General features: G+C 45.4%; 50 protein-coding genes and 5 tRNA genes (1 of these 55 cut by a window edge). 13 read left to right on the forward strand and 42 right to left on the reverse strand.

Going from position 1 to position 57,671, the window contains the following annotated elements:
• Window positions 1-719: 719 nt before the first annotated feature.
• The 4 genes from SK066_RS17170 to SK066_RS17185 all read right to left on the reverse strand — a co-directional run bounded on the left by SK066_RS17170 (window position 720) and on the right by SK066_RS17185 (window position 4,239).
• Window positions 720-1,583, reverse strand: a complete 864-nt coding sequence (locus SK066_RS17170; RefSeq protein WP_320542382.1) for an ABC transporter ATP-binding protein — start codon at window positions 1,581-1,583, stop codon at window positions 720-722.
• Between the two features lie 133 nt (window positions 1,584-1,716).
• Window positions 1,717-2,760, reverse strand: coding sequence for a FecCD family ABC transporter permease (locus SK066_RS17175; protein ID WP_320542383.1), 1,044 nt, complete (start codon window positions 2,758-2,760; stop codon window positions 1,717-1,719).
• Window positions 2,757-3,785, reverse strand: coding sequence for an ABC transporter substrate-binding protein (locus SK066_RS17180; RefSeq protein ID WP_188773751.1), 1,029 nt, complete (start codon window positions 3,783-3,785; stop codon window positions 2,757-2,759). The genes SK066_RS17175 and SK066_RS17180 overlap by 4 nt, the downstream gene beginning before the upstream one ends.
• Window positions 3,786-4,059: 274 nt before the next feature.
• Window positions 4,060-4,239: a hypothetical protein gene (locus SK066_RS17185; protein WP_188773750.1), complete on the reverse strand. Its 180-nt coding sequence runs from the start codon at window positions 4,237-4,239 to the stop codon at window positions 4,060-4,062.
• A 304-nt stretch (window positions 4,240-4,543) separates the two neighbouring features.
• Here SK066_RS17185 and SK066_RS17190 point away from each other — a divergent pair, with 304 nt between their 5' ends.
• A complete protein-coding gene (locus SK066_RS17190; RefSeq protein ID WP_188773749.1) occupies window positions 4,544-5,545 on the forward strand; it encodes a lipoate--protein ligase in 1,002 nt (333 codons plus the stop codon).
• 144 nt (window positions 5,546-5,689) lie between these two features.
• A complete protein-coding gene (locus SK066_RS17195; RefSeq protein WP_188773748.1) occupies window positions 5,690-6,502 on the forward strand; it encodes a Cof-type HAD-IIB family hydrolase in 813 nt (270 codons plus the stop codon).
• A 442-nt stretch (window positions 6,503-6,944) separates the two neighbouring features.
• On the opposite strand, the gene SK066_RS17200 is transcribed toward SK066_RS17195, so the two are convergent.
• The 11 genes from SK066_RS17200 to cysT all read right to left on the reverse strand — a co-directional run bounded on the left by SK066_RS17200 (window position 6,945) and on the right by cysT (window position 18,743).
• The gene (locus SK066_RS17200) at window positions 6,945-7,862 is read right to left on the reverse strand and encodes a response regulator (protein WP_320542384.1); all 918 of its coding nucleotides are present in this window, start codon (window positions 7,860-7,862) and stop codon (window positions 6,945-6,947) included.
• A 1-nt stretch (window position 7,863) separates the two neighbouring features.
• Window positions 7,864-9,255, reverse strand: a complete 1,392-nt coding sequence (locus SK066_RS17205; protein WP_250342809.1) for an ATP-binding protein — start codon at window positions 9,253-9,255, stop codon at window positions 7,864-7,866.
• A gap of 198 nt (window positions 9,256-9,453) precedes the next feature.
• A complete protein-coding gene (locus SK066_RS17210; RefSeq protein ID WP_320542385.1) occupies window positions 9,454-10,119 on the reverse strand; it encodes an amino acid ABC transporter permease in 666 nt (221 codons plus the stop codon).
• Window positions 10,120-10,247: 128 nt separating this feature from the next.
• A complete protein-coding gene (locus tag SK066_RS17215; protein ID WP_445376100.1) occupies window positions 10,248-10,898 on the reverse strand; it encodes an amino acid ABC transporter permease in 651 nt (216 codons plus the stop codon).
• Between the two features lie 165 nt (window positions 10,899-11,063).
• Window positions 11,064-11,909 carry a glutamate ABC transporter substrate-binding protein gene (locus SK066_RS17220; RefSeq protein WP_250342810.1) on the reverse strand — a complete coding sequence of 282 codons (846 nt, stop codon included), beginning with the start codon at window positions 11,907-11,909 and terminating at the stop codon, window positions 11,064-11,066.
• Between the two features lie 378 nt (window positions 11,910-12,287).
• Window positions 12,288-13,016 (reverse strand): amino acid ABC transporter ATP-binding protein, encoded by a 729-nt coding sequence (locus tag SK066_RS17225; protein ID WP_320542386.1) that lies wholly within the window; start codon window positions 13,014-13,016, stop codon window positions 12,288-12,290.
• 382 nt (window positions 13,017-13,398) lie between these two features.
• Window positions 13,399-14,214 (reverse strand): MBL fold metallo-hydrolase, encoded by an 816-nt coding sequence (locus SK066_RS17230; protein ID WP_320542387.1) that lies wholly within the window; start codon window positions 14,212-14,214, stop codon window positions 13,399-13,401.
• Window positions 14,215-14,904: 690 nt separating this feature from the next.
• Window positions 14,905-15,939 (reverse strand): sulfate ABC transporter substrate-binding protein, encoded by a 1,035-nt coding sequence (locus tag SK066_RS17235; protein ID WP_320544911.1) that lies wholly within the window; start codon window positions 15,937-15,939, stop codon window positions 14,905-14,907.
• A 131-nt stretch (window positions 15,940-16,070) separates the two neighbouring features.
• The gene (locus SK066_RS17240) at window positions 16,071-17,129 is read right to left on the reverse strand and encodes a sulfate/molybdate ABC transporter ATP-binding protein (protein ID WP_188773740.1); all 1,059 of its coding nucleotides are present in this window, start codon (window positions 17,127-17,129) and stop codon (window positions 16,071-16,073) included.
• A 1-nt stretch (window position 17,130) separates the two neighbouring features.
• Entirely contained in the window at window positions 17,131-17,928 is a 798-nt protein-coding gene (locus SK066_RS17245) for a sulfate ABC transporter permease subunit (RefSeq protein ID WP_188773739.1), read from the reverse strand.
• Window positions 17,925-18,743, reverse strand: a complete 819-nt coding sequence (cysT, locus tag SK066_RS17250) for a sulfate ABC transporter permease subunit CysT (RefSeq protein ID WP_188773738.1) — start codon at window positions 18,741-18,743, stop codon at window positions 17,925-17,927. The genes SK066_RS17245 and cysT overlap by 4 nt, the downstream gene beginning before the upstream one ends.
• A gap of 507 nt (window positions 18,744-19,250) precedes the next feature.
• Between cysT and SK066_RS17255 the strand changes: the two genes are divergently transcribed.
• On the forward strand, window positions 19,251-19,652 hold the full coding sequence (locus tag SK066_RS17255; protein ID WP_320542388.1) for a secondary thiamine-phosphate synthase enzyme YjbQ: 402 nt from the start codon (window positions 19,251-19,253) through the stop codon (window positions 19,650-19,652).
• Window positions 19,653-20,179: 527 nt separating this feature from the next.
• Here the strand turns inward: SK066_RS17255 and SK066_RS17260 are convergent.
• From SK066_RS17260 to tkt, 5 genes are all read right to left on the reverse strand, one after another.
• A complete protein-coding gene (locus SK066_RS17260) occupies window positions 20,180-20,761 on the reverse strand; it encodes a TetR/AcrR family transcriptional regulator (RefSeq protein WP_250342811.1) in 582 nt (193 codons plus the stop codon).
• 200 nt (window positions 20,762-20,961) lie between these two features.
• Complete coding sequence (locus SK066_RS17265; protein ID WP_320542389.1) at window positions 20,962-21,600, reverse strand: YigZ family protein; 639 nt, start codon at window positions 21,598-21,600, stop codon at window positions 20,962-20,964.
• Window positions 21,601-21,902: 302 nt separating this feature from the next.
• Window positions 21,903-23,258 (reverse strand): glucose-6-phosphate isomerase, encoded by a 1,356-nt coding sequence (locus SK066_RS17270; protein WP_320542390.1) that lies wholly within the window; start codon window positions 23,256-23,258, stop codon window positions 21,903-21,905.
• A 535-nt stretch (window positions 23,259-23,793) separates the two neighbouring features.
• The gene (ppnP, locus tag SK066_RS17275; RefSeq protein ID WP_188773733.1) at window positions 23,794-24,105 is read right to left on the reverse strand and encodes a pyrimidine/purine nucleoside phosphorylase; all 312 of its coding nucleotides are present in this window, start codon (window positions 24,103-24,105) and stop codon (window positions 23,794-23,796) included.
• Window positions 24,106-24,290: 185 nt separating this feature from the next.
• Window positions 24,291-26,348, reverse strand: a complete 2,058-nt coding sequence (gene tkt / locus SK066_RS17280) for a transketolase (protein ID WP_320542391.1) — start codon at window positions 26,346-26,348, stop codon at window positions 24,291-24,293.
• Between the two features lie 237 nt (window positions 26,349-26,585).
• Here tkt and SK066_RS17285 point away from each other — a divergent pair, with 237 nt between their 5' ends.
• Window positions 26,586-27,005 carry a hypothetical protein gene (locus tag SK066_RS17285; protein ID WP_320542392.1) on the forward strand — a complete coding sequence of 140 codons (420 nt, stop codon included), beginning with the start codon at window positions 26,586-26,588 and terminating at the stop codon, window positions 27,003-27,005.
• A 409-nt stretch (window positions 27,006-27,414) separates the two neighbouring features.
• Here the strand turns inward: SK066_RS17285 and SK066_RS17290 are convergent, their stop codons facing one another.
• From SK066_RS17290 to SK066_RS17300, 3 genes are all read right to left on the reverse strand, one after another.
• On the reverse strand, window positions 27,415-27,681 hold the full coding sequence (locus SK066_RS17290) for a hypothetical protein (RefSeq protein ID WP_320542393.1): 267 nt from the start codon (window positions 27,679-27,681) through the stop codon (window positions 27,415-27,417).
• A 385-nt stretch (window positions 27,682-28,066) separates the two neighbouring features.
• The gene (gene purU / locus SK066_RS17295; protein WP_188773729.1) at window positions 28,067-28,963 is read right to left on the reverse strand and encodes a formyltetrahydrofolate deformylase; all 897 of its coding nucleotides are present in this window, start codon (window positions 28,961-28,963) and stop codon (window positions 28,067-28,069) included.
• Between the two features lie 482 nt (window positions 28,964-29,445).
• The gene (locus SK066_RS17300) at window positions 29,446-30,564 is read right to left on the reverse strand and encodes a deoxyribonuclease IV (protein WP_320542394.1); all 1,119 of its coding nucleotides are present in this window, start codon (window positions 30,562-30,564) and stop codon (window positions 29,446-29,448) included.
• 593 nt (window positions 30,565-31,157) lie between these two features.
• Between SK066_RS17300 and SK066_RS17305 the strand changes: the two genes are divergently transcribed.
• Entirely contained in the window at window positions 31,158-32,087 is a 930-nt protein-coding gene (locus SK066_RS17305) for a TIGR01777 family oxidoreductase (RefSeq protein ID WP_320542395.1), read from the forward strand.
• Window positions 32,088-32,857: 770 nt separating this feature from the next.
• On the opposite strand, the gene SK066_RS17310 is transcribed toward SK066_RS17305, so the two are convergent.
• From SK066_RS17310 to SK066_RS17355, 10 genes are all read right to left on the reverse strand, one after another.
• Window positions 32,858-35,002 carry a DUF6382 and FHA domain-containing protein gene (locus SK066_RS17310; RefSeq protein ID WP_320542396.1) on the reverse strand — a complete coding sequence of 715 codons (2,145 nt, stop codon included), beginning with the start codon at window positions 35,000-35,002 and terminating at the stop codon, window positions 32,858-32,860.
• A gap of 113 nt (window positions 35,003-35,115) precedes the next feature.
• Window positions 35,116-35,625, reverse strand: a complete 510-nt coding sequence (locus SK066_RS17315; RefSeq protein WP_320542397.1) for an A24 family peptidase — start codon at window positions 35,623-35,625, stop codon at window positions 35,116-35,118.
• Window positions 35,626-35,732: 107 nt separating this feature from the next.
• Window positions 35,733-36,725: a TadE/TadG family type IV pilus assembly protein gene (locus SK066_RS17320; protein ID WP_320542398.1), complete on the reverse strand. Its 993-nt coding sequence runs from the start codon at window positions 36,723-36,725 to the stop codon at window positions 35,733-35,735.
• A complete protein-coding gene (locus SK066_RS17325) occupies window positions 36,694-39,033 on the reverse strand; it encodes a hypothetical protein (RefSeq protein WP_320542399.1) in 2,340 nt (779 codons plus the stop codon). Before SK066_RS17325 ends, SK066_RS17320 begins: the two co-directional genes overlap by 32 nt.
• A gap of 71 nt (window positions 39,034-39,104) precedes the next feature.
• On the reverse strand, window positions 39,105-39,704 hold the full coding sequence (locus SK066_RS17330) for a pilus assembly protein (RefSeq protein WP_229685557.1): 600 nt from the start codon (window positions 39,702-39,704) through the stop codon (window positions 39,105-39,107).
• A 67-nt stretch (window positions 39,705-39,771) separates the two neighbouring features.
• Complete coding sequence (locus SK066_RS17335) at window positions 39,772-39,969, reverse strand: Flp1 family type IVb pilin (protein WP_188773721.1); 198 nt, start codon at window positions 39,967-39,969, stop codon at window positions 39,772-39,774.
• A gap of 12 nt (window positions 39,970-39,981) precedes the next feature.
• Window positions 39,982-40,866, reverse strand: coding sequence for a type II secretion system F family protein (locus SK066_RS17340; RefSeq protein ID WP_407673829.1), 885 nt, complete (start codon window positions 40,864-40,866; stop codon window positions 39,982-39,984).
• A gap of 39 nt (window positions 40,867-40,905) precedes the next feature.
• Window positions 40,906-41,790 (reverse strand): type II secretion system F family protein, encoded by an 885-nt coding sequence (locus tag SK066_RS17345; protein WP_320542401.1) that lies wholly within the window; start codon window positions 41,788-41,790, stop codon window positions 40,906-40,908.
• A gap of 20 nt (window positions 41,791-41,810) precedes the next feature.
• On the reverse strand, window positions 41,811-43,076 hold the full coding sequence (locus SK066_RS17350) for a TadA family conjugal transfer-associated ATPase (RefSeq protein ID WP_250342823.1): 1,266 nt from the start codon (window positions 43,074-43,076) through the stop codon (window positions 41,811-41,813).
• Entirely contained in the window at window positions 43,073-44,218 is a 1,146-nt protein-coding gene (locus SK066_RS17355) for a CpaE/TadZ family protein (RefSeq protein WP_320542402.1), read from the reverse strand. The genes SK066_RS17350 and SK066_RS17355 overlap by 4 nt, the downstream gene beginning before the upstream one ends.
• Window positions 44,219-44,658: 440 nt before the next feature.
• On the opposite strand from SK066_RS17355, the gene SK066_RS17360 reads away from it, so the two are divergent.
• Both SK066_RS17360 and SK066_RS17365 read left to right on the forward strand, forming a co-directional pair.
• Window positions 44,659-45,912 carry an outer membrane protein assembly factor BamB family protein gene (locus SK066_RS17360; RefSeq protein WP_320542403.1) on the forward strand — a complete coding sequence of 418 codons (1,254 nt, stop codon included), beginning with the start codon at window positions 44,659-44,661 and terminating at the stop codon, window positions 45,910-45,912.
• A 366-nt stretch (window positions 45,913-46,278) separates the two neighbouring features.
• Window positions 46,279-47,526, forward strand: a complete 1,248-nt coding sequence (locus SK066_RS17365; RefSeq protein ID WP_320542404.1) for a hypothetical protein — start codon at window positions 46,279-46,281, stop codon at window positions 47,524-47,526.
• 272 nt (window positions 47,527-47,798) lie between these two features.
• Here the strand turns inward: SK066_RS17365 and SK066_RS17370 are convergent, their stop codons facing one another.
• The 3 genes from SK066_RS17370 to SK066_RS17380 form a co-directional block, all read right to left on the reverse strand.
• Window positions 47,799-48,278, reverse strand: coding sequence for a thiol-disulfide oxidoreductase DCC family protein (locus SK066_RS17370; protein ID WP_320542405.1), 480 nt, complete (start codon window positions 48,276-48,278; stop codon window positions 47,799-47,801).
• Window positions 48,279-48,422: 144 nt separating this feature from the next.
• On the reverse strand, window positions 48,423-48,698 hold the full coding sequence (locus SK066_RS17375; protein ID WP_188773620.1) for a hypothetical protein: 276 nt from the start codon (window positions 48,696-48,698) through the stop codon (window positions 48,423-48,425).
• Window positions 48,699-49,320: 622 nt separating this feature from the next.
• Complete coding sequence (locus SK066_RS17380; protein WP_320544912.1) at window positions 49,321-49,740, reverse strand: organic hydroperoxide resistance protein; 420 nt, start codon at window positions 49,738-49,740, stop codon at window positions 49,321-49,323.
• 174 nt (window positions 49,741-49,914) lie between these two features.
• Here SK066_RS17380 and SK066_RS17385 point away from each other — a divergent pair, with 174 nt between their 5' ends.
• Window positions 49,915-50,391 (forward strand): glutathione peroxidase, encoded by a 477-nt coding sequence (locus SK066_RS17385; protein WP_320542406.1) that lies wholly within the window; start codon window positions 49,915-49,917, stop codon window positions 50,389-50,391.
• A gap of 260 nt (window positions 50,392-50,651) precedes the next feature.
• Here SK066_RS17385 and SK066_RS17390 read toward each other — a convergent pair.
• Window positions 50,652-50,734, reverse strand: a tRNA-Leu gene (locus tag SK066_RS17390).
• A 417-nt stretch (window positions 50,735-51,151) separates the two neighbouring features.
• Between SK066_RS17390 and SK066_RS17395 the strand changes: the two genes are divergently transcribed.
• A complete protein-coding gene (locus SK066_RS17395; RefSeq protein WP_320542407.1) occupies window positions 51,152-51,835 on the forward strand; it encodes an urease accessory protein UreF in 684 nt (227 codons plus the stop codon).
• A 414-nt stretch (window positions 51,836-52,249) separates the two neighbouring features.
• On the opposite strand, the gene SK066_RS17400 is transcribed toward SK066_RS17395, so the two are convergent.
• The gene (locus tag SK066_RS17400) at window positions 52,250-52,624 is read right to left on the reverse strand and encodes a helix-turn-helix domain-containing protein (protein ID WP_188773617.1); all 375 of its coding nucleotides are present in this window, start codon (window positions 52,622-52,624) and stop codon (window positions 52,250-52,252) included.
• A gap of 223 nt (window positions 52,625-52,847) precedes the next feature.
• Between SK066_RS17400 and SK066_RS17405 the strand changes: the two genes are divergently transcribed.
• The gene (locus SK066_RS17405) at window positions 52,848-53,051 is read left to right on the forward strand and encodes a helix-turn-helix domain-containing protein (RefSeq protein ID WP_188773616.1); all 204 of its coding nucleotides are present in this window, start codon (window positions 52,848-52,850) and stop codon (window positions 53,049-53,051) included.
• A gap of 295 nt (window positions 53,052-53,346) precedes the next feature.
• On the opposite strand, the gene SK066_RS17410 is transcribed toward SK066_RS17405, so the two are convergent.
• The 3 genes from SK066_RS17410 to SK066_RS17420 all read right to left on the reverse strand — a co-directional run bounded on the left by SK066_RS17410 (window position 53,347) and on the right by SK066_RS17420 (window position 53,608).
• Window positions 53,347-53,429: transfer RNA gene (locus tag SK066_RS17410), tRNA-Leu, on the reverse strand.
• A gap of 15 nt (window positions 53,430-53,444) precedes the next feature.
• Window positions 53,445-53,517, reverse strand: a tRNA-Lys gene (locus tag SK066_RS17415).
• Between the two features lie 19 nt (window positions 53,518-53,536).
• Window positions 53,537-53,608 (reverse strand) — tRNA-Glu (locus tag SK066_RS17420).
• Window positions 53,609-53,940: 332 nt separating this feature from the next.
• Here SK066_RS17420 and SK066_RS17425 point away from each other — a divergent pair.
• From SK066_RS17425 to SK066_RS17435, 3 genes are all read left to right on the forward strand, one after another.
• Window positions 53,941-54,726, forward strand: a complete 786-nt coding sequence (locus SK066_RS17425; protein WP_188773615.1) for a DeoR/GlpR family DNA-binding transcription regulator — start codon at window positions 53,941-53,943, stop codon at window positions 54,724-54,726.
• Window positions 54,723-55,598, forward strand: a complete 876-nt coding sequence (locus SK066_RS17430) for an HAD family hydrolase (protein WP_320542408.1) — start codon at window positions 54,723-54,725, stop codon at window positions 55,596-55,598. Before SK066_RS17425 ends, SK066_RS17430 begins: the two co-directional genes overlap by 4 nt.
• A gap of 200 nt (window positions 55,599-55,798) precedes the next feature.
• The gene (locus tag SK066_RS17435; RefSeq protein WP_320542409.1) at window positions 55,799-57,292 is read left to right on the forward strand and encodes a cohesin domain-containing protein; all 1,494 of its coding nucleotides are present in this window, start codon (window positions 55,799-55,801) and stop codon (window positions 57,290-57,292) included.
• Between the two features lie 304 nt (window positions 57,293-57,596).
• On the opposite strand, the gene SK066_RS17440 is transcribed toward SK066_RS17435, so the two are convergent.
• Window positions 57,597-57,671: transfer RNA gene (locus SK066_RS17440), tRNA-Ser, on the reverse strand; it runs 17 nt beyond the window's last position.

The raw sequence follows: 57,671 nt of genomic DNA on the forward strand, positions 1-57,671 counted from the left end.
TTAAGCTGCTCAGTATGATTTAGGTTACTGGATAGAATGTTGAGTGGGATTAGGTCGTGAGATGGGTGGGCAGCAACCACTCCGGGAAGGAATAAGGGGACGGACTCCGGTCTCGCACAGGAATCTACGGAGTAGGAGATTATTGTAGATTCCCGCCCCTCGGAGGCTGTAAGATATTTTGCTTTCGCAAAAATCACTTTCTATTGAACGACGTGTTAGGAGATCGCTAACACTACAAGTCGTCCTTTCCCCTTATTCCTTCCCTTCGTTCTGTGCGGTTTATCTCATATCTCATATCTCAACAATTGTAATACGAAACTTATCCTTCAGATCAACCTATCAATATTAATCAAAAAAATGAATATTACATCATTCGAGCATTACATCATTCGAGCAAAAAATGCCGTCCCCTCATCTTTGGAGGGGACGGCATTTTTATTGATAGCATTTCATCTAAGGTGCATTCACTTTATTGATATATGGACGATAGCACTATTAAAGATTAAATCATAGACACCTGATCCTTGTTCGATCGTTGGTTGAATATTATCAATGAATATCGCAGTTAAATAACAGTAGAGCAGTATTCATTTTAACGGAGAGACAATTGCATATTCATTTAATACTGTGTCTACTTCCTTATAGAGAGCTGATCTTTATCTGGAATACCTGCTTACAGGATTCAAGCAGCAGTAATAAGTATGATATTTTAGTGCATCTCAACGTCTTTTTAGTAACAGCTGGGGGACATCGATATCGGGATGATGGACAATCGCCGGGCGGATGCGGAAGAGTTGTTTTAAGACGGACTCTTCCATTAATTGCTCCGGGGTTCCCTGCATCATGATTTGGCCTTCTTGTAGGGCTAATAATCGATCGCAATAGCGGGCGGCGAGGTTGAGGTCGTGTAGTACGGCGATGACGGTGATATTGCTTTCTCTGCGCCATGTATCAAGCCATTCCATAAAATGAACCTGATAGGCGATATCAAGATACGTTGTTGGTTCATCTAGCAGGAGCAGCTTGGGCTGCTGTGCCATGACTTTACCGAATGCTACACGTTGGCGTTGTCCTCCGCTAAGCTGATCCAATGGGCGATCGGCAAGCTCCTTTAAATCGAGTCGTTCCATGATCTCGTCTAGCAATTGATCCGCTGTGGCTAGCTGGTCGTGACCGAGCCAGTTTTGATAGGGGTAGCGTCCCATCGCTAGCACTTCTTTGACCGGGTAGTGTAATGGTGCCAGTCCCTCCTGTCCCAGCACTGCTGTATGCTGTGCAAGCTCACGGCGGCTGTAGGTATGGAGTGGACGATGTTGCAGAAGGATTTCGCCCTGCTGGGCATGCTCTGTGCCGGCTAGTAGTTGTAGTAATGTCGTTTTGCCGCTACCGTTGGGGCCGACAATGCCCCAGCATTCGCCGGGCTGTACCGACCAGTTGATCTCATGCAGGACGGTCTGCTCGCCATAGCGCTTCGTCAGTTCTTTTAGCTGGAGGACAGGATGGCTATGACCAGCAGATGTAGACGAATGATCGTATGGATTGGATAGGGTGGTACTTCGTTTCTTCCACTTTGACAGCATCATTCCACCTCCAGTACGTATAGGTATATACATTCAACTTTTTTCATTTTTCTACTACTTATTTGATATTTCCGGTGTGATTTTGAATATTTGCTTTGTGCATTTTTATAGTAAAATTAGCCAAGGAGTAGCACCGTCACATCATGTCGGGCTGTTTATTTTTACTGCGATGTAATAAATACGCAAAGAACGGCGCTCCTACAAAAGCGGTTACCACACCAAGTGGAATTTCCGTAGGTGCAAGCACGGTACGTGCCGCTGTGTCTGCCCACATGAGAAAGATCCCTCCGCCGATGGCCGATAATGGAATCAATAGTCGATAATCGGGTCCCAGTAGCAAGCGAATCATATGTGGAACGACCAGACCGACAAAGGCGACTACACCGGATACGGATACCGCTGCTGCTGTAATTAAAGTAGCGATGATAAGTACAACCGTCTTCGTGCGATCAACATGAACTCCCAGATGCGCGGCCTCCCTTTCGCCCAGTGACAGCACATTCATCGCACGCGCCTGACTCCAGAGTAGCACGATACCGATCACCACATACGGCAGCATTGCCAGTACATAGGGCCAGCCACGCAGACTCAGGCTACCCATCGTCCAGAAAATAATCTCATTCACACTACCTTCTGACATCGACGCTAGAAACGATACAATCGCTCCGAGAAATGACTGCATCACTACACCCGATAAAATCAAGCTTCCCGTTGGAATTCTGCCCTGCTCTCGCGCCAGTGCCAATACGATATATAACGTAATCGCTCCACTGACAAAAGCAATTAATGGCAGCGTCCAGCCGCCAAATAACGAATATTGATATCCGGTAAAAATCAGTACTGCCGCTCCGACAGAGGAACCCGACGACACCCCTAATGTAAAAGGATCAGCAAGCGGATTACGCAGCACTCCTTGAAAAGCTGCTCCTGCCAGACCCAGTGCTGCTCCTACGAGCAGCGCTAGCATCACACGTGGCAGGCGAATATTCAGCATAATCTGCTCTGCTGCTTCACTCCAATCCGGTGTAATCCAGCGCTGCATCCCGGGAATATGATGCAGCAAAATACGCGTAATCTGACCGCCTGGAATATATACCGAACCAATTCCTGTATTCAATACCACACTAATGACCAGCAAAACGAGAAATAGCAGCAACGGCCATACGTGTTGACGACTCATTGCTTGAATAGATTCGGATAGATCGCATGAGCGATCTCGACCAGACCATCTGTGACGCGTGGACCTGGACGGCTCACCAGATCGTCATCCAAGCCGAACAGTTGATTGTTTTGAATCGCTTTGATCTTATTCCAGCCACTACGAGCGCGAATAATCTGATCCAGCGTCTGATTGGTTGTTGCATCCATCGATTGTTTAGAATACAGGATCACATCAGGATCAGCCGCAACGATCGCTTCTTCATTGATCTCATGCCAGCCTGTCGTATTGCCTGCAATATTCGTGCCACCGGCAAGGGTGATCATCTCATCCATGAATTCTCCTTTCCCCACTGTCCAGCCGGGAGAAAACTCAATATAGACTTTTTTCTTCTGCTCTGGTGTTAGCGATGCTACGGCATCCGTCACACTTTTCACCTGTTCACGCATATGATCGGTCACTTGCTTGGCTTCTGCCTGACGATTCGTAATTTTGCCATACAGCTCGATATTACTTATCACATCATCGATCGTTTTTGGTGTTGTTTTGAAAATAGGAATGCCCGCAGCACGCAGCTCCTTTACCAGTGCTTCGCTGGACGAAATACCGGTGAACACCACATCTGGACGCAAGGCTACAACCGCCTCCACATCGGGTTTACTCACACCGCCGATGCGCGCTTTGCTTTTGACGCCTTCAGGATAATTGTCATACTCGGATACACCAACAATCTGTTGATCCAGTCCTAGCGCGAATAAGGCTTCTGTCTCCGCTGGAGAGATGGATACGATGCGTTTAGGCTGTTCTTTAAATGTAAAGTCATAGCCTGTTGCGTCCTTGATCGTGAGTGGATATGTAGTCTGCTCGCCAGCCGAGCTTGTTGCATTGGAGGATGAGCTAGTATTGCTCGACTCTGTGCTTTCGGTAGCAGGCTGCTGTGTTGTCGGCGCTGGCTGTGTTGGAGCGCATGCGGCAAGTAACACGGATAGCATAGCTGCCATAACGATTGAGGACAACCAGCGTAGTTGGGAAGAATTGAAGTTCATTATACAGTCTCCTTTTGCGGCATCTCTGCCATTATTCAGTACCTTCGGTCAACACGAATACAATCCCTCTGATTATAGGGCATAATAATCGTAGCTACAATTGCCTTTATAGGTAGGAGTATACCGCACGACAAAATCCCCTCCAACCGTCAGCATGCTTCTCATCCTGAAATGAGTAACATTCGTTGCTGAGCTGGAGGGGATTCCACCTTATATGATAAAGCTATATGGTGATGCACCTGCTGTACCCAATCTATTGCATATTGCGTTTCGATCAGGTGATACGGTTCTCCTGATCTTTCATCCGATTTTGCTGATCCGGCTGGTTCTGATCGGACACTCCCTGTTCCAGATCAGGCGCATGCTCCTTACCTTCTACAAACTTTTTCATATCCTGATTGTGCTCGTTCTTTTCCTGCTTACTTTTCAGCAATTCTCGTGCTTGATCATTCATGATGTTTTGCCTCCTTTTGCAAGCGTTAGTTGTTATTACCCTTCCCTTTTTCCTATAAAACGACATTATGGATGGAAATGGAATTTAACTCTATAAGCGGTGATAGTATGATACTGTCATTTTGCAACATTCAATTGGTTTTACTGACAGTTTCGTTTACAATAAGTAAGAAGGCTATGCGCCTGTATGCTTCCATTTCTAGTGTTAGCGATTTCCTAACACGGGGTTCAATGAAAGAGTGATTTTTGCGAAAGCAAAATATCTCACTTTTTGTACAAGGTAAATAATACTGGAGGAACGTCCTATGCTCTTTATCGATAATCAGGGGATTAATGACCCGACCATCAATCTGGCAATAGAAGAATTCGTACTCAAGCATTTGCCGATGGATGATAGCTACCTGCTCTTTTATATTAATGAGCCGTCCATCATTATCGGCAAGCATCAAAATACGATCGAAGAGATCAATACCGAATATGTAAAAGCAAATCACATTCATGTCGTGCGTCGTCTATCTGGCGGCGGTGCGGTGTATCACGATCATGGTAATCTGAATTTCAGCTTCCTGACCAAGGATGACGGACAGTCCTTCCACAACTTCCGCAAATTCACGCAGCCTGTTGTTGAGGCATTGCAACAGCTTGGCGTAGATGCCGATCTGTCTGGACGCAATGATCTACAGGTTGGTGAGCGTAAAATCTCTGGTAATGCACAGTTCTCTACACGCGGACGTATGTTCAGCCACGGTACACTCATGTTCGATTCGGAGCTGGATAATGTGCAATCTGCACTCAAGGTGAACCCGGAAAAGTTCAAATCCAAAAGCACCAAGTCCGTACGCAGCCGCGTAGCGAATATCTCCGAATTCCTCAAAGAGCCGCTGAGCATGCAGCAGTTCCGCGACGAGATTCTGCGTCATATTTTCGGCGTAGAGCCAGCCGATGTACCGCAGTATGTGTTGACTGAAGAAGACTGGAACAAAATTCATGAAATCTCAGCAGAGCGCTATCGTAACTGGGATTGGAACTATGGTCAATCGCCAGCCTCCAACATTAAGCATACACGTAAATTCCCGGTGGGCATCATCGATATTCGTATGGATATTAAGGATGGTCACATTCAGGAGATCAAAATTTACGGCGACTTTTTCGGTATTGGCGATGTTGCAGATATCGAGGATCGTCTGCGTGGCAAGCGCTATGAGGAGATTAGTGTGCGCGAAGCGATGAGCGGCGTGGACATCAAGCATTATTTTGGCAATATCGAGCTGGACGAATTTATCGGACTGGTACTGCTGGAGGACTAAGCTGCAAAGGACAGCTCAAGCAAGGGAAGCTCGAATGCGCTGCTTGTACGATTGCCTATCTTCCCTTTTACCACCGCTAAACAATCATAGCTTCAACCCTTTTAATATAGATAAAATCAACTGGATAGAAGGAGAGTACCCCTAATGTACAAACTGATTGCGATTGATATCGATGACACCCTGATCAATGACGACAAGGAAGTTACCCCTGCTACACAGCAAGCGCTGGAGCAAGCGGTAGCGAAAGGAACTGTAGTTACACTGGCAACTGGACGCGCTTATGCATCCGCTCAAGCGATTGCTCGTCAAACGGGTCTGAATGTGCCGATCATTACGTATCAAGGTGCACTCGTCAAAAACCTGATGGATGAAAAGGTACTATATGAGCGCTATGTTCCGGTCGAAGCTGCACGCAAGCTGCATGACTACTGCATCGAGCATAACCTGCATCTGCAAACGTATATCGATGACAAGCTGTATGCTCGCGAGCTGAACCAGCATCTGATCGACTATACGACGCTTAACCGTACCCAATACTATATCGAGCCTGACTTCGCTAAGCTGATGGAGCTGCCAACACCCAAAATGCTGATCATCGACGATCCTGCTTTCCTGGATGAGCTGCAACCGATCCTGCGCGAGCTGCTTGGCGATAGCGTACACATTACCAAATCCAAGCCAGAATTCCTGGAAATCATGCACAAAGAAGGCACCAAAGGCGCTGCACTCACATTCCTGGCTAACCACTTTGGCTGTGATCTCAAAGACACTATCGCTGTCGGCGATTCCTGGAATGACCACGAAATGCTGGAAGCCGCAGGTCTTGGTGTCGCAATGGGGAACGCCATCGAACCACTCAAAGCGATCGCTAACTATATCACAGCTAGCAACAATGAAGACGGCGTCAAAGAAGTGATCGAAAAGTTCATCCTGAACCCGGAAGAAGCTTCTGTTTAATTCGATCCGGTTTCATTATGACTCGGTAAAAAAGAATCGCTTCTGGCATTAGCCATACTAAAAAGCACCTTGCCAGCGAGTATAGGATCATCTCCTTTATGTAAGGGACAGATCATCCTATACTCGTTGCAAGGTGCTTTTTGATACATACTTCTAGGTGCGTACTTCTACGTACGTGTTTCTAAATACTTTAGAACATTCCTCTATATAAGTTCGATATTATACAGTAAAGAAGCACTAAACCTTTGATTGGGATGTATTTTCACGTTTTGTGAGCCTGAAAATTCATTCTGCATCCTAATCTATCGATTCACAGATTCTACCTGCGCTCATTCCTTATTTCTTATTCCTTACCGACGTGATAACACTAGCTCCAGTATATCTAAGCTTATGAAATTAAACTCATAAACCTAAACCCATGCCTGCAAAGCCATTACCACGCTCAAGCACTCTGCATTTGATCCAGCGCTTCCAAATACAGCACCTGCAAAAACTTCTTAATGCTCACCTTGCTCTTGCCATCATCGCGCTCTTCATCAATCTCTTTCATTTTCGCCCGAATATCCTCAAAATCAAAATACAGTGGCGCATAATGCTCGAACTTCGGATTTCCGTAATCCGTCAAACCAATCGAAGCCAGATGCGTCAGTGCAGTTGTAACGGTACGGCGAATACGCTGCTCAATTGCCTTGGCTTCTTTGTCAATCTCCCGCGGCGTACTTTTGTACCCTGCCGCCACCCCTTCATACAGCTGCTTGAGTGGTGGAAAAGGGCCGCTTTGCCCATTCTCCAGCAATAGCTCCATAATTGCCGTAATATCGTTACAGCCTGCTTCGCCCACGATACCAAGATTCATATAAATAGGACGAATCACTTCGCTCACACTGCGCGGCTTCACCGAAGCTGTTGCCTGACGATCTGCTGATAACAGATTGAGCGTATCCAGCTTGGACAGCGAGGACTTGAGTTCATTCAGATACTGCCGGATCTCGGAATGCTCACTTACACGGGATAACACCGATTCGACCTCGATTCGATTAATCGGCTTACGAATGAAAAATTCAATCCCCGACTGGTATGCTTCTCCGACCATTTCTTGATTTTCAATCTGCGAGATCATCACGTATTTACCATTGAAGCCCTGTCGCTTGAGCTGTACAATCGTTTCCAGCCCATCCTGATCGGGCATCAGCCAATCGATCAGCACGACATCCGGGCGTGTTTCCATAATGATCCGTGCGCCCTCTTCGCCACCGCGTGCCGTTCCCGTGACTTCCCCCAGTCGACTCTCCTGAATAATATTTTCCAGCATCGCTCGTGTTGCCGGATCATCGTCCACAATACAAAAAGTCAATCCCATACTACTCCCCCTTTTTTAGCGCTCCAGTTGGTAGCTTTACCCGAAAAATCGTTGTCCACGGCGCATTTTGCTCATCAGAGTACAGCTTGATCGTGCCGCCAAGTGAGGAAATAATATCATGTACATGCGACAGTCCAATACCAGTCGCCGCACTGCCACCCTCGCCGAACTTGGTTGTAAAGCCAGGCTCAAAGATCGTCTCTCGATTTTTGGCTGGAATCCCTTTTCCTGAGTCGGATACCGTAATGACCGTCCAGCGTGCCTCCTGTTCGATTCGCAGCTCAATCGAACCACTCGGACCGAGCGCTTCAATCGCATTGGCAAGCAGATTATTCAGCAAGGTAAGAAGCGGAATATAATCTGAGGTGACAAAGTCATCGTCCAGATAGGCGCTGATCACCGCCTGCTTTTTCAGCATCACCGCGTATTTACGGTTGCCACGAATGGCATAATCCATAATTTCGGACATCGCCAGCATCGTTTGCGCTTCCTGATCGAATAGCTTGAGCAGTCCAGCCGCTACACGCTGCGAGTCCTTTTTCACCTCATGTATTTCCTGGGTAATACCGAGTTGCCGCTGACTGAATTCCTTCAGCTCTGCGCGCTTTAGATCCATATAGAGCCGATAGCTGCTGCTCGTTACACGCTCAATCGTATCCATCGACTTGCGCAAATAAAACACTTCGCCATACAGCCCGGAGTTCACTGATAGCATCTGTTCCATCCGCTTATTCTGCTCCTGCGATAGCGCCCGAATCTGACTGACCGCAATGCTGCTGTACAGTCCAGTTACGAAAAATCCGCGTAACGCAGCCACCAGCGCAATATAGCCCCATGTCGCTGGATTGGAAATATCCGAGCCGTTAAGCAGCCAGCGTGATACCATTTCCACCGTATTGGAGCCAAAATCAATACAGGTCGCTACCACACCAAGCAGCAGCAGATGCATCCGCTCAATCTGACCTTGAATAAGCGACATGCCCAACGCGAAGGTAAGATAATACAGACCACCCGAGGTATGCACCTGTAAGCTACTCCATATGCCAAAACTATCCGGTGCGAACACATAATCCAGCACCATACGAAAAACAATCACCGTCACCGCCGTATACAAGCCTGTACGAATATACGGAAGTCGGGACATTAACAATAAAAACAATAAAAAAGCACTGCCACCAAGCCCAATGCGAAACAGATCACCCGGCACCGGATTAATTTTGAATTCCCCTGCAACAGCCGTACCAAGCGCCACAACAAGCATCTGTATTTTTTCATTTCTGAACAGAGCAGGCATCCGCCCTTCAGCCTCCTTGCGGCGGAAGCGGGCGACAGGCTTCCGAAATGTGGAAAGCACGACACTCGCCGATTTTTGAAATTGTTTATATGTTACCATAAAATGTCCCTCTCATGCGGTTTTGATCGCAAAAATACAATGCCCTTCTGTTAACACCTTACCCCTCTGTACAACAAAAGCCGGCCTCCTTCCGGAAACCGGCCTTCTGCCATCATTCTTCACATGATCGCCTACTCGCTTCATGCCATTTATACTCACCAGCAGCATTCGGTGGTCGATCGATATCAATAGAGAGGATCAGGCAGTTCTGGTCTCCAGGCGTCTGGAGATCAGGGATAATGTATAATTTACAACAAAATAGATCATTGCGACAAGTAACAAAATCGGAATCGAATAGTTCGGACTTTGACCGATAATAATCTGTGCATTATGCATCAGCTCTGCCAGCGCAACGATAACCGCCAGTGATGTATCCTTGAGTAGTGAGATAAACTGACTCACCAGTGGGGGAACCATCCGGCGCAAGCCCTGTGGCAGTACGATATGCCATAATGTCTGAATCGAGCCAAGACCGGACGAGCGTGCGGCTTCGACCTGTCCCTTCGGAATCGACTTCAGACCGGCACGTACGACCTCCGAGATCATCGCCGCTTCAAACAGTGTCAGTGCAATAATTGCACCTGCTGGAACGGTAAACTTGAACTGCAAGCCGAACACATTGATTTGCGGAATCGCAAACTGAACGAAAAAGATAATCAGCAGCAGCGGCAGATTCCGCAGCACTTCCACGATCACCGCCAGAATCTGTGAAACGACAGGCACCTGCATATAACGAATGACTCCAATAATACAGCCGATCACAAAGCTCAGCAGAATCGCCCAGAAAGCGATGTATAATGTCATTTTTAGCCCTTCCATTAGAAAGCGCAAATTATCAGCTGAATAAGCTCCTGCAAAATCCATAATACTCCTCCTTCTTTCTGTGTCCTCATTCCGGTTGCTCGGTAGCTGGAGAGCTATTGATCAGCACGATCAGTACGAACACTTTACAGATAGCAATGATCAGAGAAAATAGCCTCATTTGTTACGAGTTACGAGCTTTTCGCCAGTCGACGCTCCAGCACATGAGAACCGTAGCTCATTGGCAAAGTCAGCACGAGATAGAACAAACCGGCAAATACATATGCACTCACCGTTGCATAGCTATCCCCATTGACCTTATCCGCAAAGTACATCAGATCCAGACCTGCAACGACAGTCAGTACAGAGGAGTTTTTGATCAGGTTAATAAATTGGTTACTCAGCGGTGGAATGACGAGCTTGATCGCCTGCGGTAAAACGACATGTAGCATCGCCTGTACATAGGTCATGCCTGACGAACGTGCCGCTTCCATTTGCCCCTTAGGTACAGAGAGAATACCTGCACGAATCGCTTCCGCAATAAAAGCAGCCGTATAGATAGTCAATCCAACGGTTCCTGCTTGAAATCCATCCAGTCGCATGCCAAATGTCGGCAAGGCATACCAGAAAAAGAATACGATGAGCAGCAGCGGTATATTTCGTACAAATTCAACATAAGCTGTACCGATCCATTGCAGCGGCTTCACACCTGTAATTCGGAATACTGCCAGAATCGAACCCAGCACAAAGCTTCCAATCAGCGCCAGCACACTTGCCAGAATCGTATTCAGAAAACCTTCGATATAATAGGGGAAATAATTAACCAGAATCGAAAAATCGATCATCCAGCATCCCTCCTTCAGCTTTACTTCGGACTCGTATCCTATAGATTGCTTTCGCTTTAGCGTCTGTTTCGGTTAGGAATGAAAAAGATGGGCACGACTGGCCCACCTTTTCTCATCAACTGGTCTACCAGCGCCAGATCGCTTCGATGTTGAAGCGGTCGCTTATTTGCTTTCAGGCTCTTTACCGATCCATTTTTTGTACAACTCATTGTACGAGCCGTCTGCCTTCATATCGGTCAGACCTTTATTGATCGCTTCCACGAGTGCGGTTTGACCTTTTTTCACAGCAATGCCGTAAGGCTCATCTGTAAATGGTTTTCCAACCACCTCATAGTTCGGGTCCTGTGCAGCCATACCGTACAGAATTGCATCATCCGTAGTCAGCGCATCACCCTGACCTGCTTTGAGTGCGTTGAAAGCATCCTGGTAGTTATCGTATTCAAGTACCTTCACGTTAGGTACCTTTTCTTCAATATTTTTGATCGATGTTGCACCTTTTGCTGCCAGGATCGTTGTATCTGCCGTTACGTCCTCAATACCTTTGATCGGGCTACCCTTTTTCACGAGCAGCGATTGACCCGCCTGGAAATAGACATCTGAGAAGTCGACTTCCTTTTTACGCTCATCTGTAATCGTCATGGTCGCGATAACCATATCGATATCGCCATTGTTCAGCATAGGGATACGTGTTTTGGAAGTAACCTCTTTCAGCTCCACTTTACTTTCGTCGCCCAGAATACTTTTAGCGAGCGCATGTGCCATATCCACGTCAAAACCTTCAACATTACCGCTCGACGGGTCTTTTAAGCCAAACAGCTTCGTATCGTACTTCACACCTACGATTAGCTTGCCACGTTGCTTGATCTGATCCAGCTGTGAGCTGGCACTATCGGCTCCACCTGCACCATTGCTTGCGCTTGGAGCGGTTGTCGTGCTACATGCTCCAAGAACAGTTACCAGTGCGATCATACATACGAGCAGTAATGAAAATCTCTTTTTGTTCATCATCGTAGTTCCCCTTTTCATTTGGAATTTTGTTTTAGGATGGTGACCACTCCGGGAAGGAATAAGGGAACGGACTCTGGTATCGCACAGGAATCTACGAAGTAGGAGTAAAATGTAGATTCCCGTGCTCAAAAATCGTCCTTTCCCCTTATTCCTTCCCTCCGTTCTGTGCATCCCTATATCAAAACGAGTTAGCACATATAAACTGGTAGATCAACCTTAATTAGATAAGTTTCAATAGCGATTCAGACTCCATACGGTTGGTCTACCCGCGCATTATAAAGCTGCAAAGTGGATGTTGAAGTGATTAACTATTGTCTTAGCAAGTAGTGACTTTATAGCAATAGGTTTCGTCCTACCCTACTGCTTAGCCTGTATCATTTAATGATTGAGCAAGCGGCTTAAAAATAGCTGGGCGCGCTCTTCGCGTGGGGCGGAGAAGAATTGTTCGGGTGGTGCTTCTTCGATGATTTTACCTTGATCCATGAAGACGACGCGGTCGGCTACCTCACGGGCGAAGCCCATTTCGTGGGTGACAACGACCATGGTCATACCTTCGCGAGCGAGTGTTTTCATAACGTCGAGTACCTCGCCGACCATTTCCGGATCGAGTGCGGAGGTGGGTTCGTCAAATAGCATAATTTGTGGCTTCATTGCCAGTCCGCGTGCGATGGCAACGCGCTGCTGTTGTCCGCCGGAGAGCTGGGATGGATAGGATTGTGCTTTGTCGGCAATACCGACTTTTTCCAGATAGTGCATGGCGGTTTGATGGGCTTCGGATTTGGAGACACCGAGCGCCTTGATTGGAGCAAGGGTGATATTGTCGATGACCTTTTTGTGCGGGTATAGATTGAAATGCTGAAACACCATGCCGATATTGCGACGTAGCTTGTTCAGATCGGTTTTGCGATCATCGACGCGTACTCCGTTGACCGTAAGCTGACCGCTGCTCGTTTCTTCTAAACGATTGATACAGCGGAGCATCGTACTTTTACCCGAACCGGAGGGACCAAGCACCACCACCACCTCGCCTGGTTTGACATGGAGATTGATTCCAGTTAACACCTGAAAATCACCATAAAATTTGTTAACTTCATGGAAGGTTATCATCCTACTCCTCCTTTCATATGTACAAAATAGCCATTTATTAGGATTATGTTGTAAGGAATAATGACATTTTTTATAATCCTAAGTTCGGACTACACAATCCTACGTAATCCGACTAAAAATAGCTAAAATTAAGACATTTGATACAAATAATCATCCGAAAAACACAAAGAGACCGCTATCATCAGATAGCGGTTCGTGTTACATCTATTCCATTGCTATGTAGCTTAATACTTCATCCATATAAGAATATAGCATTCCGTTCCCCGGTTCCAAACCGAAGCCAATCGATGACCAGCCTCGGCTTTTATCCATATCGAATAGGGGATTGAATGCTATAACGTGAGATAGAATATGCTGTAGTATAGTACTGCGCGTATTCCTATTATTCCTCAGGCAGCAGTGCAGAATAATTACCCAGATCCACGGTCATCCCTGTACGTGCAGGTGTTGCACCTGTCGGTAAAGGTAGACTTTCCCGTATGTCCACATCATGCGACATATGAGTGAAGATCGTTTGAATCGGGGAAAACTCATCGATTAAGACCGCTGCTTCATGCATATCATACACCGAGCGTGTCTCATATTCTGCTTGCTCATGGACAAAGGTCGTACCGAGCACAAGTAGATCCAGTCGATCCAACGGGCGCTTTTGTTCCTCCGTCAGACCAATCGCATCCGGGCAATACACCCAGCTAAAATCCTGCTTTTCCAGACGATACGCGTAGGAATACCCGTTGTGCCCGTGATTTACCTTCCACGGCGTTAGCTTCCAGCCGCTCAAAATCATGCCATCGTCATTGGCGATCATTTCCAGATGACGACTTATCCATGGAAATTGGCGCAGGATCAGATCGAGCACTTCTTGCGGTGCAAATACACGACCCTGCTTATTTTGCCAGCGACAGGCATCTGCCCATTCCGGTAACCCACCAATATGATCAAAATGGGCATGGGTAATCACAATATCGGTAATATCAGCACGTCGATTGATCATTTCCATTTGCAATCGCCAGTCAGGCCCGCAATCCATCAGGAAATCGCCACCTGTACCTTCGATGAGTACTGAGGAACGCAGTCTACGGTTACTACCTCCGCTACGCGCCTCCTCACACACTTCACAATCACAATATACGCGGGGAACCCCCATCGCATCTCCGGTACCCAAAAAAGTTAATCGGTCCACTATGCGTCCGTTCATTCCGTCTTCTCTCCTTGTGCCTGATGATATCATCTTTGCTCGTCATGATTACAGTATGCGGATTGGCAAGCTTACATCCAACGTATACACCGCCTGGATCGTCTGCTACAGGTACACACGCTGATGGATGATGCCGGATGATGAAGCAGACTCTACCTGGCGTATCGCCATCACCTCATGCCCGAATACCACTCCCAACCGAGAGAAAACCGCGCTTCCGATCTGCGCCAGCGAAGTAGCTAAGGACGCGATCCGTTCAGCCGTAATTGCGAATAAAAAAGTCAGGCTGTTTATATTGAACTATAGTTATTTATATCCATAGGATTATATCTTAGAGTATACCATTTTCCTGAAATTTGCGACATCCGCTCATTCCAACTTCCTACGGCAAATCGATCGCTTTTCTTCAGGGATGACTATAGACATACAAAAAAGGGAAAAGCCGCTATTCGCGCTTTTTCCCCTGTTTATTTCCCTAGTTTTCTGTTCTATTACATGCAGATATAAAACGACGTTATTCCGTGGCTTCAGCTCTCCATACTAGCATGCCGTGCCATCGATCCTGTACTGATATCATCTACTTGATATTATCTACTGACATCATCGCCGATAACAGTGTGAGAACTAGCTTCGTAAAAGATAAAAGATAATGAAGTGTAAGAGATCATCTACACCTGCATACGAGCCCATTTAAATACCTGCTAGCACCTGATACCAGATACCACGCTTAGAATATAATGTGCTGCGTACCTCGCTCCAGCCTCCGAGATATTGAATATCAAACAGTCCTGGTGGCGTTGGATACTGTTGCTTATGCTTGTTAAATACGGTCTGATCGACTGGACGGAAGCCATTTTGTGCAAAAATCTCCTGCGCTTCTGGTGTGTACAAATATTGCAGAAATGCTTCTGCTACCTTGCGCGTACCATGCTTGTCCACATAGGAATCGACAACAGCCGCTGGATTTTCGATCAAAATCGTATCGTCCGGTACGACCAGATCATATGCTGCTCCCTTTGCCATCCGTGCCAGCAATTCATTTTCATAGGTAACGATCACATCACCGACACCATATTCAAAGGCTGCCATCGAGGCGCGTCCACTTTTATCAAGCGATTCGATATTTTGATGCACAGCCTCCAGAAATGCTTTGGCTGCTGCTGGATCTTTTTTGCCTTCTGTTCGTTCGGAGGCTTTCAGTCCAGCACCATAGATGGCGTTAATATCCCATTGTGCGCCGCCCGAGGTTTTCGGATTTGGGTACAGCACTTTCACACCAGGACGGGTCAAATCCTGAAAGCTATGAATGCCGAGTGGATTCCCTTTGCGTGTCCCGAGCACGACAATGGAGCGCGTGATCATGCTATTGTCCGGTGCTTCCTTTTTCCATTGCTTGTTGACCAGTCCAGCCTTGACCAGCTTATCAATATCACCTTCCAGTGACAGCACCGCTACATCTGCTTCAAAGCCACCTGCAATCGCTCGTGCCTGTGTACCTGAAGCTTCATACGATTCCTGAAAGGTAACGGTCTGCCCTGTCTTCTGCTTCCAATACGCCTGAAACTTTGGCAAAATCTCACCAAGCGCATCCTTAGCTACACTATATGCACCGATCACTAGCGTTACGTCCCCGTTATTCGCAGATGCCGCTGCTGCGGATGGTTCACTGGCACTCTTGCCGCAACCAGATAAAACCACCGTCAGCAGCATGAGCACTGCCAGCATACCGATACTGTATCGTTTCCAACGTGTAGCTATTCGTATTGTTTTCACGTCGGCTTCCTCCCTCTGATCAGCCATTTGACCGATGATCCCATTCTGTACCTGTAGTATTTTCTGCTACGTATCGGCTGTATTTAAATGAACATCGACACATTGTCCGCCTTGAGTGCATTTTCAGCAATCCAGCTTTCTTCCTCGTTAAACAGGTACGCACGGTGCACCAGCACATGTACCTCCTGTCCAACCTCCAGCGTTTCCTTTTCCAGCGAACGATAGGTGATCAGACGGCTTGCTCCCACTTCCACCTCGACCATCCACTGACTTCCACGGAAATGGAGATGTCGCACGGTTCCCTTTTCTGTAGCTGATAATAGACGGAACTCACCAGCATGACCGATCTCGATATACTCGGGACGAATCAGTGCACGCGAAGCCTGTGAGCTATTTTCAAAGCCCTTCAGTCGATTCACATCCTCAATAATGGTCGATTCTCCGATAAAGGAAGCGACAAACGGCGTGGAAGGCTGCTTATAAATGTCCCATGGTGTCCCCTTCTGCTCGACACGTCCACCATTAATGATCATAATCTCGTCAGCAACCTCAATCGCCTCATCCTGATCATGGGTGACAAAGATCGAGGTAATGCCGACACGCTCGATCAGCTCGCGCAACCAGGTGCGTAGCTCCTGCCGAATCTTCGCATCAATCGCGGCAAATGGCTCATCCAGTAGTAAGAGCTGTGGCTCCGGTGCAAGCGCACGGGCAAAGGCAACACGCTGACGCTGCCCACCGGATAGCTGATGAGGATAGCGATTCTCAAATCCAGACAACCCTGTCAGCTCTACTAGCTCCTGTACACGCTCGCGGATCGCAGGCTTCTTGAGCTTTTTTACCTTTAGACCAAAGGCGATATTTTCAAATACAGTCATATGCTTAAATAGCGCATAGTTCTGAAATACAAAGCCGATCTCTCGCTCCTGTGGCGGCAAATTATTCACACGCTGACCGTGGAATACGATATCACCGCTATCCGGCGTCTCCAGCCCTGCCAGCATACGCAGAATCGATGTTTTACCCCCACCACTTGGGCCGAGCAGACCGATCAGATGCCCTTTTTCAATCGAAAAGCTGACGTCCTTAACCGCATGAAATTGACCAAAATGCTTGTCCAGATTGCGAACCTCGATATGCATATCAATGCACTTCCTTTCGTTTCTTCGCACGCTCCATGAGCAGTAATAGCCCGATTGAGAATACCGCCAGCACAAGCGCAACGCCATTCGCTGCGGTCACATTGAAGTTCTCCATATCCTGATAAACGAGCGTTGTCGCCGTTTGCGTTTTGTTAATAATGTTACCGGACACAACCAGCACGGCGCCGAACTCACCCAGCGAGCGCGCCACCGTCAGAATCGTTCCATAAATGACCGCCCAGCGAATTGATGGCCAGGTCACCTGCCAGAACGTTCTCCAGCTATATGCCCCCAGTGTAGAGGCCGCCTGCTCCTGATCGGTGCCCAGCTCCTGTAGTACAGGCATCACCTCGCGTACCATAAGCGGAAAAGTGACAAATAAGGTGGCAATTACCATGCCCGGAAATGCATATACTACCTTAAAGCCAATCTGCTCGAAAAATGCACCTACAATCGTATCCGGCCCAAGCAGCAAGACGATCATCAGACCACCGATAACCGGCGATACCGCATAAGGCAGATCGACAATACTGTTAAACAATTGCCGCAGGCGCCGACTCAGCCATGTCGCACGTACAAGATAGATGCCCATCATAATGCCGAATAGTCCATTGAGCAGCGTAACGACCAGCACAATCAAGCCGGTCATCTTGAGCGCATGCAGTGCCTCTGGCCGTGCCAGTGCCTTTATAAAACCACTCGTGCCTTCACCAAAGGCACCTGTTGCCAGTACAACAAGCGGAATCAGAATCAGAATGCTGAACACAAGCCAGGTGAGCGTAATCCATAATCTTTTCATGTGTCCGCTCTCCTTGTTTGCACGAGATTAATCAACCATAGAATTAAGAAGGATAAGGTGAGCAGCAGAATAGAGACGGCTGCCGCCCCTGCTTCATTGTCACTCTCCACCTCGCCGAAAATGTACACCGATGCGGTCAACGTTCGTCCCGGAATATTACCAGCGACCAGCACAACCGCTCCAAACTCAGCCAGCGCCCGTGAAAAGGCGAGCATCGCTCCACTCAAAATCCCTGGTAGCATCGCTGGTAAAATCACTCGAAAAAAGGTCAATGCACGCGATGCACCAAGCGTATACGATGCCTCTTCTGCCGATGTATCCAGCTCCTCCAGCAGCGGCTGAATCGCCCGGATCACAAATGGAAATGTAACAAATACCATCGCTACGACAATCGCTGGCTGGTGAAATACCAGGTCCAGTCCAAGTGCCGAAGCTGCACGTCCGACGACACTATGTGGCCCGAGCAGTACGAGAATCATCAGCCCTCCTACCGCAGTCGGTAGCGCAAACGGTAGATCGACAATGCTGTTCAGTAGCGATTTGCCGGGAAAGTCATACCGCACAAGCACCCAGGCAGACATCGTCCCGATCGCCACATTGATAACCGTGGCCACTAACGCAAGCTGTAGGGTGAGCAGCACCGCCTTCCATGCAATCGGATCAGCTATATTTTGTACAAATGCGCTCCAGCCATCCGATAGCGAGTTCACATATACACCTGCAATCGGCAGTACGATCAGTATTAAAAAATAAAGTAATACAGTTGTGCGAAAGCCCCATGTCCAGCCCTTGTGTCGAATCCAGGTATTATTCACGTCATAACCCCTTTACCATTGACCAGTGATAGTTCAAAGCGAGTACTCCGTTCCTTGCATCCGAGTCATTATATCGATTGATTTGGTATAATGCGTTCGAATCTTTTCATTTAACCTTTATTTCCTATTAGGATACTTGGTTTTAAATCTTAGCCATACTTTAGCAAAATCGTCACATTTGCGTCAATGTCCTCACAACTTTTTGCCAAAATGATTAATAGTGGCGACGAAAAGCTCTAATTTAGACTTTTCTGAGATAAAAATGACCGCTATATCGCTGAATAGAGGCGATATTCACGCATTTGTCACCCTACCGTGGAATTATGTTTTGCATTACTGAAACTGTATCGGTTACAGTCACTTTCTTACTTTCCTATTCAAGCCATAGCTAATTCGGGTAATATAAGAGCAGAATCATGGCCGAAAATGATCATTTGACGATCATTTTGTGCAAGAACAACGAGTGTAAGCACCAGACTGACAAAAAGCCAATTAGGAGGGAATACGATGCTGGAAACGATCACAATTTCAACTCACAAACGCGATGAAATTAGAGATATTACACGAGATGTGGCTGCACTGGTGAGCCAGAGCGGCGTTCAGAGCGGAATTGTTATTATTTATTGTCCGCATACGACAGCAGGGATCGCAATCAATGAAAATGCCGACCCTGACGTAAAGCATGATGTATTAATGCGACTGGATGAGGTCTATCCGTGGGAGCATCCAAAGTATCGCCATATGGAAGGCAATACAGCCTCACACCTCAAATCCATCACAACCGGGCCATCCCAGACAGTCATTATTGATGGTGGGCATATGCTGCTAGGACGCTGGCAGGGTATCTATTTCTGTGAGTTCGATGGGCCTCGTACACGTGAATATGTAGTGAAAATTATGGAAGGCTGAGTGGTACTATAATTCTCCTATATCGCTATAACATTCTTGTGCTGGCGATCCTGGCGGTGTGGTTCTTGCTGAGTGGTACTATCCTATATCGCTATAACTGTTCTATGTAGCTATAACTTTTTATTTAGTGATAACTTTCTTTTTAGTTATCACCTTCTGTTTAGCTATAGTTAGTTCATAGAAGTACAGTTAGTTTATAAAACGATCGACAGTCTATCCAGCTATAACAGGTTGAGAATAAAGTACACAAAAAGGCGGCTTCCTGATCTCTGTCATCAGGTGAGCCGCCTTTTATGTTGATTACCGTGATCGGTAAGATTATCCTTGCTCTGACTCCCTTGTCCGCTATAGGGATTCAACGTTTTGACAGGGGAAAGTCTTAAAGTGTGCAGACGCACAGCATCCATGGGTTACATCCTTTTTCACTATAGATTTTACTTCTACTGTATCCTGTTTCACCGGGATGCCTGAACGAGTGTGAAGCTATGCTGAACAGAGGCATTCCCCTCTAACCTTCAACGTCTCGCTCACAGTACCCGGCACAGTGTTTTAACATGCGCATTGGCGGCAGCTTCGACTTCCTCATACGTGACTCGATCCTGAATATAATACGAGATAAAGCCAAGGATCGATAAAAATAAACTCAATGGCACGGTATGCATTGCTTCCAGCGAATGCTCATTCAGATCCATATTGCCTCTCACAATCGAAGCAAACACTTCAAAGCAGCGTGCTTGCTCAGCACGACAATAGCTCAGCAGCTCTTCGTCACGAATCATAAACATAATCTCATATTGATGCGCATTATTCAGTCCAAAGCGAATAAATTCCAGCAGCAGACGTTCCACCTTGCCCGTCTCCCCTTGCTCTGGCATATCCTTTACCTGATTCAGCAATTGACATAGATGATCAAAGTCCTCCATCACAATCGCATAAAACAATTCTGCTTTTTCCTTAAAATGATAATAAAGCGAACCATGGCTGTATCCCAGATGCTGACCAATACTTCGCATCGATATCGCTCGATATCCTTTTGTCACAAATAGATGCCTGGCGGCTTCCAAAATTCTCTCTCTTGATAACTCCTGCTCAACCGCTCTACGCGCCATAGTGTGATTCCCCTTCAAGCAAGCATTTTGCATGATCCGTTCCGTATCATCTGTCTGTACGTATGGCTGTATACTCGCCATCTATAGCTCGAAAACGGCATACCCCGCTTGCCAATTTCAGTCCAGATGATGGTCATGAGCGGATACATGACGTCATCGATTCTTCTTATCCGGTATGATCTGCAATCCCTACAGATCGTTCACTCTGCAAAGTAACGCTGCTCTCCCCGTGTAATGACGGATTGTCCCTGAGTAAGATCGGTCATCCAGGCTTCAAATGCGTCCGATTCATTGGCAACCGGTAGGCAATTTAAAATGACCTTGTCCGTGAATTCGGTTTCCCCCATGCGAATATCACGATTACGCAGCTCATTTTCCAGTTTGCCAAGCCATGTATAATCAATCTCGACCCGCACCTGCTGATGAAGCACACGGGTGATCGCCTTGCCTGCTTCAATCGCCGCAACTGCACCATCCGTATACGCACGGATCAATCCACCTGCACCTAGCATAATACCGCCAAAATAACGAGTGACCACAATGACGATATCCTGCAACCCCTGGTTTTTGATCACCTCCAAAATCGGCTTACCCGCCGTACCACTGGGCTCCCCATCATCGGACTGACGCTGAAGCTCTCCGCGCGAGCCGATCAGATAGGCAGAGCAATTATGCGTGGCGTTCCAATGCTGTTTTTTGATGCTCTCGATAAACTCGAGTGCTTCTTCCTCTGTTGCCACTGGCTTGGAGTGACCGATGAAACGCGACTTTTTGATAACAATCTCTTTTTCGCCGGCTTCCTGTATCGTTTTGTAGCGTTCTGGCTTGTCTGTTGTCATGATGTTCCTTTCCTTGTATAAGATCATTCTTGCCGATCGTATGAGGCAGAACAAACAATAGGTATTAGTATATATTCATGAGCAAATGCCTGCACGATATGAGTATGATAGCACCGATGGTCTTCCCACAGTTACTAAAGATATCATACACCATATTTAGGTATCAAGAAAGCAGCCCCCCGACACTCCGGTCAGAGAACTGCTTTCCTCGTGAAGTTTATCCTATTTTACATCAAAAGTAGCTCTGTCGAAAAGACCTTTACAGAAGCTTCTTCAGCAAATTCAAACAAATGCTCGCTGGATTATTCGGAAAGACGTGCTTCCAGCTCCGCTTTTTGCTTTTCAAAGCCCGGTTTGCCCAGCAGAGCAAACATGTTCTTTTTGTAAGCCTCTACGCCTTCCTGGTCAAATGGATTCACGCCAGACAGGTAACCGCTGATGCCGCAAGCTTTCTCGAAGAAGTAGACGAGGTAGCCGAAGGAATATGGCGTTTGGTCTGGAATGTTAACGATTAGGTTAGGTACCTGTCCGTCAGTGTGTGCCAGCAATGTGCCCTGGAATGCTTTTTTGTTAACAAAGTCCAGCGTTTTGCCAGCCAGGAAGTTCAGACCATCCAGATCCTCTGGATCTTCTTCAATCGTAATATGGCTTGCCACTTCTTCAACCTGAATCACAGTTTCGAAGATGTTACGGCTACCATCCTGAATGAATTGACCCATGGAGTGCAGGTCAGTCGAGAAATCAACCGCTGCTGGGAAGATACCCTTGAAGTCTTTACCTTCACTCTCGCCGTACAGCTGTTTCCACCATTCGGATACGAAGTGCAGGGATGGCTCGTAGTTGACGAGAATTTCGATTGCTTTACCTTTACGGTGCAGGGCGTTACGTACCGCTGCATACTGGTAGCTTTCATTTTCAGCAACATTTGGATTGCTGTATTCTTTCGCTGCCGCTGCTGCGCCGTCCATCATTTCCTGAATGTTGATGCCCGCTGTCGCGATTGGCAGCAGACCAACAGGAGTCAGTACGGAATAGCGTCCACCTACATCATCAGGGATGATAAAGCTCTCGTAGCCTTCTGCATCCGCCAGTGTTTTCAGTGCGCCTTTTGCACGATCTGTTGTCGCATAGATGCGTTTTCTTGCTTCTTCTTTACCGTATTTTTTCTCCAGCTCAGCGCGGAAAATACGGAATGCAATTGCTGGCTCGGTTGTTGTACCGGATTTGGAAATAACGTTAACCGAGAAATCCTTACCTTCGATCACTTCCAGCAGATGGTTCACATAAGTGGAGCTGATGTTGTTACCTGCAAAATAGATTTCTGGTGTTTTGCGTTTGTCTTTTGGCAGTACATTGTAGAAGGAATGGCTCAGCATTTCAATCGCTGCGCGCGCACCTAAGTAAGAACCACCGATACCGATTACGATCAGTACATCGGAGTCGCTCTGGATTTTTGTTGCTGCTTTTTGAATGCGAGCAAACTCATCCTTGTCGTAGCTGTTCGGCAGATCGATCCAGCCGAGGTAGTCAGAGCCTGCACCTGTACCGTTATGAAGCTGCTCATGCGCAAGACGAATCGGCTCAGCGAAGTAATCCACTTCATGTTGAGCAACAAAAGAAAGAGCTTTGCTGTAGTCAAATTTCACTTTTTTAGACATAATTCAATACCCTCCCATAAATTCATTCTGTATGCAGCACCTTGCTGCACCGTACCCCCGGCAGCCAGCTCATGCTTTCATAGCTGGCTGTGCGAGGCAAACCCAATGTTAAGTATGACGCGATGCACGCATCAATGCAAGCTGATGCACGCAGGATGCCGATAACGCATCACGTCTGTGCTTCCAGTAAGCGTCAGGCATAATAACCATTCACTCATATATAGCGCTATAGCAGGCTTTATACGTCGTGACTGGACAGCCTCTTCTCTTACGCCATGCAAATCCATGCGTCAATCAACAAGCTTGATGGGTCTGTATCCAGCGGAGCGGAAATGTTCTGGATGTCGGAACACAGACCCATGCCATGTATACATGTAGCACACACCGATATGTTTACCCGGATTATCCGGTTTCCAAAACTAGAATGCCACCACACAAGTCATCCTCGCATACGAAGATGCTAGCCAGACGTCAGTATAATCCAGTCCATCTGCCATGACCAATGACTTATGTTATAGCTAACCAGTCGGATCGATTAGGAATACGAACAGCAATAGTCGGTAACTGTGCTGATCTCCAGCTTGAAGCGTGTATTGGCTGGCACCTCAAATGTAGCCGTACCATCGATGTGCAGCCATTCCTCGCTACCTGGTAACAGAACGGATAGCTTACCTGCCAGAATCTCCATCGTTTCATGCTGATCTGTACCAAACTCATACGAGCCTGGCAGCATAATGCCCAGTGTCACTTTGCTTCCATCCGGCAACAATACGGTTCTGCTCGTTACCTTGCCATCATAATATACATTTGCTTGCTTGATTACAGTTACATTTTCGAATTGGCTCATTCGTCATTCCGCTCCCTGCATGTGTAATGGCATTACCTTTGGCATTGTGACAGCAGCAATTTTACAACCTCGCGCTGCCATCTAATCCACAATCGCTCTGAAATATATCAGAAAAAAGCGCAGGGGCGGCGCTTGGCCACCTCTGCACCTTGTAAGCAATTTATTCTATGCGTGTTCCAAAAAGCTTAGGACAGCAGACCTTTTACTTTTTGTACAACGTTGTCTACAGTGAAGCCGTACTCAGCGATTACGCGGTCGCCAGGAGCGGAAGCACCGAAGGTAGTAATACCCAGGATTGCGCCTTTGTCGCCCACATAACGCTCCCAACCGAAGGTTTGAGCCATTTCGATTGCAAGACGTGGTTTCACATCTGGCAACAGAACGGAATCACGGTATGCTTGATCTTGTTTCTCGAACAGTTCCCAGCTTGGCATGCTGATAACGCGAACTTCGATACCTTCCGCAGCAAGAGCTTCCTGTGCTTTAACAGCCAGTTGAACCTCAGAACCTGTTGCGATCAGTTGCGCTACCGGTTGACCCGCTTTAGCATCGGATACCACGTAAGCACCTTTTTTGATGTTTTCGCGTACGCCTTCTGTTGTACCAGCCAGAATTGGCAGGTTTTGACGAGTCAGCACGAGTGCGATTGGACCGCCTTTGTTTTCAACAGCGTGTGCCCATGCAGCCGAAGTCTCGTTACCATCCGCAGGACGGATTGTAGTCAGACCTGGAATGATGCGCAGGGAAGCCAGTTGCTCGATTGGTTCGTGTGTAGGACCGTCTTCACCAACAGCGATACTGTCGTGAGTCAGTACATACGTTACAGGCAGACCCATCAGAGCAGCCAGACGTACAGCTGGACGCAGGTAGTCGGTAAATACGAAGAACGTACCGCCGAATACTTTGATACCGCCGTGCAGAGCAATACCGTTCATTGCACCAGCCATCGCGAATTCGCGAACGCCGAAGTAGATGTTACGGCCAGCACGTGTTTCAGGTGTGAAGTTGTCCAGACCTTTCAGGTGAGTCATTGTGGAGCTCTCCAGGTCAGCAGAACCGCCTGCCAGCTGAGGAACACCGTTGATCAGACCATTCAGTGCGTTACCAGAAGCTACGCGTGTCGATACCGCTTTGTCTTCTGTGCTATAGAATGGCAGTTCTTTATCCCAGCCATCAGCCAGGTTACCAGAGAATGCAGACTCAAATTGAGCAGCCAGTTCTGGATTTTCTTTTTTGTATTGTGCAAACATGTCGTTCCATGCTTTGTTGGCTTCTACGCCGCGTTCTTTCACTTTTGCAAAGTGTTCGCGTACTTCGTCTGGTACGTAGAAATCTTCTTCGTACGTCCACTCGTAGAATTCTTTTGTCAGCTTCGCTTCTGCAGAACCCAGTGGGGAACCGTGCGTACCGCCGTGACCGCCGATACCTTGTTTGTTCGGGCTACCGTAACCGATCACTGTTTTCACTTCGATCAGTGTTGGACGGGAAGTGTCAGCTTTCGCTTCTGCCAGTGCCGCTTCGATTGCAGGCAGATCGTTACCGTCTTCTACACGCAGCACTTGCCAGCCGTATGCTTTATAACGATCTTCTACATTTTCAGAGAAGGACAGATTAGCTTTACCATCCAGTGTGATGTCGTTTGAATCGTACAGCATGATCAGTTTGCCCAGTTTCATGTGACCTGCCATAGAAGCAGCTTCACTTGCTACGCCTTCCATCATATCGCCATCACCACAGATTGCATAAGTGAAATGGTCGATTACGTTAGCGTTGCCTTTATTATAAGTAGCTGCCAGATGTGCTTCAGCGATTGCCATACCTACTGCCATCGCTACACCTTGACCCAGTGGGCCAGTTGTTGCATCTACACCAGCAGTGTGGCCAAATTCAGGGTGACCTGGAGTTTTACTTCCCCATTGACGGAAGTTTTTGATTTCGTCCATTTCCAGACCGTAGCCGGACAGATGCAGCAGGCTGTACAATAGCATGGAGCCGTGACCTGCAGACAGCACGAAACGATCGCGGTTTACCCAGGTTGGGTTCGCCGGATTGTGTGTCATTGTTTTAGCGAACAATTGGTAGCCCATTGGCGCGGAGCCCATTGGCATACCAGGGTGTCCAGAATTAGCTTTCTCGATTGCGTCGATAGAAAGCGTACGAATTGTGGAAATCGAAAGATTGTCCACGTTAGAGTTTTCGGATTTGGAGATGCTTTGTTCTTGCTCTTGTTTCTTGTCAGTCATGTTAATCCTCCTCATTCTTCTTGGTAAAGCGAGGTGCTCGGCTCTTATTTCATTTGAAACAAGATCGTCTATTCCGTTTGAATACCTCTCAAATGAAATATGTCCCTTGAGTCTTTCAATTTGACTTATTAACCCTTTGTCCATTGTAACACTAGTTTGGACAGTTTACCATATCGTTATTTTGTTCCACTGTATTTATACCCAATATCCCCTATACGAAAAGAGGAGGACTGTATTTTGCGTACGATTATTAGACAGGGATTGCTAGCTGGATTGATCAGCGGCATCGTGCTCGGGCTTGTATTGAAATGGATTCAGTACCGTACCGGATCACTTGTGTACACATTATTGTTGAATATTGATTTTGTTCCATTATTGCCACCGCGCTTGCCTGAATGGTTAGAATTTGCGCTGCATCTAGTGGTTGCCCTTGTGCTTGGTGTTCTTTTTAGATGGTGGATCACACGTTGGCAGCATCCGTGGCTGGCAGGACTGGCGCTTGGCTTCGCCTCATCGTTATTATTTTTCCCACTAACGATGCTGTCTGATCGGGTGCCTGCGGTGCAGGATTGGCAGGCTTATATGTACTGGCTGAGCGGGCATGTGCTGTATGGGCTGGTGCTTGGTGCTGCTGGTGCCTTGCAGATGCGGAAGTAAGCTGGCTGATCCGGTTTGAATGTAAACGGAATGTGGACGGCTAGTATGATGAGTCTAGTCTACTCCTTATCGTGAGCGAGTAAATGCACCGGACAAACGAACATGTAAGCAGTAATTCATGCTGATTAGACTCATGTTCATTTAAAATAGCATTTCAATATTAACCGTGCATTAAAGGGAATAAAAAATAACAGCCTTTTGCATCTCACAGACAGATGAAGGATGAGCTTCGTCTCGTCGGTTGGAAGAAAGGCTGTTATCGTTTGGATGTTACGAATTTAGCTGTTGTACGCTTAGGATGAAGCCTATAGCATTAAATTCGCTATCCCATGTATATGATGGGTATGCTTATTCTACAGTTGTTTGGTTATTGATCCTCAAGTTTAAAATCGAATTCTACCCTCAACGATCAATTCGAAAATACATAACCACCGAAAATATAACCGCTGCTATCCTGTGCAATATAGTTTAACGTGCCAGAATATCCTCCTCGGTTATAGTAATAGGTTGGCCCCGGATTATTGGGTAAGCGAACCTCTACATACTTGCTTGCTGTGGGCACACTCAAAGTTGGCTGCGCAGCTGAAACAGAAGCTGGAGCGGAAACGAAAGCCAGTGCTCCTACAACTAGAGCAGAAGATACAAGCATTTTCCAAGCTACATTCACAAATTTCATAGTTACGCTCTCCTTTGATATGTATTTTGATAACGTTTACATTTTAGCATAAAATTACACAATAGTAAAATTAATGGAAGTGTTATTGATTGAGCCTTTTAATATGTGATGTTAAAAGAAATTTTGAAAAAGATTAAAACGAATTTAAAACAGATTCACGACTTGCTTGATGGTAGCTTAAAACCGTTTGTAGAATTAATGAAGATTCATTGGATAATGCTCTAAGCTTTGCTTGGATACTTTTCATTTAACGTCTACTACGAGGGTGGCAAACTCAATATCCATATAAAAATGCCACTCTCATTATAAGAGTGGCATTTGGCATCCCTATACTTTTAAACTATCCAACATAGCTTGGATTACCATGCATCTATTTCAAGCACAATTAGTTAAAAACAACCGTCTTGTTCTGATGTACTAGAATGCGATCCTCTACATGCCATTGTACAGCACGTGCCAGTACTACACGCTCAATCGTACGACCGATACGCTTCAATTCATTTACGTTATCGCTGTGACTCACACGCTGCACGTCTTGCTCGATGATCGGGCCACCATCTAGCTCCTCGGTAACATAGTGCGCTGTTGCACCGATAATTTTCACACCGCGATCATAAGCTTGCGCATATGGCTTACCGCCGACAAAGGCTGGCAAGAAGGAGTGGTGAATATTGATGATGCGGTTACGATAATGCTCGATAAACGATGGCGAGATGATCTGCATGTAACGCGCCAGCACGATCACATCGATATCCGAACCGATCACTTCGAGCTGACGGCGCTCTGCCTCCTGCTTCGTATCCGCTGTAACCGGAATATGATGGAATGGAATACCGAACGATTCCACATAGCTGCGCATATCATTGTGGTTGCTCACAACCATAGCGATTTCGGCATCCAGATCGCCTGCCTGCCAGTGCCAGAGCAGCTCAACCAGACAATGATCTTCTTTAGAAACAAAGATAGCCAGACGCTTTTTACGACTTACTTGATTGATTGTCCATTTCATCTGGAAACGACCTGCAATACCTTCAAAGCTCTGCTGCAAGGATTCCAGGTTATCTGCCAGTTGCGGCAGATCGAACTCTACACGCATGAAAAACATGCCGCCATCCGGGTCCATCGTATATTGATCCGATTGCACAATATTAGCGCCGTGCTCATACAAAAACTGAGAAACTGCTGCTACAATACCCGGTCCATCCGGACAGGAGATGAGCATACGTGCACGGTTATCCTGCGGTTCGCGTGCAGATCGATTTTGTTTAACATGTACTTCCATAATACATTCATATCCTCCTTAAATAACGATACAATGGCATATTATCTTCTCAGACAGAGTCTATAGTCGGGGTGCTTCTAGTAACACAAGGCTAAGCAAAGATGCCGCTTTGATAGATAACTCGCTCTACTGTTCGTATCTGAGCTTATTCGTCTCTGTGCTTCCTCACCATGCTATAGTGACTCGTATTCTGATCGTCCACTCGCTCTTTATTCAGCAGCTCCAGTATGTTCTTATTCCAAACACTAACCGTCCACTGCATCCAATTAGCCGATATGGCAAAATATCTTATATTACAATCTATGTGATATGCCACGCAAAGTAAATAGATTTCTTGCTTATAGGCCAGAAATCGACTATCCTAATATACCGCATTAAAGCGAAAAAGAACATGCAAAAAATAATCCCGGCGTTTACCGGGATTATTAGAATATGAATAAAGAATAGTGTAGAGAATATTCAGTGCAAGTATAAAGAAACACTTACAGTGATTGTTTTCCTGCCAGCCAGGCAATCAGACGCGAATTGATCTGCTCTTCACGCAGTGTAGTAAACAGGCCTTCTTCCGCGACTAGATCATACAGACGCTCCAGCGGCTCACGCGGATCGGCTTTACGTGCTTTCGCATCGTTTTTCAGCACTGCCCACGTATCGAGCACATAAGTACGTGCATCGATTCCTTTTCCATCAAAGAATTGGTGCAGCTTGCCCACATCGTCAACAAACTCATTGCCAAAGCGTCCAGCCACATCACCACGCAGCAACGCAATTTCAATCTCATACATCGGATGCTGTTTTTTCGCATCTTTTCCGATCCAAGGCGTTTCCAGAATGAATGGACGATTTTTCAGCTTCTCATGGTGCACAACACGCTGAATCGCCTCATAGCCAATCCAACCCGAGCCGATCGGAGTATGGCGGTCTTTACCTGCGCCAACTGGATTTTTACTATCGTTCACGTGCACAACAGCGATACGATCAAGCCCAACGGTTCGGTCAAACTCATCCAGCACGCCATCCAGATTGTTCACCAGATCATAGCCTGCATCATGCGTGTGACAGGTATCAAAGCATACGGTCAGACGCTCATTGTGCGGCACAAGATCCATAATACGAGCGATCTCTTCAAAGCTACGCCCAATTTCTGTTCCTTTACCAGCCATCGTTTCAAGTGCGATATTTACATCTGTTTCGCGTACGCCAGCCAGAACCTGCTCCAAACCTGCCGCGATTCGTTTGATGCCATACTCAGCATCCATATCGGTAAAAGCACCTGGATGCAGAACAATATTGCGTACACCAATTTCATGCGTACGATGAATTTCTTCCTGCAAAAAGTTTACAGCCAGCTCATACGTATTTTCTTTATACGAGCCAAGATTGATGATATACGGTGCATGGACAACAATTTCCTCAACGCCCATTGCATCCATTTTCGCTTTACCTTCTTCGATGAACATCGTGTCCATCGGTTTACGGCGCGTGTTTTGCGGTGCGCCTGTATAGATCATAAACGAGCTTGATCCATATTGATCTGCCTCAGTTGCTGCACTGAGCAGACCTTTATTTGAAAACGATACATGAGAACCAATTTTCAACACGTTCTTTTCCTCCTTGGTGAAAGCTACTCTGTCCTTACTGGCGATACTTCTCATTCATATAGCTGGCGTGCAAATGGCATGGTATCATGCTACTTCATATAGAACTTAACCTCATAGCATATTCTAGTTCCTTAATCTGTAATTCCCTGATGTACACATACATATGCCCAGCAAAACGTATAGCATACTCTACACTTACCCGTATGCCACTTCATAAAAGCGCCAGTTGAATCTCACCTATTTTAACGTGAATAGTCCCAGAAAGCTAGAAATCCTCGATGAAGAAATGATAAATAGAATAACAGGTCAGTAGCCCCCATTCATGGGTAATACATAATAAGACATCCTATAATTGCACGCGTTTCGGTAAGCAAGCTCATACGATTGCAGGTTTGCAGAATATCCTCTGCAATGGATAGATTGACACAACCCCAACATCTTCTTACCTTATGATTAACGTATTCTACCCCATATGATCGCGTTTCGATGATCGGCGAATCCGCTTAACCATGAATCATTGCATCTTGAAATGAATCCTTATTCGTACATTGCATCATTATCCATATCTATGATCTGACCAAGGGGGAATTGCTATGAAAATTGTAATTTGCGGCGGTACAGGCTTTGTCGGCAAGCATCTTGTTCCATACTGGCTGAATGAAGGACACGAGGTCATCATCGTCACCCGGCATCTGACACCAGAACGCTCTAGTGCAGAACGTGTTCACTATATGACGTGGGATGATCTGGAGCAACGTCCAGAAAAGATCGAAGGTGTTGATGCGCTGGTGAATCTATCCGGCGAATCGCTCAATCAGCGTTGGACAACAAAAACCAAGCTGGATCTGGTCGAATCCCGAATGCGTACCGTCAATATCGTTTCCAAAGCACTTGAAAAGCTACAACACAAACCAGAGGTTGTCGTGCAAGCGAGCGCTATGGCGATCTACGGTACATCCGACGAGGAAACCTTTGACGAAAGCAGTGAACGACGTACGATGAACTTCCCTTCCAGCTTAGCCGAGCAATGGGAAGCTGTTGCAGATAGTATTAAGGACGTTCGTCTGATCAAGCTACGCATCAGCCTGGTGCTGGGAAAAGATGGCGGCGCCTATCCACTAATGAGCCTGCCATATAAGCTATATGCTGGTGGAAAAATCGGCTCCGGTCATCAATGGGTATCCTGGATTCATATTGATGATATGGTGCGCTTAATCGATTTTTGTATTCAAAATAAAGAAGTAGAAGGTCCGGTAAATGCTTCCTCTCCAGGCCCTGTGCGTTACGCAGAGTTCGGCGCCACCCTTGCCAAAGTGATGCATCGTCCACACTGGTTCCATGTGCCTTCATTCGCTATTAAGCCTGTGCTTGGTGAAATGTCTGTTATCCTACTCCAAGGTCAACGCGTTATCCCACAAAAGGCATTGGATCATGGGTTTACATTCCACTACCCTGATCTGCGCTCAGCGATTGCTGAACTGGAAGGGAAGGAAGTTGCTGTTCACAAAAATAAGCGTGCGTGAGAATGAATAAATTTATGTGTGTGTGTGTGTATGTATGTATGCATGCATGTGTGGTGTGATTTGAGCTATGTATGATCCGCTTGATGATATTGAGAAGTTGAGTGGATGTGTAATTTGACTCGGCTTACGATTGGGTATGGTACCGATCAATCGCAATAGTACCATTCGATATTACTCTGAAAAGTCACAATAACCCGCAATAGATGAAATCGTTCTGCACAAGCATGTTTAGAATCGATTTCAAATTGCGGGTATTGTTTTTGTGATTTCACTTGTTTGAGTCAGTGGTAGTTTTGTAGTTTTGTAGTTCTGTGGTTCTGTCATTATTATTCAGTATGGCTTATTGGTTATAGTTTGTTGCTACGTTGTATCTTTATTGGGAAGCTTGCTATTTTTTGCTGTGATCAACTTTTGTGTTATATTTGCTAGTTATGCTTTTTAATTCTTCGCACTTCTTCTTACTTCTGTTACCGCTTTTACTAGTTGTAACGCCTTTAGTACTTATAGTACTTATAGTACTTATAGTACTTATAGTACTTCTAGTACTTCTAGTACTTTACTAATTTTGCTATCTTCACGTTTTTTATTGCTGTTAGTATTTCTGCTTTATTTCTACTTCAATGCTAATTCATTGCTATAGCACTTCTACGTTTCTATCTCACTTCTATTTGTTTTAGCTACATAACACTTCTATAGAGTACTTCTACATGGATTGCTACCTTATTGCTTTTGACCACTAACTGAATACTCCAACTCCAAGACAGTTCATATCAGCTAGTTAGCCGAAGTGTATACAATGCTCTAGCTATAGTAAAGCTATCTCCATCCTGCATTGGATACGATTTATATGGAACGAGTGCTTCTCCTTTAAGCTGTGTACCGTTACGTGAACCAAGGTCTTTAATAAATACCTGTCCCTGACGTACTTCCAGCTCTACATGATTACGTGAGGTGCCTACCGATTTTTCATGGTAGTGCACACCATCCTCTGCACGCCCAATGATAAAGCTTCCCTTACGCAGACGAATCGACTCATTGCTCCCTCCCTCCTTATCACGACGTTCCAAATAACCATTCCAGACATTTTCGCTCATAGATGTCGGGTTCGAGGTGTCACGCTCATCGAGCAATACAGTTGCCATATGAGAAGATAATGTCTCGGTAGGAGCATGATTCGCATAGCCTGCTGCTTGATTTTCAAACTGACGAGCTTCTACAGAAAAGTTGCCATACGAATTCCCATATTCATCTGATGCGCGCGTTGTACTAGCAGATTGGGAATTGATTGAATCAAAATTCATCGCTGCTGATCCTGCCTCTGTCTTCATAGCAGATACCTGATCATTACGATTCCCATAGCCATTATGTTCGATTCCACCTGCGTTGTCATGTTTATTTCGAGAGGACGAATGTGCAAACGAACCAAATAATTCCGCGATGCTACGTTCTCTTTGCTGGACAGACTCCTGTGATGGAGCAGAATTGCTAGTAAAATGTGGTACGTCACTTCCACTATTCGGCATCGCCGCTGCTGGATGATTTATCGGTGAAGCTGTAATCGATTCTTTATTCCAGCGCCATTGCTCTTGCCCATAAGCTTCTGCCTCTTGCTTAGCTTTACTTCCAAAGCGTCCTGATTTAAGCGGCGCAGCAGTAGATGCATCTGCGGAATGGACGTTGACAGGCTCAATAGCCGAATTACTTTTGGGACCGATTGAAATTTTACCTTTGAGTATCAGATAGATCGTCAGTACAACTGTAATCGTTAATGCCGAGCAACCATATAACATGAGATCATTGCCATGCTCTAAATAACCATAACGCCAGATCATTGCAATTAACAAAGCGCTACCTGCCAGCAAATACGTCCGATACGAGGATGGAAGCTTCTTGGGCTCTTGCTCCATATCTCCTGTATCCTGATAATCTGGATTGCTATTCACTAAAGCCTGCTTTTTTTTCGTATTAAATAGTGCTCGCTTGGGTTTACTTTCCTGTTGAACTGAAGCCATACTACCAGCAGATGACATACCGCCAATCCCCTGTGTAGGCTTAAATGCTGCCTGTGTCTGCCAATCTACTCTAGCTCCCTGCGCATGAGCTGCTTGTTCACGTCGTACTTCTCGTGCGCCAGCTGGATGAGCGTATTGCGCTTCATTGGTAGCATAGCCCTGCGAAGACGCGCTGGAAAATCCCTGACCCGTATTATTGTAATCAGCAGCTTGTCCTCCTGCTGACATTGCTCCTTCATAGGTAGCGGCTGCCCAATCCCGGTCACCCGGACGTGGTGGATAAGATGCTTCAAATGTAGGATTTTGCCGCTCTGTAGCCATTGTTCCTCCTACAAGCTGATGCAGCAATAATTGCTTTAAGCCAGCCAGTGTAAACGACTGCTCCTGACAGTAACGCAAAATCTGCTGTACGATATTGCCATGAAGCTCTCGAACGGCCGCGACCCATTGCGAAGCCAGCTGAGCAATATGCTCCTGTACCGGCTCATCTGCCAGTGATTCTGTAACAGGTACATACGCGATATATAATCGCCCAGCCTGTAATGTACCGTCGATAAACATATAATCTTCATCCAAAATGTAATTAGATAATGACAGCATATACTGACTGCTCTCTTCCAGCGTCGATACAAGCTGCAATAACAACCCTAAATATTCAGCAATACCAATCGCTTCACTTTGCAGGCAATGCTTGAGCATCCGTTTACCTGTAATATCGTAGCGTAGCTGTGACTTCATGTTTAGTTCATGCAAATGCAATTGCAATACACCCTGTATACGACTCGATAGCATCATACCGGTTTGCGTGCGGCTTAACTCGCCAGACGCGAAGCCTTGCTCCCGATCAATAATCATGAATGTTTTACCATCCTGAATAAAATCCTGTGTTAATGCACTACCCATAAACACAATTCCCTCCTAACTCCATTCCAATCTTTCGTGATCAACAATCACTTGAGTTTTTATTCTTTTATTGCTTTATTTCTTCATTCTATAATTTCTCTAGTCTCGTCATTTCACACATATAGATAGCAGAAAACCACCCCGGGCAATACCGCTGTCATAAATGGAAACGTTAAATATTGCTGATGCTCTGCCTGGTTAGGTCGGATCGGTTGCTTCCACAATAAAGCTCCTGTAATACGCCATAATACGGTTCGCATACGTACAATCGTTTCGCGACGCCAGATCATAATCACAATACCGATCAAGCCAGCAAACAAAATGGAATACATCATCACCTGCGCCGTCATCGCTAATCCAAACCATGCGCCAATTCCTGCAAATAGCTTGACATCACCTGCGCCAACCGCTCGCATAATATATAACAGCAGCATGATTCCGAAGCCTAGCAGCATGCCTTTACCAGCAAACCAGGCTCCCTCCCAGCCCGCATCAACAGTGTGATATATGATTCCTGTGAGTGCAAAGATCAGATTAAGCAGATTTGGAATTTTGCGTGCGCGGATATCGGTCCAGCATGCCCATAAAATAAAGACTCCACTACCTATAAATATCATTTCCATTTCAGTTAACTCCTTTACTCACGAAAATGACATTCTTGCCATTTTCACCGCTTCGCTATTCGATGTGCATCACAGTCAGTACCCACTCGTACTGCTCCTATTACGAATTAGGGTATCGGATAAGCTCCTGTTCCTAGGGCACCTGAGACGACTGGACGACCATCGTACGTAGCAATTTCAAATGTACCGCGGATTTTTTGCCCGTCTTCTGTCGTCAGTACATACGTTGCCCAGCCTGCCGAAGCGGAAGAAGGAATTTTCCACGTCCAGATCAGATTGCCATTCGCATCAGCGACCGCTTCTCCTAGCCCCTGTGCAGTGCTAACCCCACTTTTATAGTGGACTTCTAGCTTCACACGTGAATTGGCAGGCGCTGTGGCTGCAATAGAAATGAGCGATTCAGGATGTGCAGGATGCGGTACAGACACGACACGTACGCCTGTTTCCTCCTTACTATCATCACTGGAGGCTGCTTCACCCTCTCCAGTATCCCCGATCCAGAGACGTTCTGTAGCACGCGCTTGTAATACAATTGGCTTGAAAATAAGTGGCACCTTGAATGGAAGCTCATAACTTAGCTCCACTCCAAAATAAGGATCACCTGAAAAATCCGGTACTGTCACCTCGGTTACATGGATACGATTATAATCGAGACCATTATCCGAAGACACCTGCTCAATAAGCGGTTTAATCGATGAATCAAGTACCGCTGCGGCAGCCTGATTTTTAAGCTGACGAAGTCGAGTATCCCCTGTACTTGCCGCATCCTGAATCCAATCATTTAACGGCGAAGGAAAGACTGAGCTATACTTTGCTGCAAGATCGGTCAGGCTTAGCTTCTGCATAATAGGAGCATTATCCACCGCCTGTGCTGCTATTTTTACCGGATACATATGTGTCGCCACATACTTTGCAGTATCCGATGCGGTGTTATTCAGAGCGGTGGATAGCAATGTCATCTGTACGATATATACGAGAAAAATAGTAACAAACAGAAAGATCGGAAGTACCATCGCTGCTTCTAAGACGATGCTACCCTTTTCTTCACGTCGTAGCCTTTTCACCGGATTAATAACTGTAATCTGCCTGTTGATCCGCATAATATACACCCTGCTCTACTGAACTATTGTTATAACCGGAACGTAGCATTTTCGTAATGCCCGGCAAAAACCATACCTTCATCCCTGTGCGCACATATGCAGTTGCATACGTATCTCGTTCCTGTGGATTGATTTTTGTGTTATAGCGAATAAGTGCCAGCATTCGAGACATCTTTTTCTCATTATTCGTTTGCAGTAAAAATAGTCGCAAATAATCACGATACTCAAACTCCACCTTCAAATAATCCGATAGATCCGTATGTCCTTTGCTAAACAAATCAAACATATCCATAACGGCACGCTCTACACCGTAAGCGATCCCAGCTGCCAGCACTGCAAGGGGATGTCCCAGTCGTGCATTTTTCACTAAGCCCTCAGCCGTACGAATCGCCAGTCGTACACCAAAGATTTCGGTATATGCGGCTGTTAGATTGGCAACGGGGCCATTGAAGCCGTACACGATATATTCCAGCTGCTGCTGATCTATTGTTAGCATCGTCAGTGCTTCTTCTGCACTGCCACTGTTCATTAGATCATCAATCGGAAAGTCGCCTGCCAATGACGCATCACGTTGTTTTACTGAATCAAGCAAGTTTCCCCACATCATTACATCAAACGGCTCAAAATAATGAATCGCATATTCATTCATAAAAAATTCATTTCGACTCTTCATCAGCACATCAGAGATACCACCAAATAAAATATCCATCGTGTTCATCGATTCCTGACTCTCATCGTAAGGATCGCTATTCAGTGATTTCTCGGCGTTAGAGCCACCGCCGACAGCCCGGTTAAACTCCAGGTTGGATTTGTAATAGCCATCCACCTCATCAAAGCTAACATTAGCTGCTTGTGCGCCTGCTCCCAGTGCAGCAATGGTAGCAATCATAGCAGTTGCTTTTTTCATCGATTGCTTTGCCTTTTTTTCATTAGCTGCTACGGTATCCGTCCCTGCGCGAGCAGTAGATACATCCTGTTCAATTTTGCCTAGTGCACCAGAAGGTGATTCTGGCTTACCCATATACGCTTGCAGATACCGATCCAGCAGTCTGGCAGCAGCGATCGTTTTTGATTCTAATACCGAAGCACTACCGGATGTTCGTGCAACCTGCTGCTGTGCTTCACCTGTAGCAACCTGCACAGCTTGTCTGATTGCCGCATAGTCGGTCTGCTGACTCGTATACGTTGATTCCATTCGATTCATCAATTCTTCAGGCAGTACCAGCTGCTCCAGATTTTTGCGCAGCTCGGCAATTTGCGCCTCGGCTGATGAATTTGCAGATGTGTTGGTACTACCAGGCGTATGTGTGTTACTAACGCGATCATAAGCAGCATTCGCTGCTCGACTTTTCGCTTCTTTAATGATCGTAATAATCTTTTGGTTCTCTTCACGAATGGTTTGCATTAGAGCAGCCGCGTCTTTATATGTAGCTCCGTGTTGAATGACTAGCAGACCAGCTTTGGGCATCACTTTACTGATTAGACTTGACGCATTGCTTTTGTATTTTGCTATCTTTTCTGTATGAATAGCTGATTTCTTGTTCTTTTTACGCTTTTTATCCTCAGCGATTTTGCTTGCATAGTCGCTAAACTGCGCCGCGATATCAGCAAGCGATTGAATCGAGCCGATATTTTTAGATGCAATACGATTTGCCGCTGGATGCATGACCATTTTAGCGAGTTCTTTCACGTCCAGCGCCGTCTTCTTTTGCAGAGCAATCAGATCGTCAATCGCTTTTTCTCTCTTTTCATAAGGAACCCGAACCTTGTTCAACACATCTACCGTCTGTGTGGTTTCCTTCATGATGATTGACATGCCACGTAGCTTCTCGACAACCTCAACTGTAAAATCGATCGGTGCTTTATACTTCATCTCTTCCTGCACCTGCTGGTTGAATACATCATATTTGCCGAGCGGACGACTCATCGCGATTGAGGTATCACCAACTTGTAGTGGAATCAGATTGAAGCTGTTATCCAGATCGGTGTAACTCAGATTGTCAGCCGCAGCGATATCCAATAATTTGTTCGGATCACTTTCCCCAAAAGCGAATAGACCATAGCCAGACTGAAACTCTGGCTCATACGCCGACATCACGGAGCGCAGTAGAGCATGTGTTAATCGCTCCGCCTGCACCTGCATCGCCGCAATGCGCGCATAATCAATAAATACCGCTGTAAACAAAAACACACCGGCAAGCACAACAATCATAAAAATAGTGACCGCACCACGAGCATCTGTCGCTCTGTGCCGCAGCGAGCTCACCCAGTCTCGCCATTTGCGAGCTGAACGTCGTTTTCTCCCCATAGTTCCTCCACTAAGCATTTCCATCATTCAGACATTTGTATTTTGCTATTCACCGCTTAATCAGCTATCACCTATAAGCCAAACCACTTTAAAATCGCTCCGGCTTTATCCAGCTGGAGTGCAGGGCCAGCTACGCCTGCTGCCTTGGCAGCATAATATCGCATCAGCTCTATGTTACGAATATACTCAACAGGCTCTACAATGACCGAGCCTGCTCCGATCTCGGAACGAAGCGGTTTATGCAATTGCCGTTCAAGAGCTGGAAAGGAAATAGGACGCGATAAATTGGTTTCAACCGAACGAACAAGCATCCCATTGTCATACTTGATATTTCCACTCATTTCACCAGGAACCCAGGAGGCAGCGGCAGATAGCTTTTTCTCTGGTAATGATCCGCCGCTTCCTCCTGGAATGGAAACTTCAGCACCATTTTCTGCACCTGCCCATCCAAATAGCTTGCTCAGCATCTCATCTTGAGTGAGTCGCCAATACAAGCCATCATTTTCACCCTCTGCAAATGCGCCATTATTCGGACTTTTGTAGCTGTTGTCCCAGGAATAGGCTGCACGCTCCGATGTTTTAGAGGCGGCTTGCTTGAGCATCGTATTTTGATATAAATACATACAAAAGAACATCAGCAGCAACGTCGTAAACAGTATGATTGGAAACACGATGGAAGCTTCAATGGTGAAGCTCCCACGCGTATTTCTCCAAAATCTTTGTTTTGTCATGGCAGAGTTAGTTTTTAAACTCTTCACTTTTATTGCCCATGTATTCAAGCATCCCATCTACAACATCTTTAATTTTCTTTTTAAACGCTAATGCAATGATCAAAATAACCGCTACGATCAGCACCATTTCCAGCGTGCCAATACCATCTTCCTGCTTCCAAAAGCTTTTCATTCCATTCCAGGATTGGGTAAGTACGTTTTTCATGTATTATTCCTCCTACATATTCATCATCATAAATGCTGGCGTTCCAACTAGAATCATTACAATCAAAAAAATCATGACCATCGGCAGCACCATCTTAGAGGATGCCTGCTCCCCTCGCATACGGCTGACCGCCTTACGTTTATCCCATAATGTGCGAGACAGCTCACGTAATGCCAGTCCGAATTCTCCACCACCACGGCGGAAGTTAAGCAGCACGGTCGTCGTAAATACAGACACCTCCTGCACCCCGCAGCGCTTGCTGAACGACTCTAATGCCTGTTGAAATGGATATCCATTTTCTAGCTCATTAAGCATCTGGAATAGCTCACGATATAGTGGATGGGTCGATGCACTTGCCTGCTTGCGCTGTACACAGCGCGTAATCGCTCGCTGCGCCGTTTCCCCAGCTCCAACCAGCAACACGATTTTGTTCAGTAGCTCTGGTAATTCCATCAAAATCTCTTGCTCGCGTTCCTGCACCTTCTTTTGCAAATCGCGTACAAGCGAAGCTGGTAATACGACTGCAAGCAATATGCATAGTGCAAGCCAGGTTATACTTCCACCGTTTAGCGCTGATACGATGCAGCCACCGGTCAGTAACAGCCAGCAGTAGCCTGTCATTTCGGCAATGTATAATAGTGCCCGTTCTCCGCTCAAATGGACCCCGAATCCTTTTTGAATATGGCTTTGAACACGATAAAATATACCGGGAAAGCGAGCTACAAACCGGACCTTCTCCAACAGTACCAGCCATGCAGGCGTAAATCTCCTTAGCTTGATCATGTCAAATGGTACCTCCGCTAGCTGCTTATGCTTCTCATCGGCGCTCTGGTACAATACAATCCAGCCCACTATTAGCGAAGCCGCAATCAATCCCTCCAGCCACACTCCTATCAGTTGATTCACCTCCCTTCAATGCCGATTTAGCCTTATCCATTACACCCGGATATTCATAAACTTACGAATCAATGCAAAACAGCCGGTTAAAGCTAGCAAGCAAATGGTAGATACAACGATACCTATTGGATTGCCATATAGCGGCTGCATAAAATCACCAGCTACTACATTCAAAAAAATCAAAAATATAAACGGTGTCGCCATCAATATGTAAGACTCGAATTTCTTCTGCGAAATCATTACTGTTATATCCTGCTGAATGTCCAGCTTCTCACCAATAATCGTCGACGTTTTGCGCACAACCTCCACCAGATCACCGCCAGTTCGCTTACATGTCACAAACACATCTGCAAAATTGGCAATATCCTCACTGGCAGCGCGAACGCTAAAATCTTCCAACGCCTCCTCAATCGGTTGCCCATAATCCAATCTCGTTGTAATGATCGTTAGCTCGCGAATCATATCGTTATCGCCATCTGGATATAGCATACGCAAATCCTGTGCCGCTTCCCGAAAACCATTTTCAACCGAACGACCGGCTGCTAATGATGAAGATAAAGAATACAGTGCTTGCTTGAAGTGAGCACTGAGTGCGCTCTGCCTTCGCTCAATTAAGTATTTGCGTAGTAAGCGCGGCATAAACCAGGCTGCGCTCGCCAGCATAATGCCTACAATCCAGCTGTGGTAAAACAGATAACCGACCAGCGCAAAGATCGCTCCACATATGATCATGCAGCTAACTCGCTGTACAACACTTAACTGGTAGGTGGTGTAATTGACCAGCGCAGGTGCTGAGGTAGCTCCATGCGGTCGTTCAGCAACAGCCTGCTTGATAGGCGGTCGTGTGGGATGAGACTTGATCGACTGATTGATTGGTTGATTGGTTGGCGTTCTTCCTAAAGAAGAACGACTATTCCTACTCATGTGAGGCTCCTCCTTTCTGATCAGACATTAGCGGTATACTCGGTATTGCCCATAGCAGCCAGCCGTCTCCATTCCTCTACACCAGCCGCGCGTAGCTTATCCGTATGAATCAGTAGATTCCCCGTCGGCATTAGCTGACCTACAATTTTGCCTTCGCGTTCGCCTTGTTCTTCAAATAGAAATAGAGGATTCAATACAACCTCGCCATCGATCATACCGCGCACTTCCGAAATCTCGACTACACGCCGAGAACGATCACGCAATCGTGATAAATGCACAAAAATATCAATCGCCGAGCTAATCTGCTGCCGTACGACCTGAATCGGTAGCTCTGCTCCACTGAGTACCATCGTTTCTAAACGACTCAGCATATCACGTGAGCTGTTCGCGTGACCGGTCGAGAGTGATCCATCGTGACCTGTATTCATCGCCTGTAGCATATCCAATGCTTCTGCACCACGAACCTCACCGACGATAATACGGTTCGGTCGCATACGCAGCGAGGATCGAATCAGATCACGAATACCGATCTCCCCTTTGCCTTCTGTATTGGCATTGCGAGTTTCCAGCGATACTAGATTAGGTACAGTGCGAATTTGTAGCTCCGCAGAATCCTCAATCGTAATCACTCGCTCATCCGGCGGAATATACTGGGATAGTGCATTTAAAAAAGTCGTTTTACCCGAGCCTGTTCCTCCTCCGATAAAAACATTAAATTTACTACGTACCAGCGTTTGCAGCAGACTTGAAGCTGTAGCATCAAGTGCGCCAATCCGTACCAGATCCTCCATCGTCATCGGATTCTCTGGAAATTTACGAATCGTCATCGTCGGCCCTTTGAGCGCTACTGGCGGTAGTACCACATTGACACGTGAGCCATCTGGCAGACGTGCATCCACGATCGGCGAGGATTCATTCACAACACGGTTCACACCTGCCACAATTGTCTGAATAATATCCTCCAGTCGCTCTGGCGATTCAAACACAGACTCACTTCGTAGCACCTGTCCATGTCGCTCAATAAAAATATCCTCATGACTGTTAATCATAATTTCCGTGACACTGCGATCATCAACAAGCGGCTGCAAAATATCGAGTCCACGAAAAGAATCGAATACCTGCCGTACTAATCTGCGTCGTTCACCTGCTGTTAGCTCAGGATAACGTGCTTCATCAAGCACTTTCGATTCGATCCTGCTTATCAGCTCCCGATCATCTACAGCAAATGTGACATCCAGCCCTGAACGAACCTCATTGCGCAGTGTAATAAATACATCCTCGGTCACATGCTCACCCCACCTGTCGCCCAGACACCCTCATGACTACGTTCCCCGTCAAGGCGGCATAGCTTCAAAATATCTCGTTGGAAAATAGGCGAGCACCATAATAGCTCACTGCTCGTAACCTGCTTCCATGAAGGCACATAAGGAAGTGTCGATTCCGGGTGTATACCTGCTGGTAGAGTGTTCATCACATTGCCACTGTAACGATTCATAACAAATGAAAGCTTCGGCTCCATCTGCTCCAGCCACTCACCATGATATGACTGCCAATAGGACAGCCACTGCTCTGTTCGAGCCATGCAGGGTAGATCGTCCGTTAATAGCCAGATGATACGGTCACTGCCGTTCAGCGCAGCCTGCACGCGTTCTGCCCAGCCAGATTCACAATCGATAATGACGTGATCGTATTGACCACTGCCTGCGATATAATCAATCAGCAGTGTCGTCTCTTCAGCCGTCATACGTAGCCATTCATTAAAATTAGACGGCGGTATAAATGTCTCTGCCCGAATTTCCTCCGCATATACCGTATAGTCCGTAATCGCTCCGTCAGGTGCTTGCTTCTGCTCCGCAGCGGCTTGTAGATCATACAGTAATCGTGATAATTCAGGTGTATTATGATCTGTTTCCAGCTGTAGCAGGCTGACACTACTTGCTGCCTCCAGATTTAGATAAAATACCGACTGTCCTTTCAGCCCAAGCTGCTTTGCCATATTCATAGCTGTCACCGATTTCCCACTGCCTGCAACGGCTGAATACAGACAGGTAACCCACGCTCTGCCTGCTTCACGCGGCGATTCGATCACCGTTCGCCCTGTAAAATTACATAATTGCTCCATCAAATGATGCAGCGGCTGATACTTAGCAATGGTATGTCCGTCCGCCTGCTGCTGGTCATGCTCACCTAATCGTACCCAGCGTATAGCGCCGCCCTGCTCATTCGCACGCCATGGCTCCAAAAATGCATCCTCAGCAGCAACCAGCCCTTTATAACGACCATCCTGCATATACTCTACAAACATGGCGACCTCAGAAAATGCCCGAATCGTAACTCGTGCTGCATATTCGCTAGAACGGATGTATCGCAGCAACAGCTCAATATACTCTTGATCCTCGACGCACACTACCATCTGTATAGGAGCCATCGATATTCCCCCTTCTTTGACAACAACAAAAAAAGCACCGTTTAAATAACGCACTTGGGGTGCGTAACTTAAACGGTGCTTCCGTTGTAAAAGCTATAATTTAACGTAAGAATAGCATAGAAATTATAGGTCTGCAATACTGTTTTTCTATTTTTATACAAAAAGCGCCATAACGATCAGCTTGATCCGCCGAATTTGCTTGAAAATAATGACATTTCATTCATGTTTGTTGCGTCATTCACTATTCAGGTTAAAAAGTATAGGGAACTTCCGGTGAGCAGACTTATTATGACCACATCCCTCTGTTCCAATATACGTACACACTCAATTGTAACACTAGCTTTATTTTGCATATCCATGGCATGTCATTACTGGCATGCTTCGTATAGATCTGCTATTAGCTTTGCCCATCCTATTTTACAGAAAGGCGGAATTCAATTATGAAATCTTCCCATCATTCACATCGCAGCTATGCCTGGACATCTGCTCTGCTTGCAGGCGTACTTGGCATGTCTATTGCCTTACCTGCATTTGCAGCAGAGACGGTCACACGTCTTAGCCCTGCTTCATGGTCATCGCCACCATTACTCGCAGATGTAGTCGACAATGCGCTCGCGTCCCGAGTGACCGATGTGCATGCTGTCCCCTCCAAATCGCTGGTCTATGTACATACCCAGCAGGATATTCCTAATACTACAGGCAAAACGCAGAATAGCTGGTATCTGGATACACTAAAGGCGTATAGCTCCACGACAGGCAAGCTGCAATGGAGCTATAGCCTGCACAAGCCAGCAGGAGCCTACACATTGTCTACACAAGCCGTGTATACTAGCTACGGCACCGTTTATATGTATGCCGAATATTCAGACGGTACGTACCAATTATATTCGATCCATTCCTCAGGCAAGCTAAACTGGGAAAAGCCGCTTAGTGATGCAGCGAATATAACGCTAATGAAGGACGGCTCACTGCTTATAGCTAGCCGAGGTACCGTCAATTCCGAAGGAATCATTCGCTCTACACTCCAACGGTACGACAATAATGGAAAGCTACTCAATCAACAGCCTATTCAGGGCTCCTTGCTCAAAGCAGAAGGCAATCGCATTCTCATCGCTGCCAGCAAGCTAAACAAAAACGCCAACGGCTGGGAAATGGTGCCTAACCCACAGGTGGATGTGTACGGGCTGGAGCTAAAACGCCTGTATAGCTATACCTTCCCACCAAAATCTAATATTTATGGCGATGGAAGCGACTCCATGTTCGTACTTAAAGATGGCACCGTCTTAATCCGTGCGAATATCGATGATGTAGGCAATAAGCTGTTTGGCTTTGATCCTAAAGGAAAACTCATGTGGGGACGCGTCATACCGGGTGGCTCTATCACACAATCGACAGGAACGGGCTATATCACGTATGAAAATAATACGCTACAGCTATATAATACGTCATCTGGAAAAGCAATCACCTCGGTCACACTGGAAGGTACGCCAGCCGATTACACATGGGTAATGCGCACAAGTGATGGCAATTTAATGATCAATATGGATGACCGCACCTACATCGTATATCCATCCACACTGGCGATTGTAGAAACGATCGATACAACGAATTTAGGCTCACCGATCGATTATGTGAATCGCACCGTGTACTCTGTTAAGGATGGCACATTATACAAATATGTGATCAAAAAATAGTGGCTGTTCTGATAGTTGAAGCCATATGAAGCTAAACAACAGAAATCATAACGCAAAAGCCTGACCATTAGTATAGCCTGCTACCCATCAATGCTTCAACATCCGGCATAGATAGGGAATAACAGCAGCATACGGTCAGGCTTTTATATGTAAATCTTAAAATAATGTTACCTCTTGTTACGCATTTCTCCTTATCATTTTGCCAGAGTATCCTATAATAAGTGCAGTAAGCTAACATCGTACATAGATAGGTATGAGCATTACAAGCTGTTGTTTTTTGCTAGTAGACTAGCTTGTCCGTAGCATATCTCTACGGTCAAAACACAGAATAAAAATTAGAAACTTGAATAGGAAAGGTGTCATTACATGTTGAAAAATAAACCTCGCCTCTACCGTCTCGGTACAGGTCTACTCACTGCGATCCTTGGCATTACGATCGCTATGCCTTCGTTTGCAGCTCAAGCGGATTCGTTGACGACACTAAAGTCTGCTTCCTGGTCAACATCACTCTTTTCAGCCACTGATCATCCTGATTTATCCGAAGTAACTGATATCAAGGTGATCCCATCCCAATCACTCGTATATGTGAAAGCTTCACATACCGAGCAGAATGCTCATGCTACGCCTTCTACAAATGATACTACACACGAGGTTGATACCTTTAATGCTTACAGTACGAAGGATGGCAAGCTAGAGTGGAGCTATACCAATCTGGGTGAACCCGGAGACACTGGCGTGACACAATATGCTAATAATGGCACCGTTTATTTTTGCAATCGATATGCTGACGGTCACTACAGACTCACCTCGTTGAATCCAACAGGAAAGGTGAATTGGACAATGAAGCTCCCTGCAATGGCAAATGCTTTTCCTTATGATTTAAGTCTGATGCAGGATGGTTCTCTACTCGTATCGGTTGCGGTTCATACCGATTCACAGGGCAATGTGCAATCGATGTTGAAGCGATATGATGCCAATGGCAAATTGCTGCAACAAAAAATAGTGAACGGCTTTGTGATGGCAGCTAGCGGTAAGCGTATCATTGTAGATGCTAGTATTTATAAAAACAATGAAACGCAATTAAAAAATGCAAAAGTCGACGTCTATGGACTACAGCTAAACTCCATCTACAGCCACAAGGCTATACTCGAATTTGATCATTATGACGATCAAATTGCTGTACTGGATGATGGAACAGTGCTAATCGGTACGTATAAGCCGGACGAAGGAAATATGTTAATTCGCTTTGATGCCAACGGCAAAATCACCGGAAAGCAAGCCGTATCCGATGACTATCATATTCAATCCACCGGTTCAGGCTATATTCTGTACGACCATAATATATTTAAATGGTATCGCTCTAACTCGCAAAAGCCAGTAGCCTCTACCACCTTAAAAGGCAGCCCCGCCGATGCGAGCTGGATACAGCATACAAACGACGGCAATCTGTTAATTACAATGCTGGATCGTACGTATATTTTAAATCCAACCACACATGCGATCGTTGCTGCATGGCACCGCACTTCGTCTGATCTGACCTTTGACTACGCTAATCATGCCGTATACACGAATCAAGGCAAAGATGTCCTTGCTAAATATGTACTTCAAAAATAAATCGAGATACCTGCACAATAAAGTGTACACCACACAATAATACACACATCAAAATAGCTATAGGGACACCAACACGCAATAAACGAATCCCATCACGATAAACACACCAAAAAGCCTGCTCGCACTTATATCTCAATCTACTATCTGCACTAACAGTACAGTAGCAGATTAGCGATTGTGCATAATGCGACAGGCTTTTTAGCTTATCTTCATTCAAACTCACTTCTGCTCACAACTCTTTCATTTAAAACGATTCCGTCACTTACACTACACTATTCCAAAAAACGCTCCCGAATCTCAGGTGTGGGCAGCATACATTGATCCGACTGACCAAACCAGCGATAGCGATTACGCGCAATAATATTATACACCCCATCCCGTAGCATACGCGGAATGATAATGAATGCATACAATAACGGCCACGCAAACCGTAATTTACGCGCAATATGCAATGCAGCTGTCGAACGAGTATAAAAGGTGCCCTTCTCAATCAATACAAACGTATCCATCTGATCAGTTTTCATGCCACCCTTTTGAAGTAGCTTTTGCCCCACCTCAGATTGTAACGAAGCAAAATGGAAAATACCTTTTGGATCACGCTTGATGATAAACTTGGTCGCTCCCTGACAAAAATGACAAACTCCATCTACCAGTACAATCGGATGATCACCCTGAATAAGCGCTTCGATCTGTTGATCCGTCAGTTCCGTAGGTTCGCCCGGTCTCAATACCGGAGCATGTGCAGTTACCATTCTCGCCACTCTCCTTTATACAAAGTCGTTTGCGATACGCTGAGCTTTCACTACATCCACTACAACACTAAAAATAGCAAAAAAGCACGAAGAAGATTCCCCCGCGCTCTGCATATAAGCGTTATGGCGTTGTGACAAAATAGCTTATGCCAGTGCTTCGTCAATCAGTTGACGATCTTTAATTTGCTGATCAATTTCGCCTGCAAAGGCATTGAAGCAGTTGCAAATAAAGTCTTTGCGGCATACAGGACATGGCTTGGTCAGCAGTCGATTGATATAAGTCATTTTCCACTCTGGAAAACGATTGTAGAACATGCGGCACTCTGTTCCGTCTACCAGTGTTGCCGTAAATTCGTACAGTCCTTCTTTTTCATTGATACCGGCTTTTTTGAGCGTCGTAATCGTCGGTCTATATGCCATTTTATCATCACCCGTTATCCTTAAAATTTCGTAGCAAATTACAAATCACCTATGACATATTAAAGAATTTTATGGTATGTGTCAACTCTATAGATGTACGGGGGAGTACAAATATGGAGCCGAACGGGTAATTGTTGCGTCGATTGTCACGATCTGCCGCATCAACTATTGCCATTTACTGTACAGGAAGCACTCTGGTTTTACAACCAGAATCTATTCGACGGATTGCCCTGTTATGTTAACCTTACCCGTGTCCTGTAAAATTAATCGGCTTTCAGCCAAAAAATTGATGCGGTTATGTAAACGAAGAAATATGGATCTCATCTAGTCTGTAGTACATAGCTAAGGTAGCGGCTGACATCGTAGTGAATATATCGGTTGGTGAAGTCATACTATAATCAATATATGCATGCTCCCATATATCGTCATAAAAATCCCCCTTTGCAAAAACAAAGGGGGATTTTTTTATAGTTTATACATACGGTCATCGTATAGAAATGTCATAGGCATCTGGACTACGCTACCTATCATTAATTTACATCAGCTTATATCAGCATTTTACATCAGCCTCTATCAGCGCAGATCATTCTACCGATCCTCTATACGAATCGAATTGCCGGAATTACACAATATTCAGTTCTACATCAATATTGCCGCGTGTTGCTTTGGAATACGGGCAAAATTCATGTGCTTTTTTCGCGATCTCCAGTGCTTCATCATGAGACAGACCCGGGATACTCACATCCAGGCGTACCGACAGCTTAAAGCCATCATCTGTTGGATCTTTATCGATCATTACGTTACTTGTAACGAGTGTATCCGTTACGTTCACCTTTGCTTTGCGCGCCACATTAGCCAGTGCGCTCTGATAGCATGCGCCATATCCAGCGGCGAACAATTCTTCCGGGTTTGTGCCGTTACCGCCACCGCCACCCAGCTCCTTAGGCATCACCAGATTCACATCTACAGCACCTGTGCTGGATTCAACCTTACCTTGACGTCCACCATGAACCTTCGCTGTTGCAGTATACAATGCCATTATTATTCAGCTCCTTCATACGTCATGATTTTGAACCAACACTATATTTGTAAAGCACTGTGTTCCAATTGAAACGCCTTTTTGTGATTTTATATAGGTAAACTAAAATTGACTTTATCATTTTAATTTTTTAAAATTAAGTTGATATCATCATAATAAAAGGGGGCTGTGTAACGGATGAACGTGTATGATTTTAAAGCTACCAACATGCGTGGTGAAGAGGTGTCGCTGGATCAATATGAAGGTAAAACATTGCTAATCGTGAATACGGCAAGCAAATGCGGACTAACGCCACAATTCTCTGGTCTACAGGAGCTTTATGATAAATTTAAAGACCAAAACTTTGAAATTCTAGGTTTCCCGAGCAATCAATTTGCGAATCAAGATCCGGGTAGCAATGAAGAGATTTCAGAATTTTGCCAGCTGAACTATGGCGTAAGCTTCCCGATGTTTGAAAAAATTAATGTAAATGGCGCTGACGCACATCCCCTGTTCAAATATTTATCCGAGCAAGCGCCCGGTATTCTAGGCTCCAAGGCAATCAAATGGAATTTCACCAAGTTCTTGATTAGTCCAGATGGTACACCTGTGAAGCGCTATTCTCCACAAACAACACCGGATAAAATCGAAGACGACATTCGTAAGCAGCTTTGATCTTCTAGCTCTGGTCTTCTTTAACAGAATGTAGAAGTAGCCGAGCCATCATCATAGCTCCGATTCTCAAGCTCTGAACCATAATCGTGTTATCAAACTTCAATATGTATTATCATAAATTGTATTCTTATATACCTCATAAGCTGAATGTCTATTCATAAAACACGCGTATAAATAAAAAAGCAAGCAACCCGATCTTTATCAGATCCGTTGCTTGCTTTTTGGTTCTAGTGAACCGTTCCGTATGCTTCTTACCTAAATGCGGTCGAGAGGACTCGAACCTCCACGGGTATACACCCACTACCCCCTCAAGATAGCGTGTCTGCCATTCCACCACGACCGCGCAGATAATATTAGCTGTAGATGGATGAAATATCCGAACCATCTTCAGCAACTTTTATAATATACCATCTTCTTATGTTATTGTAAATCCTTATTTCACTCCATTGGATGAACCTCTCACATCCTCTACATTAAATGTTACTTATATTTTGCTATAGCTTTCAGAAAGGTCATAAAATCAATTTATAATCTATATAATTTACATTTTTTAGTTTAAATCATGTTATTTAGGTTAATATTATTGACACATAGACAACAATTATGTAACTATTATTAACAAAATAACTGTTTCATTTTATTCAAACCATTATATTACTAAGATACATGATAGCTAATCAGACATTTAAATAGAGAGATAGGATTCTGTTATTATTTCCATCTATTATTATTTAATCCACCGTGCGGAGGAGGATTCAAAATGAAAAGCAATCAGAAGTTGCTGGTGTATGTGCAACTACTGGAAGCCAAGCTACCAACAGCTAGCTTTACCCATGCGCACAATCTGGAAAGACATGTACAGGAAGGTCGAATGACCCGTGTCAACGAGCTGGAGCATTATATTCACAATCATTTACAGCCTCATCTATTTCGCTGGGAAGCGCCTGCTATTTATGGTGTATATCTTGCCGAAGCCCAGCAGGATGCTCATACCCTTGCCCGCATGGATCACGCAATCATCCGGCAAATTATCGAGCCGGATCATATGCAGGAAGCCAGCCAAACAGGAAAACGCTTACTCAAGCTAGCGCGTAATCTGTATCCGTGGATGAGCTTTGAGCTGCTGGAGCAAGCAATGAAGCAACATGGGGCGATCCTTTCACTGACCGTTCTGCATGCCTGGATTAATATCCAGCTTGGAATGCAGCGCGAGCAGGCGATTGAGTGTTACTTCTATACTTTATTATCCTGCTGTATGGGTAGAGTCGCTAAGCCGCTCGGCTTGACGATACGAGAAGCTCAGCAGCTAACCGATGAATGGTCGTCTATCATGGAACAGCAGTGGCTAGCGCAGGCACAGGAAGCCTATCACGAACAGAGCCAGCTACTCTCTCCTTCCTTCCAATCGCCACTATCCCTATCTCCAACCGTATCTGGCAACTAACTATTCCACTTCACTCATCTACCTGTATAGACCTGTATTGCAAAAGGAACTATTCACTCCCTACAAGAATTTATGATTTGCAATCCGCATAACAAAAGAGGCTGGCATCTGCGTCATATAGACGTGATCTGCCAGCCTCTTTATGCCAATATACAATGCCCTGCTATACAATGATCTGAATTGCTTCCATTGAATGGGCGCCGATGAATGAATATGGATGAATGTCGATGCTCTGCATGATCGTTCACCATGCTTGCGTCTCACATTCCTCTATTATAGCTTCATTGCTCTGTACGACCTGTAGCTGAACTAGCTTCCCCCAAGCTCATCCTCATTCGACACTGCCTTGATTGGCTTCTGCTCATTCAGTTGCCAATTCCGATTCAAGACTATCCGACGATATAGACGCAACAGTTAGCGGTTACTACCCTGCTGTCTGGATTTGCGATACACAGAGAACTCAATATATTCCTTAATGAAATCCTTCTCTCGCTCAGACAATACCTCATCCTGGCAATTCAATTGCCCCATAAGTTCAAAAAAATACGGGCTGGATTGCTCGTTTACCGTCTGTGCATAGCGCTCTTTCCCCGTAAGAAGCCAATCCAGACTAACATCAAAATAAGCTGCAATTTCGATCAGCTTGTGTGTACCTGGTGTCGATTTGCCACGTTTCCAATCGCCAAAGTTACCAGTACTAATTTTAAGTTGTTCGCAGAATGACTTTTTCGTGATGCCTTTATTTTTGATCAGTAATTCAATGCGTTCATAAATGGATTGCGACTGCATATGATTTCAACTCCCCGACCATGTCATCTAAAGCTTCTAATAACACTTTTATAAGTAATTTAATATTGATAAAAATCGCATTTAAGTATATAATTGATCTAACGACAATTTTTTACTTCTTTTCCTGAATCATTATACCATAGAGCCCATAATGATCGGGAACCGGTACCGATCCTATAGTCATATGGTACGTTATACTTTTAGCAAGCAAGGGGTGATATCGTTGAACCGCAAGCAGCCGGTTACCTCCTTCGGTTGGGCTATCAAGCAAAGGCTGGCAGAGCTACAAATGGATCAAAAGACGTTTTGCGAGTGTTACGGGATTCCGCCATCTCGTTTATCCAACCTGATCAATGGAACACGCAAGGCGGCACGATACCGTAAACAAGTCGCTGAGCTACTCGATATTCCCGAGTATTTTCAATGAATGGCTGTCTACGTTCCATGAAGGACGTACATAATCAAGCAAAACAATCGGCTTTATAACTACCAATTCCAGCTTCTCGGATAAATATTGATATTCCGCCTGCCATAAGAATTATGTAGTCTGTCTAGCTTCAAACCAAAACACAATTATGATTACTAATATAGTATGGTTTGGAATGGAATTCAACAAGGTTATGCGCAAGATCACCTTATTTATTCAAATTATTCCATTTTATTCTACAAATTGCAAACAAAAAGTCCCTGTTATAAAACAGGGACTTTTACGTATTGCAGAATGCGGTCGAGAGGACTCGAACCTCCACGGGTATACACCCACTACCCCCTCAAGATAGCGTGTCTGCCATTCCACCACGACCGCATGGCATATAAAAAGTGAGCCATGAAGGACTCGAACCTTCGACACCCTGATTAAAAGTCAGGTGCTCTACCAACTGAGCTAATGGCTCTCACTAATGAAATAAGGGATGACCCGTAGGGGATTCGAACCCCTGTTACCTCCGTGAAAGGGAGGTGTCTTAACCCCTTGACCAACGGGCCACGTTTTCTTAACAACAAAAATGATTATATCAAGTACAGAGTTATATTGCAAGCATTTTTTTATTAGTTTTAAATGCTCTATTTTGTTGCTTTATTTAAGTCAAAATCGGAAGAATGACTTGTAGTTTTACTTATAAATACTTATAATTACTTATATAAACTTAAATATGCAGCATGAACAGCATACTTTACTTACCTCTACTTGTTTCTACTTGCTTATGAGCTAAATTGCTTGTTATCGTTCTTCATCATACTTGTTGTGCTTATCATGATGGGTAACGAACAAGCATGAGCTGCACCCAGTGTCTTTATTCTTCCAAAGGAGAGCTTCTATGTATCAGGAAGAACGCATGCTTCATATTTTGGAGTATCTTAGTAAGCATCAGCGAATTACAATTGAAGACATTTGCCGCATTTTTCAAGTCTCCCGGGACACTGCCAGACGTGATCTTGTCCGACTGGAAGAGCAAAATTCAATCGTACGCACGCGTGGTGGTGCTCTACTCTCGGCTGGTCCGATCATTATCCCAAGCTATAATGACCGCCTGAATACGGTATCTGCTGAGAAAAAGCAGATCGGTCGTCGCGCTGCACAGCTCGTTCAGAGCGGGCAACGCATCATCCTCGATTCCTCTACTACGGTTCAGGCATGCGCCGAATTTATCGAAGCACCTGGCTGTACCATTGTCACCAACTCAATTAATCAGGCAGACATTTTATCCAACAAGCAAGACATTTCTGTTCATCTGCTCGGCGGGCAATTGCAATCGCAGCATCGTTATGTATACGGCTCAGCTGCTGTTGAAGCCTTATCGCATTATTTTGCTGAACGAGCCTTTATCGGTGTCGGTAGCATTTCCAGCAAAGGTCTTACCTCACTCACCGTGGAGGAAGGTCGGATTAAGCACAAAATGATGCAGCAAGCCGAGATGACGATCATTCTCGCCGATCATTCCAAATTTGGACGTGAGCTATTTTATAAGTTTGCCGATCTGTCTGAAGTCGATCTAATCATCACCGATCGCTCCCCTACTCCCGAAATGCTGGAGCTACTCGACCAGCATGAGGTGGAGCTATGGGTTGCCGATCAATCATTTTCGAAGGAGCTGAGTCTATGAGTATCAAATTAATCGCAATTGACCTGGATGGTACACTGCTGAGTGGCCATACGTACATTAATGATGTGAACAAGGCAGCAATTCGTGCTGCACAGGAGGAAGGCGTAATTGTGGCGATTGCTACAGGTCGCGAGCATAATAATGTACGCTCTTTCCTAGAAGCTGCTGAGCTGGTAACGCCGGTCATCTCCTCTAATGGTTCTGTTATCCATAATGAGCATAAAGAGCCGATGTTCTCCCTCCCATTGCAAAATCATCAAGCGATGGAGGTGCTGGACTGGCTGGAAACGAATCAGTACTACTATCAAGCACATACGAGCAAAGGCATTTATACGATTAGCACCGGTCATCAGGTGCTGGCTGTAGAGGTCGATCGTCTGCTGAGCACCAATCCTGATCCAAGCTATTTGCAAATGCTAGAAGCGATGCAGGGAATGAGTGCCAAGCTGAAAATGATTCGTGTGAATACGTATCATGAGATTCCAGACAACACGGAGTTTTACAATATTCTTGCCTTATCCTTTGAACAGGAGAAGCTGGAAGTGGGACGTCAGCATTTTGCTGGTCGTGAGGATATGACAATGGTCGTTTCTGGTCATATGAACTTTGAGATTGAACATAAAAATGCTTCCAAAGGAACGGCGCTCCAGCATCTGGCAGAGCACTATGGTATCCCACTGGAGCAAACGATGGCGATTGGCGATAATTTTAATGATGTATCCATGATCCAGCTTGCTGGACTGGGTGTAGCTATGGGCAACGCGGAGCCTGAGGTGAAGGCCATCGCCGATGACGTTACGCTGACGAATGAGCAGGATGGCGTGGCTCATGCGATCTATAAGGCGCTGGGGTTGAATGTGCCGCTGGTGTGATTTTAATTTATCTATATGAATATTTAGAGAGACTCCTTTCAATAAGGAGTCTTTTTTTGTTATACAATGTGACACTCTAAATAAATTGTATATATTTTACATAAAATACTTTATATGTATTTTTTTAACTGGATACTCTGTTTATTACTGTGTAGTATTCACTTTGTAAGAAAAATTCACTTTAAGGGAGTTATGAGAAAATGAGGGATTTTAGATTTATAAGTTTTTTGCTGGTTTTAGTATTTTCGGTGCTTGGCTTTAATAGCGTGTCACATGCAGCCGCTCCAGTTACTTGGACAACTTCTAAAAGTTTGACGTACCAATATCAGGGAGATGCTGGGAAAATTGAAAGAGCAACTGCTGGTAAGACTTCTGGTAAATGGTATTGGGAAGTAAAAGTAGACAAAGAAGGAGCAGGTACTCCATCTAAATGGATAATCGGTATTACAAATTCAGATTACTCTACATATATGGCATACTTTGGATATAGCGGCGAAAAACTCAACTATAAAACCGGTAGAACAAAATATGGAGCAACTTATAGTGTAAATGATATCGTTTCTGTCGCTTTAGATATCGATAATCATACAATTGAGTGGTATAAAAATGGAGTTAGCCAGGGACAATCTACTTATACAGCCGGCGACTTTCCGAATGCTACATTTGCAGCTATTGTAAATGGGTCTACTTCTGATACACGAGCTGTCACAGCAAACTTCGGAGCTTCACCGTTTAAGTACGCTATTCCAGCCGGATACAAAGCTTATGACGAAGAGAACTATGTCTCTCCCATTGGTCAATCCACATTAAAAGCTACTGCAGGAGATAGTCAGGTCAACCTGAGCTGGACTCCAGCCGATCAAGCAAGCAGCTATACAGTTAAACGTTCTACTACAGCAGGCGGCCCTTATACCTCCATCGCAAAAAGTGTTACCGCTAACGTATACAACCAGTTAGCTTATACTGATACCACTGCAATAAATGGCACTACATATTACTACACGGTGTCTGGAGTAAATAATTCATCTGAAGGCCCTGCTTCCAACGAAGCTTCAGCTACACCGGTAGCTGCCATCAAGCCGAATGAACAAGCCATTTTAGATGTAGCCATTGAAAAAGAAAAAGCAAAAGTCGGAGAAGAATTCACTGCCGATCTGTCGCTCAAAAATGTGAACGATATTTATGCAGAAGACTTTGTTATCAATTACGACAGTACATTGATGCAGTATCTTGGTTACACCGAAATCGCAGGCTACAAAGTATACAATGAAACGAATGATAATAAAGGTACACTTCGCTTCATTGTTGCAAGCCAGGGTAAAAATCATGGTATCTCCACAGACACACTGTTCCTGACACTTAAGTTTAAAGCGATCGCAGCAGGTGAAGGAAAAGTAGATTCACTCACAGGAAGAATTGCTGATACGAAGCAAGAGTATGATATTAAGCCCGCCAATGCACTACAGGATACGATTCTGATCGAGAAACCTAGTTTTTTGGACGTGAATAGATCTGGAGAATATACCTTACTTGACCTCTCTATCGATGCATTCTACTTTGGTTTAACAGCAGCCGATACAGATAAAACATTGTATGACGCTGACCAAACCGAAGATAACCAGGTGGGCGACGATGATCTGGTATATATCGTGAATCAGATGCTTGCAAACACCAACTACAATCCTCACAAATAAATTATTGTCCTACAAACCAACCATGAAGACGTTCCTGTCTAGTGGTTGGTTTGTTCAATTTGAAGACAATCTCATTTGCTACCATCGATATAACTATTATGGACATAAAAAGTACGAATCATTGTTCTAGCTAGAGTGCTATCTGCTCGATTATACAAATCATTTCTAAACGTATCGCTCTTTTTTTCTAAACTCTCTGTAAATTGCAACGAATGACAAGAATAAAAAAGAGCCGGCAGCGCCGACTCTTTACTTAACCTATGTATGCTTGTTGCTAAAGTTGCTACATGAATATAAATTCATATGGCGGAGAGAGAGGGATTCGAACCCTCGCACCGCTTACGCAGTCTAACCCCTTAGCAGAGGGTCCCCTTATAGC

It is taken from the genome of Paenibacillus hunanensis (assembly GCF_034055775.1).
Lineage (GTDB): Bacteria > Bacillota > Bacilli > Paenibacillales > Paenibacillaceae > Saccharibacillus > Saccharibacillus hunanensis.

Coding starts and splice junctions, on each gene's coding strand:
- SK066_RS17430 (WP_320542408.1), top strand. CDS start 54,723: ATGAGTATCAAATTAATCGCAATTGACCTGGATGGTACACTGCTGAGT.
- SK066_RS17195 (WP_188773748.1), top strand. CDS start 5,690: ATGTACAAACTGATTGCGATTGATATCGATGACACCCTGATCAATGAC.
- SK066_RS17375 (WP_188773620.1), bottom strand. CDS start 48,698: ATGGCATATAGACCGACGATTACGACGCTCAAAAAAGCCGGTATCAAT.
- SK066_RS17260 (WP_250342811.1), bottom strand. CDS start 20,761: ATGGCGCGTAGAGCGGTTGAGCAGGAGTTATCAAGAGAGAGAATTTTG.
- SK066_RS17395 (WP_320542407.1), top strand. CDS start 51,152: ATGAAAAGCAATCAGAAGTTGCTGGTGTATGTGCAACTACTGGAAGCC.
- SK066_RS17325 (WP_320542399.1), bottom strand. CDS start 39,033: ATGGGGAGAAAACGACGTTCAGCTCGCAAATGGCGAGACTGGGTGAGC.
- SK066_RS17185 (WP_188773750.1), bottom strand. CDS start 4,239: ATGAATGATCAAGCACGAGAATTGCTGAAAAGTAAGCAGGAAAAGAAC.
- SK066_RS17245 (WP_188773739.1), bottom strand. CDS start 17,928: ATGAAAAGATTATGGATTACGCTCACCTGGCTTGTGTTCAGCATTCTG.
- SK066_RS17400 (WP_188773617.1), bottom strand. CDS start 52,624: ATGCAGTCGCAATCCATTTATGAACGCATTGAATTACTGATCAAAAAT.
- SK066_RS17315 (WP_320542397.1), bottom strand. CDS start 35,625: ATGGAAATGATATTTATAGGTAGTGGAGTCTTTATTTTATGGGCATGC.
- tkt (WP_320542391.1), bottom strand. CDS start 26,348: ATGACTGACAAGAAACAAGAGCAAGAACAAAGCATCTCCAAATCCGAA.
- SK066_RS17225 (WP_320542386.1), bottom strand. CDS start 13,016: ATGATAACCTTCCATGAAGTTAACAAATTTTATGGTGATTTTCAGGTG.
- SK066_RS17235 (WP_320544911.1), bottom strand. CDS start 15,939: ATGCTGGCAGTGCTCATGCTGCTGACGGTGGTTTTATCTGGTTGCGGC.
- ppnP (WP_188773733.1), bottom strand. CDS start 24,105: ATGAGCCAATTCGAAAATGTAACTGTAATCAAGCAAGCAAATGTATAT.
- SK066_RS17170 (WP_320542382.1), bottom strand. CDS start 1,583: ATGATGCTGTCAAAGTGGAAGAAACGAAGTACCACCCTATCCAATCCA.
- SK066_RS17435 (WP_320542409.1), top strand. CDS start 55,799: ATGAGGGATTTTAGATTTATAAGTTTTTTGCTGGTTTTAGTATTTTCG.
- SK066_RS17210 (WP_320542385.1), bottom strand. CDS start 10,119: ATGGATTTTGCAGGAGCTTATTCAGCTGATAATTTGCGCTTTCTAATG.
- SK066_RS17365 (WP_320542404.1), top strand. CDS start 46,279: ATGTTGAAAAATAAACCTCGCCTCTACCGTCTCGGTACAGGTCTACTC.
- SK066_RS17270 (WP_320542390.1), bottom strand. CDS start 23,258: ATGTCTAAAAAAGTGAAATTTGACTACAGCAAAGCTCTTTCTTTTGTT.
- SK066_RS17175 (WP_320542383.1), bottom strand. CDS start 2,760: ATGAGTCGTCAACACGTATGGCCGTTGCTGCTATTTCTCGTTTTGCTG.
- SK066_RS17310 (WP_320542396.1), bottom strand. CDS start 35,002: ATGGGTAGTGCATTAACACAGGATTTTATTCAGGATGGTAAAACATTC.
- SK066_RS17180 (WP_188773751.1), bottom strand. CDS start 3,785: ATGAACTTCAATTCTTCCCAACTACGCTGGTTGTCCTCAATCGTTATG.
- SK066_RS17290 (WP_320542393.1), bottom strand. CDS start 27,681: ATGAAATTTGTGAATGTAGCTTGGAAAATGCTTGTATCTTCTGCTCTA.
- SK066_RS17360 (WP_320542403.1), top strand. CDS start 44,659: ATGAAATCTTCCCATCATTCACATCGCAGCTATGCCTGGACATCTGCT.
- SK066_RS17265 (WP_320542389.1), bottom strand. CDS start 21,600: ATGACAACAGACAAGCCAGAACGCTACAAAACGATACAGGAAGCCGGC.
- SK066_RS17220 (WP_250342810.1), bottom strand. CDS start 11,909: ATGATGAACAAAAAGAGATTTTCATTACTGCTCGTATGTATGATCGCA.
- SK066_RS17205 (WP_250342809.1), bottom strand. CDS start 9,255: ATGGTAACATATAAACAATTTCAAAAATCGGCGAGTGTCGTGCTTTCC.
- SK066_RS17345 (WP_320542401.1), bottom strand. CDS start 41,790: ATGAGTAGGAATAGTCGTTCTTCTTTAGGAAGAACGCCAACCAATCAA.
- SK066_RS17385 (WP_320542406.1), top strand. CDS start 49,915: ATGAACGTGTATGATTTTAAAGCTACCAACATGCGTGGTGAAGAGGTG.
- SK066_RS17320 (WP_320542398.1), bottom strand. CDS start 36,725: ATGCGGATCAACAGGCAGATTACAGTTATTAATCCGGTGAAAAGGCTA.
- SK066_RS17190 (WP_188773749.1), top strand. CDS start 4,544: ATGCTCTTTATCGATAATCAGGGGATTAATGACCCGACCATCAATCTG.
- purU (WP_188773729.1), bottom strand. CDS start 28,963: ATGGAAGTACATGTTAAACAAAATCGATCTGCACGCGAACCGCAGGAT.
- SK066_RS17370 (WP_320542405.1), bottom strand. CDS start 48,278: ATGGTAACTGCACATGCTCCGGTATTGAGACCGGGCGAACCTACGGAA.
- SK066_RS17230 (WP_320542387.1), bottom strand. CDS start 14,214: ATGAACGGACGCATAGTGGACCGATTAACTTTTTTGGGTACCGGAGAT.
- SK066_RS17355 (WP_320542402.1), bottom strand. CDS start 44,218: ATGGCTCCTATACAGATGGTAGTGTGCGTCGAGGATCAAGAGTATATT.
- SK066_RS17335 (WP_188773721.1), bottom strand. CDS start 39,969: ATGAAAAACGTACTTACCCAATCCTGGAATGGAATGAAAAGCTTTTGG.
- SK066_RS17305 (WP_320542395.1), top strand. CDS start 31,158: ATGAAAATTGTAATTTGCGGCGGTACAGGCTTTGTCGGCAAGCATCTT.
- SK066_RS17425 (WP_188773615.1), top strand. CDS start 53,941: ATGTATCAGGAAGAACGCATGCTTCATATTTTGGAGTATCTTAGTAAG.
- SK066_RS17200 (WP_320542384.1), bottom strand. CDS start 7,862: ATGGGATTGACTTTTTGTATTGTGGACGATGATCCGGCAACACGAGCG.
- SK066_RS17255 (WP_320542388.1), top strand. CDS start 19,251: ATGCTGGAAACGATCACAATTTCAACTCACAAACGCGATGAAATTAGA.
- SK066_RS17240 (WP_188773740.1), bottom strand. CDS start 17,129: ATGCATATCGAGGTTCGCAATCTGGACAAGCATTTTGGTCAATTTCAT.